We start from the raw sequence: 55,630 nt of genomic DNA on the forward strand, positions 1-55,630 counted from the left end.
AACACAACACTCTTTTTTTTTAGGGTCGGCGCGCGCCCTCCCCCCCCCCCCCGGCGGCCCCCCCCCCCCCCCCCCCGCCGGCGCCCCCGCCCCCCCCCCCCCCCCCCCGCCCGTTCTCCACCCCTCTCCCCATGGGTGCGTACACATCGCGGGAACTGGATTCCTCCCTGCGGCGAAGTACGGGTGAAAGCCCAATCTTCATCAGCGTGTTCGCATGGACGAGAGGAGCCCCGATGACCGTCGAACCAGGCGTCAGGGTGGGGCAGGACACCGACACCTCGACGAGTGACGCCTCGGAGATCGAACGGTCCTGGGACGAGCCCGAGGCATTCGCCGTGCTCTTCGACCGCCACGCCGACTCGGTGCACCGTTACGCGGCGCGCCGGCTCGGTCCTGAGGTGGCCGAGGACCTGATGGCGGAGACGTTCACCATCGCGTTCCAGAAGCGCTTCCGGTACAACACCCAACTCGCCGACGCCCGCCCGTGGTTGTTCGGCATCGCGACCAACCTCGTGGGCCGCCACCGGCGCGCCGAGGCCCGCCGCCTGAAGGCGATCGGCCGCCTGCCGTCCGCCGCCCCCGCCGACGGCTCCGAGGACACGGTCGCCGACCGGGTGGCCGCGCGGGTCAGCGCAGAGGCCGTACGGGGCGAACTGGCCCTGGGCATGGCCCGGTTGCCCGCCCGCCACCGGGACGTGCTGCTGCTGGTCGCCTGGGCCGACCTCGGCTACGAGGAGGTCGCCCGCGCCCTGGAGATACCGGTGGGAACGGTCCGGTCACGGCTGCACAGGGCCCGCAGAAAACTCCGCGACGCGTTGGGCGGATCCGACCCGACAACCTCCCGAGAGGAAACCGACGTTGAGGAATCCGACGATGAATGAGATGCGGCTCCTGAGGGAGTGGGACGCGGACGCACCCCCGCTCACGGACCACGCACGCGCGCGTGCCCGCCTCCGCCTGTACGAGTCGATGACCGCCCCCGCCACCCCCGTGACGGTCGGCCGCCGCCCGCTCCTGCGGATCGCGGTCGCCGGCGTCGCGACGGCGGCGGTCGCCACGACCGTCCTGATCGCCAACGACTCCTCGCCCAGCACCCAGCCGGTGAGCGCGACCACCGTGCTGCGCGGGGCGGCGGCCGAGGACCGCAGGCTGGAGAAGCCGATCGCCGCACGCGACGACCAGTTCATCTACACCAAGGAGATCATCAAGGAGACCCCCGCCGGGGGCGGCCGGACCCGGACGTACGTCGACGAGAGCTGGAACTCGGTCGACGGCTCCAAGAAGTCGTACGTCAGCGAACTGGGCCACAAGCAGTGGGTCCCGGTGTACCAGCCGGGCCAGACCAACTGGCCGCCGAGCAGGTGGACCCTGCTGAAGCAACTGCCCACGGATCCGCACAAGTTGCTGATCGCCCTCCGGGACGGCCCCCTGAAGCCGCACTACAACAGGCCGATGAAGGCCGCCGACTGGCCGATGACCCAGTTCTTCGTGTCGAGTCTGCTCCGCACCTCCGTCCTCCCGAAGGGACTCCGCTCCGCGGCCTACGAGGCCCTCGCCGCCGTCCCCGGCATCAGGGTCCTGCCCCACCAGAAGAACGCCGACGGCCGCGTGGGCATCGGCATCCAGTACGTCGGCCCCGCCGGAACCCCCTGGGCGGGTGGCGGACCGGTCCTGGTCTTCGACCCGGACACGTACCGGTACCTCGGCATGCACGACCGGCGGACGGCGGGCGGGACGACGTACGAACAGTGGTCGTACGTCGCCGCGAGCGCCGTGGTGGACCGGGTGATGCAGCGGCCCTAGCGAGGCCGGCGCACAGGTCGGAGGGGGTGTCGCCCGGCGGGCGGCGCCCCTGCCACCATGAGCCATGCGACCGGACGACTGGCACCTCACCCACGACGTCGACGACTTCCTCGCCCGGGCCGGAGAGTTCCTGCGCTCACGCCCCGCACAGCACACCATGGCGCTCACCACGATCGAGAAGATACGGGGGCGCGGAGCGGACGGGGATGGCGCAGCGGCCCCGCTGTTCGGCCGACTGGAACAAGGGGGCGAGGTCCAAGCGGCCTTCTACCGCCTGACCGCCCGCCACCGCCTGAACCCCACCGCGCTCACCCCCGAGCAGGCCGAGACCCTCGCCGCGCACCTGGCCGGGCTCGGCCGACCGCTCTCCGGCGTCCTCTCGGACCACGCCACGGCCGACGCGTTCGCCAAGGCCTGGCAACGCCACACGGGCGCGACAGCGGTACGCGGCTGGGGCGCCCGCCTCCACCGTCTCGGCACACTCACCCCACCGGAGCCGTCCCCGGAAGGCCGGGGCCGCTCCGCGGGCGGACACGACCAGGACCGGGACCAAGTCGTGCGCTGGTGCCGAGAGTTCTGCGTCGACGTCGGAGAGATCGTCTCCATGGACCTCATCGACGCCGGCTCCTGGACCACCTCGCGCTTCGGCGACCGACACTTCACGTTCTGGGAGACCACGGACGGCACTCCCACCTCCATGGCCGCCGTCACCTCGATGACCGCCGGCATGGTCCGCGTGGACCCGGTCTACACCCCGGCCCACCTCCGCGGCCACGGCTACGCGGGCGCCGTGACGACAGCGGTGAGCCGAGCCGCGCTGACCGCCGGCGCGACGGATGTCGTCCTGTTCGCGGACCCGGCGAACGCAACCAGCAGCGCGCTCTATCGACGCCTCGGGTTCGTACCGGTGGGGGACTTCATCGGGTACGACTTCATCGGGGACGGCATCTCGGGCGCGGCACCGTAACAGGCGGACCACATTGGACGGGCCCGGATCGGCTGATGCGATCCGGGCCCTCCACGCGGAGAAGATCGAGCTGCTGCCGAATTACCGGGACCTGCTACCCGCCCGCCGGTCCCGAAGGCGATACCTCGTTCTTTCCCCACCTGGTCCCGGCGAATCCGCCCAGGAATCCGACAACGGGGCCGATGAAGAAATTCAGGCTTTCTGGATTGACTTTTCCGTAGCGGATCAGTTCGTATCCGATCTCCACTCCGGCGAAGAGTGCGGCCCAGGAGATTCCCGAAACAATTGCTCTGGTCGTCTTCTTCTGAACGCCCATGTGGATTCCTGTCAGGAGATAGGCGGTACGCGCGGACTCGTTATTCCAGACAGCTGTACGTTTTGATCTTGTATACGGCACTGTAGGCGAACTTGAGCTCGACTTTGCACTTCTTGGTGGCCGCCTTGACGAAAACCGCACCAATATGCGCGAGGCCGTACAGGGCGACCGCCTTGCAGATGAGCGACACATGGTGATTGGGGATCAGGTCGCACACCGCGGTGACGACAGCGGCCCCGCCGCCGATCTTGAGCGCGACGCGCTTCACCTCGTCACGGCTCCAGCGGGTGTAGATCCACCAGCCGAACGAGACCTTGGGGTCGGCGACGACAGGAAAGGCGTTCGCCGAGGTGAAGTCCACGGTCTGGATCAGCTGGTCGCCGCTCACCGAGTACGACGTCGGCACCGGTGTGCCGTCGGCGTCCTTGGCCCACGGTGCCTCGATGTCCCCGATGACCTGGTCGTTCCGGACGATGACGTACGTGGTGGGCGTGAAGTCGGGATCGTTGTCGCTCTCGTCGTCCAGGCTCGCGGTGGCGGGCACGAGTTGCGCGCCGGCGGGCAGGGAGAGCGTGTACGTCATCCGGTGGGCCGCCGCCGCGCTGTTGGCGACGGACAGGAGGCGCGCTCCGTCGCTCACGGACTGAATGCCGATGTCCGTGTCCGTCAGGCCGGCGGGGGCGGTGGCGACACCGGAGGCGCTGAAGTCGGCCTCGGTGGTGTCGTCCGCGATGTCGTGGACCGGCGCCCCGCTGTTCGCGTGCACGTCCAGCGAAGTGGTCGAACTCGGCACCGTGACGGTCATGCTGTCGTCGTACGTCGTCGGCGGCGTATCACTGTCCGGGCCCACACTGACGACGTCCGCCGCCGAATCATCGGGGTCCGTGTACGTCTGGACATCCGAGAGGCCGACGCCTTTCAGAGTCACCCCGTCGGCAAGGGAAGAGCCATTCAAGGACGCCGTGGTCGCCGACCCCGTGGCGGTGTCCGAAAGGACTCCCGTTCCGTCAATGGCGCTGTACGCGGTCGCGGCACTGGCCTGAGCCTCTGGAGCGGCGACGAAGCCCACCCCTCCGGTTACCAGTGCTGCGAATAAACTGACAGTGCCGAGCGATCTTCGAGATCTACCGCGAAGAAACATTCACTTTCCCGTCTGTAGGCGGTACTCGGTGCTTCTGGCGGTAGCAGCCTAAAACGCATCGCCTTTGTTGATTTCCAAGCGAAGGTAATGGTGCGGCAATCCTTTCCGGATTCTCAAATTCCCCTCAAATCGCATCCTGCCGATTTTCCATTCGAGCTCCGCGGCGGACGAATGGCGTCGGCAGGGGCGGGGAAGCGGTACTACGGCCGAGCGGCCCCTTCAGTGAACGTCCGGTGCCGGACCAACGCCCCACGACCTCCCCGTCGCCCGGTACGCTGTACCCGCCCCACCCCAGGTGGCGAGGGGCGCAGGTGGGTTGCCCGAGCGGCCTAAGGGAACGGTCTTGAAAAACGCGAGAGCGTGACGGCGTTCCTGTGGGTTCGGATCGCACCGCCTCCGCAGGTAGTAGACGTGCTGGTCAGAAGGGGTGTCCCTCGGTGAGGGGCGCCCCTTCTGAGTGGGACTGTCTCACCTTGATCCGGCTCTATCGCGTTATGGATCACCACGTGTGGACCAGGCGTGGACCACCACCCTGTGGAAGGGGGCCGCGCGTCCACGACTTAGCGCCTGTTGCGGTCTGGGACTCCCTTGATCGGGTTCATGATTATCTGAGGTCGACGCCGAGGTGCGTTAGCCTCGATCGTTCATGAGTCCTCGTCGGTTTGCTGACGGGGACTCTGCGTTTGTGTGGTGCGGTCTTTTCGGGGGCTGGGGCAGGCCGAGGGCCCGGCTCTCGCGTCGGGTGGGCGCCGGGTTCCACTACGCCGGTGTGGTGGTGCGGGTTGTCGGGACGGTCGATGTGGCTGGTCAGTCGGGGTTCGGCAAGGCGTGGAGCCTGACGATCGCGTGGCTGATGACGGCGGTCCAGGGCCATCGGGCGGGCAGGCGGAGCCAGCGGCGACGGCCGGTGTTCACGAGCTGCGCGGCGGCGGAGAACAGCCGAAGCCGGAGCTTCTTGGGCTCCCAGCGGCGGGCCTCGCCGGTCAGCGCGAGCATCGGCATCCAGGCGAGGAGGTCGAGTGCGAGGGAGACGATCTCCAGCCAGATCCGGTTCTGTGCGGTGTCGTGCAGGGGGAGGTTGCGCAGGCCGGTGGCGCGGGCGCCTCGGATGCGGTCCTCGCAGCGGGCCCGCCTGCGGTGACGCAGTTCGAGGTCGGCGAGCTGGCCGCCTTTCGTGTTGGTCGCGAAGCAGGTGAGCCGGTTGCCGTCGATGTCGGTGAAGCGCAACTGGGCGCCGGGGTGCGGGCGTTCTTTGCGGGCGATCAGCCGCATGCCCCTGGGCCAGGTGCTCAGGTCGGGCATGTCGGTGATCTCGGCGACCCAGGCGCCGGGCCGCTCGGTGCCGTCGGCGTCGTAGGCCGGCGTCCACGCCTTCTTCGGGATCTTCAGCACGGCCTGGTGGATGGCGTCGGTGATGGTCATTCCGACGGAATACGACAGCCACCGGCCCCGGCGGGAGAGCCAGTCGAGGAAGGCGTGGGTGCCGCCGGCGGAGTCGGTGCGGATCAAGGTCTGGCGGCCCCGCCGCAGGTGTTTCGGCAGTTGGGCCAGGGCGAGTTGGGCAGTGGTGATGTGATCGGCGGCGGTGTTGGAGCCCGCATTGCCGGGCCGCAGCAGGGCCGCCACCGGCTCCCCGGACCCGGCCTGGCCGTGATCGACGAACGCGACGAGCGGGTGGTGGCCGAAGGTCTTCTTCCAGGTCGCGGTGGCGTCCTGTTTCTCGGAGTGCGCGAGGACCAGCACCCCGTCGATGTCCACGATCACCTGGCCGTCGGCGGCCGGACTGCTTGCCCCGGCCAACCCCCAGACCCGCTGCCGCACTTCGGAACGTGCGCTCCGGATCGCCGCAAGAGCTTTCGGGCCGGACGCGGCGAGCGCGGCGACGAGACGGGAAATGGTCGGATCGGAGGCCACCGGGCCGAACACAGCCGGCTCGGCCCGCAGCATGCCGACGTCGGCCAGACAATCGCCGCCGAGTGCGACGGCCAGCGCCACATCCAGCAGGATCTTGCCCGGATCGTGCACGGCCCGCCGCTTGCGCCACGGCGTGAGTGCCGCCGATATCGCGGTATCCAGGCCGGACTTACGGACCGTCTCGACCAGCAGCACCGAGCCAGCCTGGGCAACCACCCGGCGACCGCCACTCCCGACACGGACACGGGGGTAGGACCCGCTACTCTTCTTCACTTGGGAAGTGCCTCTTTCGCTACCACGTACAGGACCCTCAGCAAGTCCTATCGTTGCAGCTCAGGGGCACTTTCTGCTTTCTCGATCACCTGCCGGACGGCACCCCTCATGAAAGCCCGAGGTTAGCGGGCGGAGAGGTTCAAGCGCTGCGACGGAGGCTAGCCGCGATGTTCTTCAGGCCAGCCGTGTGGAGGGTTCCGACGGCGACGTTGGACCAGTGGACATCACACGGGTGCGCTGCCGGGACGCTGATGCAAGGCGCCCTCGGTGCGAGCGGTACTGATAGCGATGACAAAGTCGGCAGAAAGCTGCTCGAGGGTGTCGTGCCGACGCAGGTGCACCAGGCTGAAAGGGCTATGCACATCGCTTCGTGGGCAGACTCGGACAGGGGCTGCATCGCCGTCGGTGCGGATACTTCAAGCCAACTACACCCGGCGGAGCAACGGCCGTAGGCACGGTGAGCCGCCGCGCCGACTCGCCACGTGCAACTGGCGGCAAGCGCGTACTTACAAGCGCGTACTTATCTGATTGGCCATGCAGCTCTAGAGCCGCTGGTCATGTCGTATCGGCACGTGCAGATCAAGCCATTGCAAGAACTGATGGTACGTCAAGAACTGTTTGTACTCTGGCGGTTACCGTCTGCCATATGCAAGATGAGCGCGATCAGATGCAGAACCTCGGGGGAGGCGGCGGATGTCCCTATTACCCAAGTGGGGCACCAGACTGGATGCTGCGTCGCCCAATGGCGGCGGGCCGGGGCAGTCCGTGCCGGAGGTGCCTGTCGACGCTGTTTGGGGAGAGCCATTGGCGTCCGGTGGCTGGGCGCTCCGCAGGTTCGCGCCGCGGGATCCGGTCCCCGCCCGTAATCAGGTGACGCGGCGTTTGGCTGGCGTCATGCACGAGCGGGTGCACCGCATCAACCAGGGCCGCAACTGGCTGGGCCGGTGGCGGGATCGCGCGCTGGACCGGCTTCCCAGGCCGATCGGTCGCCTTAGCGACCTGGCCGGTGAGTCGCTCGCTGAATGGGCTCTGAAGAACGTGCTCCACGCCCCCAAACGCCCAGTGCCGTCCTTCGGGTTCGGGCTCGCGCCTGTGCTCACCCACTCCATCGCCGCCCGGCGGCAGCTCCGGATACGCCAGGCACTCTTGGCAGGCGTTGCCGCAGTCGTCGCGGTGCGCCATCCCGGCGGCACCATGGCCCTGGCTGCGGGGATGCTGCTGTATCAGCTTCTCATCGCCACTGGCCGCGGACGCCGGATCCTGGGCTGGGGTGCCAGCTCACTTGTGTCGATGGTGCTGCTAGTCGGCGGTATCTTCCTGCTCTGGACTCAGGTGCGGCCCTTCGCGCCGTTCATACGCCCGGCCGTGGTGGACGCCATACCGACCGCGGTGGAGTTGGCAGCTGCGGTCACCGCCGTGTATGTGCTGGACCGGTGGGTGGCGCTGGCATATCTGGAGTCGTTGTCCAAGCGTCACGACGGGGTGGCCACGCGGCCACACCTTGCGCCCCGTGCCGCGAAGCGGATCGCGGAGTGCGAAACGGCCGAAGCATGGGCAAGCGTCGCCTATCGGAGCAACGATGGCATCGACCGGTTCGTCGGGGCCGGCCTGGACGCCTGGCGCAGCGGTGCCACCCGCATCCAGCTCGCCCCGGCCCGTACCAAGGCCGACGCCGAGGAAGACGAGGACGACTCCCCCGGCCACGACGTCGACGATGCCGAGCCCAGCATTGAGGACGAGGATGCGCAACCTGGAGGAATGCGCACATTCGAGGCCGACGAACTTCTCGACCGGGTGCGCGACGAATTGGAAGCCCTGCGCGGGGTCCTGGTGGAGACTCACGCTCTGCCTAACTGCGACGTGGCCGAGGTGCTGGCTGTACCGCAAAGCCGCTGGAAAACTCTGCCTCGCGCTCCGGAGGCAACGGCCGATCCTGCAGACAAGCAGGGGGCTCTGTGGCCGGAGGCTCACGAGATGATCACCCAGGGGCGGCTCGCCCCCTCGGGACACGCCTCGCGCCGCTATCTGTCCGCCCAAGTGATCAGTTGGGAGGGCCAGGTCGTGGTCACAGTCTTTGCTCACGCTGCGCTGGAAGGCAAGACCCTCCATTTCGTCACCCGCCCCCACATCCTGGCCCCGCTGAACAGTGATGCCTCCGCAGAGTCGGCGGCTGGACGGGAATTGGCGGGCAAGGTGCTGCTCGTCCCCCTGCATGCGCTCGGCGACACCTTCGCCCTCGCGCACCGCATCTACGGCGTAGTGGGTCGCGGCCTGGGCTTGCTGAAGACCAGTGAGCTTGCCCGGGCCGCGAAGCGTCAGGCGGCGCAGGCTATGGAGCCCGACAAGGACGACAAGAGGCCGGTGAGCCTGCGTGAGCACTGCACACAGACCAGCCCGCTGGACATGCACCAGGCCGAGGACGCATACCGGCACATCTCCATTCTGCAGAGCCGCATGTTCAGTACCGTGACCGCTTTCCTCTCCGATCACGGTCTGGCCGTGGGCGAGTTCCAGCGGCAGGCCGCGCAGATCACCCACCAGTGGTTCGTCGACGGCGACCACAACCAGATCAACACCGGAAAAATCGGCGGTGACCAAGTACAGCAGCAGCAACAACAGCAGTCCGACGGCGCGAAGGCGAAGGGATGACCATGGCGATACGACGCGGGCGAGGCGGCACCGGCGATGGCTGGCAGGTAAGCGGCAGCGGGAACCAAATCAACACCGGTGAAGTCAAGGGCAGTCAGGTGCAGACCCATATCAATGGCGACACCGCGGCCTCCGCTCAGCTCCAGGCTGCTCTGTCCAAGCTCGCCGAGCTGAACGCCGCATTAGACACACACGCACCGCAGTTGGCCAACGTCGGCGCAGCCCGCCGCGCAGCCGCCCGCATCGATGAGGAACTGCGAAGCCCTGCCCCGGACCGGCGCCGACTCACTGAGACCCTGGAGACCCTCGGCCTGGCCGTTGGCTCGGTGGCCTCCGTGATCACCATTGCCGAGGGACTCGCCACGATGATCGCCGGTCTGTTCACGTAGCGCATCAACCCCTCGTAGCCCGGACCTCCCCCTAGCAGGTGCCATCCTCTTCCGGGCACGGAGAGAGGATGGCACCTGCTAGGCGAAGAGTGCGCTGCTTATCCTTCCTCGGAAGCCTTCAAAGCCCGCTCGATCTGTTCGTTCGAGTGCTGCTGGTTGCGGTGAATTGCCTTGGCGTAGAACCGGAACAGAACCGCGATGCTGTGTCCCGCCCGGCGTGCAACTTCCGCCGGGGAGACGCCGGACTCAAGCCAGAGCGAGACGCCCGCGTGTCGGAGGGAGTACGGCACGTCAGCCAGCGCCGAAGACGCTTCGGACTCCGTCAGCACTGCGAGGCGGGCCACCTTCCACGCCTCCCCGTACTCCTTGGACAGGAGGTGGCCACCCTGTGCCGCACGAAACAACCGGCCGTCCTCGGCAGTGCCGAACTCCTTGATGTGCTCGCGGACTAGGCGCACGAGAACCGGCGGAATCGGTACCGGCCGGGTTGCCTTGCGGGCCCGCTTCTTCAGGCCGCGCGTGTCGAACGACTCGCCCGTGTCGGTCCATCCGGAGCCGACTCGGGGCATGCTCGTGGAGAGCAGGACTTCACCCCAGCCCTCTTCCGGAAGGGCGAAGTCGTTCTCGCGGAGACTGGCCGCCTCACCAGGCCGGTTGGCCGCGTAGTAGAGGCAGCCGAAGAACGCCATCAAATGCCGTCCGCGTTCGCCCTGTTCACCGACAGCATCGATCAACGTCTTTGCCAGCTTTGGGCCGGGGACGAACCGGAAGTCGATCTCGTCGTCGGTCTCGGGCGCGGTCCAGTCGACCTTGTCGAGGGGCAGGGTCGTCAGCAACTCCCTCTCCACCGCGTACCGGAGACAGTTGCTGAAGACCGTCCGCTTGCGGTTCACCGTGTTCTCGGCAGCGGCCGTGCCGTCCTGTTTCAGCTTCAGCGCGTCGAGCGCCGTACGCACCACGGAGGGCGTGTTGAGGTCGGTGATGTCCACGGACTTCCGGTCGATCCAGTCCAACGCGGCCACGATGTCGGCAGGCGGCTCTTCGACGTCGAGACGTGGCCTCAGCTTGATTTTTAACGATGCAGGGGTCTGACCTGCTGGGATTCCGGATTCACCGGACATGAAACGCGGCCGTCCCTCACGCTTCGAGATGTCGAGTAACGAATCGTGAAGAAACGGCCGCTGTCATGAGTCTTCCAGTTGTCCTGTCCGCCGTCGAGTCGTTGTCCGTGTTGTCTCGGTTTCGAAGTGAGCTCTACGACTGCTTCTATGCCCGCGCGGACGCGCTCTTCGACTTGGTCGACGCGGTGTTGTGCGCGGACGGACCGGTCACCTCGCTGCCCGAACTCACCCTGACTGCCGAGCATCCGCGCGGGCACGGCGCGATGTACGGCGCCTTGAACAACGGCTGGCTGGAGCCGACCAGGTTGCGTCGGCTGCTGGCCACGACCCCGCTGCCCAGGGCTGCCGACGGGCGGATCGTCCTGGCGGTCGATGTGACCAACTGGCTGCGCCCGGACGCCCCCACCAGCCCTGACCTGTTGTTCTGCCACGTCTACGGACGTGGCCGCAGCGCCGACCAGATGATTCCTGGCTGGCCGTACTCGATCGTCGCAGCCCTGGAAACCGGGCGCACTTCATGGACGGCGGTGCTGGATGCGATCCGCCTGGGCCCGGCCGACGACGCCATCGCCGTGACCGCCGCCCAGCTCCGCGAAGTCGTGGAACGACTCGTGCAGAGCGGGCACTGGCAGCCGTGGAATCCCGACATCCTGATCGTGACGGACGCCGGTTACGACGTGACCCGCCTCGCCTATCTCCTATCCGACCTGCCCGTCGAGCTGGTCGGCCGGCTGCGCTCGGACCGGGTGATGCTGCGCGATGCCGGCCCGCGCCGCTCCGGGCCGCGTGGCGGGCAGCCCCGCAAGCACGGCGGTGTCCTCACCTTCGCCAAGCCCGACACCTGGCACACCCCCGACGCGGTCAACACCTGCGACACCACCCGCTACGGCACCGCCGAAGCCAAGGCGTGGGACCGGATGCACCCCCGCATCCAAGCCCGCGGCCCCTGGCTCGACCACGAGGGCGAACTCCCCCTGCTCCACGGGACATTGATTCGTCTCAAGGTCGACCACCTGCCCAGCGACGGCGAGGCCAAGCCGGTCTGGCTGTGGTCCTCGAAGACAGCCCTGAGCAGCCAGGACGTCAAGGTGCGATGGCAGGCGTTCCTCCGCAGGTTCGATCTTGAGCACACCTTCAGGTTCTGGAAACAGACCCTGGGCTGGACAACGCCGAAGGTCCGCGACCCGCATGTCGCCGACCTGTGGACCTGGCTGATCATCGCCGCCCACACCCAGCTCCGCCTCGCCCGTCCCCTCGCCGAGGACCTCCGGCGCCCCTGGGAGAAACCCCGACCGGCGAACCGACTCACTCCCGCCCGCGTCCGCCGAGGGTTCCGGCACATCCGCGAGACAGCCGCCCGTCCCACAGCCGTGCCGAAACCGTCAAAGCCCGGCCCCGGACGCCCACTTGGCTCGAAGAACCGCAGGCCAGCCCCACGCCACGAGCCCGGCAAGACCGTGAAACGAATCGAAACCCGAACCGAACATCTCCGCATAAAACAGGAGCATCGTTAAAAATCAAGCTTAGGGTGGTCCGGTCATTGCTTTGTTGGCCGTAGCCGTGCGAGTGGCGCCGATGACCCGGCGCTTCGGGATCAGTTCAGGGCTTTGCCCACCTCGTAGATGGTGGGTCGGTCCGCTGGTGCGGGGCTGAGCATCGCGTCGACCAGCTCGCCCAGTTCACCGCGTACCTTCACTAGCCGGCGCCGACCATTCGCCACTGCCTCTCTCTGTACTGAGCGGGGAGCCTCGTCCGGGTACTCCATCGCCCGCCAGCCGGTGGCAGAGATGAGCAGGGAGGCGCCGAGCGCGTAGATGTCGGCTTCCTCGGTCGGCTCGGCTTCACCGGTGGCGAGCACGCTCCGGGCGATCTCCGGTGCCTCGTAGTGGACGAGGCAGCCGTGGAACGGGAAGTCGTAGCCCTCGGGCACGTTGCCGCCTTGGGCAAGGGCGAGGTCGATGAGGTGGGTTTGCTCCGGCCCGATGATGAAGTGGGCGGGCTGCACATCACCGTGCGCCCAGCCCTTGGCGTGGAGTTCGGCCAACGCCTGGACGCAACTCGCCGCCACGCTGATATGCGGAGCGATGGACGAGCCAGGCCGACGGCACGGCTCCCACAGTTGGTACAGATCCGGCCCCTCGTGCCACGGCTGGAAGTTCCAAGTCCCTTGCTCCCACTCGCCGTACGCGAAGTCGACGAAGCCGAGGCGATGCAGCACGGCCCCCTCGCGGGCGGGTGCGAGGGCGGTCCAGGGCTGGGCGGACCAGTCGGCAGTGGCCTCGATCGGATAGCCGACCTTCACGGCGTAGTGACCCCGATGGCTCTGAACCTCCCAGACCATGGAGCCCCGGCGGTTGAGCACCAGGCGCTGGGTCGTGGGCATGAGCGCGTCGAGCACCACGATCGGCAGTTCAGGGGGTGACGCGGACAACGTCTGTTCTCCTTCCAGGCGAACGCGGCCGACCACGAGTGAGGCCGGCCGCGACGCTGATGTGGTGGGTGCTACGCCTGACCGTACGGTCGGCCACAGTCCGAGTCGCACTGCGCGAGGTTCCTGCCGCCCACGGTCCAAAGGTCGTCGAAGACCATGAACCCGGCGGCCTTCATGGCACGTGCCGAGGTGACTACCTTCTCCGGGTCGCGGCCCCCGCCACCCGGCTTCGGATTGTGGTGGAGGAAGCGGCCCGCGTACCGGTCGCACAGCTTCGCGTACTCCCTCGTGTGCAGGATGAGCGCGTGCAGGCCGAGGTCGACGTCGTCCGACGGAACCATGGGAACGGTGGCCGTGGCTGCGGTGACCAGGAAGGCGACCGCCTGGTCCGCGATGCGTTCGGCGCGCTGGGGCGACTGCCCGTTGTGGACGACCACGAAGTGGGCGAGGCTCTCGAACAGCTCCTCACCAGCCACCGCGCGACCGGTCTTCCGATCGTTCGCCGTTGTCGTCATGCGAGTACTCCTTGTGTGTGGCGGTGCGTGGGTTGGATGGCCGGCCCCGAACGGGCAAGGGGGAACGGGGAGTTGGCGCCCGTCCGGGGCGGCCGGTCTACTGGCCCATGGCGAGAGCCATGCCGATCACCAGGCCGCACGAGCCGCTGATCATGATCACGAACAGGACTCCTGCGTATCGGCTGATAGCGCGCGTCACAGCCCATCCCGACTGTTGCCGTTCTTGATGGCCAAACGTGCGCTGAGTTCCTCTCGTGGACTCGGCGCCACCACGTTGTCCGGCATGGCGTCCCATTCCGTGCCTCCGCCGATCGGCCTTATCTGCACCCGACCGCCGACCTCACCCATGACGACGCCGATCCGGTCTCGGGCGCTGTCCTTCGCCAGTTCACCGATGCCTGGTCTGGTCTGCTGGTTGCTCGCCATGTGAAGGAGCATCGCGATCAGGGGGCCCGCGCCAAAAGGTCAGGCTGATTACCCAACTTGGGTAATATCGCGGGAAGTAGAGAATCAGCGACGTTGCGTAGCCCTCGCAGTGTGGGAGCTTGCCAATGCCCGACGCAGACCGGCCGCAGGAACTGCCCGCCAGGCTGCTCACCGATCCCGAGATGATCAACGCCTGCCGAGTGCGGGACTTCGCCAGGGTCTTCCGACTGGTGAAGACCAAGGCGGGCATCTACCCGTCGATGATCGCCAGGCGCTGTGAGCTGACACCCAGTCGGGTCGGCGAAGTGATCGCAGGGCAACGCCAGTTGCAGCACATGGACGTCGTCGAGCGCATCGCGGACGGCCTGCGCATCCCAGGGCACATGCTTGGGCTCGCGCGTCGCGAGTGGGAGACGCCTCAAGCCCTCGTGGTCACGGAGCGAGAACCTCCCCAGGCACAGGAGCCCGAGCAGCAGACCCCCGCGTCTCTGCCTGGCCCTGATGTGGACAGCATCTTGGCGCTGGCCACGCGAACGAGCCTGAGCGCGGCCACACTTGAAGCTTTTCGCTCGTCCATCGAGGACTACTGGCGACGGGACGACCAGCACGGAGGCGAGGCTCTGAGGCCGGCCATCGTTGGCCAACTCCGCCATGTGGTCGGACTCTTGAAGGAGAACCGCCCGCCGTCCATCCAGCAGGGCCTGTACGGAATCGCGGCCGAACTGGCCCGCCTCACCGGCTGGACCTACTTCGACGCCCGTCAGTACAACCAAGCCCGCGCGTACTTCACCGAGGCGTTGCAACTGGCCAAGGAGATCGACGACCGCCAGTTCATGGCCAACGTGCTTGCCTGCATGAGCTTGCAGGGCACCTATCAGGACAAGCCTGCGGACTCTCTGGCCCTCGTGACCGCCGCCCAGGACCAGGCCCGCTCAGCGCTCGACACCACCCCGCGTGTCCAGTCCATGCTGTCGATGCGCGAAGCCTTCGCTCACGCCACGCTCGGCAACCGAGACTCGACTCACCGGGCGATCGGGGAAGCGCACCGCCATTTCGAGCAGATCCAGGCGAGCAACCCGGATCCGTCATGGGTGACGTACTTCGACGAGACGAAGCTGATCGTGGACACGGGGATTGCTCACGGCCGACTGGGCGAAGCCGCGACTGCGGAACCGTTGATCGCGGATGCATTGCGGCGCGAGGCCCACACCAACCAACGCGGCCGGGCATTTCACTCGTTCTGGCTGGCTCGCACGCAGTTGGACCAGGGCAAGCTTGAGCAGGCGTGCCACACCGCCACACAAGCACTGGAGCCAGCGTCGGCAGTTGGCTCCGAGCGAGTCTCGGGCCATCTCAGGGAGTTCTACGACCAGTTGGCCCCACACAGGCAGGAGCCCGTAGCCCTGGCCTTCGAGGCACGGCTACGGGAACTCCTCCCACCGGTCAGCGCATCGCTTCGTCCATGAGCAGGTAGAGCAGGCCGACGAGTGAGCCGCTGCTCACGATCTCCTTGCGGTCGATCATGCCCCGCACCTCTGAGAGGGGGATCCACTCGATGCGGTCGGACTCGTTCTTCTCCGTGGGCGGTCCGGCGTAGGTAGCGCCGTCCGCGCGGAAGACGTGGTGCTGTGAGTCGGTGATGCCGTTGGCCGGCTCGGCGTAGATCAGGGGCTTGATGGGGCCAGGGCGCCAGCCGGTTTCCTCAAGGACTTCGCGGGCCGCCGCCTCCTCCGGAGTCTCGTTCTCCTCGACCAGGCCCATGGGCAACTCCCAGGCCCACGAGTCTGTGATGAAGCGGTGCCGCCACATCATCAGGACCTCTTGGCGTTCGTTGACGACGGCGGCCACGGCCAGGTGCCGCAGGCGAACGACGTGGTATTCCCACCTCCGCCCGTCAGGCTGCTGGACGTCAACGAGACAGAGGTTCACCCACTTGTTGGTGTAGATCTGTCGCTCACCGTGGGTCTTCCATTCCATACCTGGCCCCTCTCGATCGAACTCCAGGATCTCAGATCGATCTGGGAGAGGTGGCACGATCACCTAATCGTGTCAGTTTGACGAAATGGCGCTGGCGGCATGCATGGAAGAGGGAAGCCAGTGCTGGACCCAGGAACCTTCCGGGTAGATGTCCAGGCGGGATCATCTGGCCTTCTGATCTGCCCATCTTCACGCGGTTGCCGCGTCTCGCCCGCAGAGTGTACTCCGTTGAATGATTTGGCGGACTTGAATCACATAAAGTCCGCCAGCCCACCAGTACAAAACTGTACCCCATCCTGCAAAAGCCCAGCCCAGAATTGATGCCCACTCCCAGTGGCCGATGTTCCCATTGCCAAGCAAAAGAAGAGGAAAGGCGAACATCAGGTTCAAGGTGGCTGCTTTACCTAGGAAGTTCACCTGTGGTGGGGGGTAGCCATATCGCCGCAAGACGATCACCGCTACCCCAAGGAACAGTTCACGGGAAACGAGCAGAGCACTCAGCCACAGAGGCAGGATTCCTCTCCAGGTGAGACCGATCAGAGTCGAGGCGATATACAGGCGGTCTGCAGCTGGGTCGAGAATACGACCCAAGTTGGATACCTGATTCCAGCGACGCGCCAGCTTTCCATCCAGATAGTCAGAGACGCCACTGAAAGCCAGAATGAGAAACGCCCAGCCATCGTGTCCTGGGCCACCAAATTCGGGCCATAGGATCAGCCAGAGAAATATCGGGACACCGGAAAGGCGTGCCATACTAAGAACATTCGGAATAGTGAAAATCCGGCCGAATCGTCCGCCAGCGGTCAGCATCCTCATTTGATGCTCCATATTTTATCAGGCTCGCTCACGATATTCTGGGCACCTACCGTCCAGCAAAGATCTACGAGACCGGGGTCCCCTGCATTTATTGAGCGCCGCTAAATCATGTGGCCTCCCTGTTGGGCGAGAGATAGGTAGATTAACGTGACAGGTCGGCTTCCTGCAATATCTCCGAGTACGCGCCTTCTGCGGCACGTCCCAGGACCGTACCCTCAGGTGTCCTATCAAGGAACTCTGCCGTACTGCCCGTGTGCAGGATTCGCCCACCATTCACGACGGTGACATGCTGTGCTTCCTCAACTAGATCCACTACGTCGTGCGTGGATATCAAAATCTTCACGTCTTCGATCAAACTACCGACCACATCACGAAATATGCGGCGCTGATGAGGGTCCATTCCCGCCGTGGGTTCGTCGAGGAGTATTACACGGGCATCATGGACGAGCGCACCAGCTACTCCGACTCGTCGCAGCTGACCGCCAGAAAGGCGGGTGGTCTTGTTATTCGACTCCGCGCCAAGATTGACCCGTCCAAGAGCTTGGGCTGCACGATCCCATGACTCTCGGCGACTCATACCTTTGAGCCAGCCGATATATGCGACGTATTCGCGCGCGGTAAGCCCAGGCATGGGGACAACAGTTTGAGGTAGCCATGCCACATTACGGCGATAGATTGCGACCGTGGATCGAATACTGTCAAGCGTTACCGCACCAATGTGCGGGTGAATCACTCCTGCACCGAGTTTCAATATGGTTGATTTTCCTGCACCATTGGGGCCGAGGAGTACGGTTAGTCCGTCCTGGAGTACATAACTGAAATCATCCAAGACGGGCCTGTACCAGCGCTTGTATTTATAGGTGCAGGATGTGAAATTCAGGCTCATGTGACCTTCCTACTGTAAATTTGGGCTCCGATACCAACGGCGAGCACGGCGATGGAAATTGTCCCAGCGGCAAGGGAGTTTGAGGCTTGGGGGAGAATTGTCCAGGCGTAAGGCTCATTGCCGATCTGGAAGCCAAACAGCAAAACAATCACTACCCAAACAACCGGTGCCAGAACCGCAGGTTGGCCGACCAGGGCGCGCACGAAAAGCATCATTCCGACCAGAAATGCGGTATTGCGCCCAGTTGTTGTCATCTGTGCGGAGTGAAGTAGATGGCCCAGAATGAGAGAGATGGCTTCTACGATCGCCACAGTCACGAGAACCATTCCGACGTCCAGCAAACGTACCCGGCGGAAGGAGGAGATCTCCGGCCCATCCAAACGGGAATCAAGGCAGTACATCAGACCTATTACCAGTGGAAGTGGAACGAAGAGCATCAGCGGAACCGGGTCTACATTATTGGTGACAGAGGGAAGAGCAGCCAAGGAGTCCTGGATGACAACCGCCATGATGAGGAATGCCATCAAAGACGCTGGTAGAGCAGTATGAGCCCGTCGCGTCTTTACCCACCACCTCATGCGCCCCTGCCGCATGCCTTGCTCAAGCTTTGCGTGAACCAGTCGGCTTGTTCAGCTTTCGGTGAGTTCAACACCCTTCGGACTTCATTGTTGACTTCGTTCTCGTCGGAAAAGGGCTGCTCCTGAGCAACTCGCTTTCGCTCTGACTCTACTTGACCGGTCACCTCTGCCGCCCAAAGCATCACTTCCCTGCTCGTTTTGAGGTCGGGATCCGAGCAGGGAAAATGAACCGCGGCCACGGTAAGCCTGTATCGCACATCGCCGCTCTGGACGCCGCGCGTAAGACCCACGCGCCAGACCTTGTCCGTAGATGGGCGAGGATACCTGCCGTCAGCGATCTGGTCTGTGATGACCGCGGGGTCCACCTTGACCCCAATATTTTGAAAGCTCTGGAGTACTGATTCTGCCTCCTTATAGGCTCTTGGGAGGCCAGATGCAGTCACTGCAGGCATGCACACTTTCGGTGATTTCCCTGTGCATGTCATATCTGCCCGATCTGCGAGTAGTGGAGGATTGTAATTCCATCCGCTGGCCATGCTTTGGCCGCTTATAACGCCAATGATCGCGACAGTTGACGCCAGAGTGAAACGAATAGTCCTAGACCGGACCGGAATCCACATAACGGCGACGCCAACAGCAATTCCGCCACTGAAGAGCAAATGCGGAGTCAGAGATTTGATGCTCGCCGCCTCGCCGAACATCAACGTTGTGGGGTATTGGCCAGATACGTGCCGAAGCCAGAATGGCTCGGTCGACCATGAGAACGATACTAGAACCCAAACTGCCGTCACCATGAGAGGGGCGGCAATCAGCCGTGGGACGTACAGGCCGACGCTGAAGCCGATCACGGCGTGGACAACACACAAAATCATGCCCAGCATCAATGGTCGCAGCGCGTCGATTGTTGGAAGAGTTCCTGTTTGGGCGAGGGCCAGAGATGCCGGCAAAATTAGCATTGACCAGGATAGGGTCACTACCGGTAGCAGTGTATTCGCTGCTACCCGATATCTCGATCGGTACGGGCCAAGGTCCCAAATGCCGCACTTTCTTAGTCCCGCGCTCTCCCAGGCGGCCAGACCGGAGGCGAAGGCATAAGCGAACGCGTACGCGACTTCCAGGGCTCGCGAAATTACCGTAGGTGCGTAGTCAAGAGTTTGGCCGGATATGGCTCCGCCGCTCGCGTAGAGGTAGTACAGGGGAATCGCTAGACATACCGGGGATGCCCAAAGGGCGCTACTGCTTCGAAATCGTGCGAGAATTTTCAAGAGAGATCTCCTGAGAGTGACAAAGGGAACACTCGATCGAGTGCAGGGGGCGTTCCGTGACGGAACGCCCCCTGTATCAGAACCGATCGAGGTCAGTCGGCCTTGGTTGTGTCAATGTACGAGTTTCCGTATACGTAGAAGCCGCTTCCCGCACCGTCATCAATTTTGTTGATGCGGAAGAAGTAACCGCCCTGGTTCAGCCCGGTCCACTCACCATTGCTTCCGAAGCTGCTGAAGCACTTGGTGAATGTCTTCGACCCCCAGCTGTGATCGGGGAATCCGGCGACATCTTCTCTCAGCTCGATTACGAGACTCTTGTTGGGTGCGCCTTGATTCGACTGGCAGTAGTCGAAGTAGATCTGCGTGTAGCTTTCGTCGTCCCAGTGAGACGAGTTGTAACCGGGTCCGCCCCCAAAAGACCCGAGATTGTGAATTGTCGCGCTGGCCCCCGGAGCGGCGATGAAAATCGCTGCAGAAGTCATTCCGAGGACAACTGCTATTCGCGACTTGCGCATATAGCTCCCTACGATTGATGGGACGTGTGTTGACCTTGCGTCCTCACCGAAAGCGCAATTATGGGACATGCTCACGGCAAGCGCTTACGACCGTATATTCTGGCGCATCTCGACGCCACAGGTTACTCACAGGTGATTTAGTATGCCGTCCTGGGGTCGCTACAGAATGTTCTGTTCCGTTTCGCGCGGGTCCGATTCGCCGTATTTAGCGTGAGCTGGAACTCGGGCGCGGTCGCTGTCAGCAACGGAATGTAAAGGTGTGATTTGGATCACGCAAAATCGCGCGTCAGGGTTTGGCCTAGCTCTCGGCAGCCGGCGCCCCGGTCAGCCGGGCTGCCAGACTCGCACGCTGCCCGCACGAGGCCGCGCTCGCTACTTAATTAGTGGGCGGGGTTAGAAACCCTTCCGGGGGTGACTCCCATGCGAGCGTCGCGCGTGACTCTTATTCGAGCGTGCTTCGCGGACTGCACCTGGTTGAGTCCGAGGTTCAGGTGGTGAGCGTCTTGCATCTTCAGCGGCTGGCGGTCGCAGACTCTCGCTCGACGAAGGGCCTCATGCGACTGGGCCGGAGTCGGGAAACTGAGCCGGTGGACCCTGTGTGGACCATGAACCTCATGCAAGGTCGGGGGCAGGTACGCTGTACCCGCTCCGTCCCTGGTGGGCGCGTGCGCAGGTGGGTTGCCCGAGCGGCCTAAGGGAACGGTCTTGAAAACCGTCGTGGCAGCGATGTCACCGTGGGTTCAAATCCCACACCCACCGCAGCAGGTCAGAAGCCTTGCAGGTCAGAAGGGGCGCCCACGTTCGCGAGGGCGCCCCTTCTGCGTGCACCTTGTCTCACCCCGTTCCGCCTCTGTCCCACGGTTGACCAGTGCGTATGGGCCATCTGTGGGCCAAGGTGGGCCCGCTTACCCGCCCTTGTTCAGCTCCTGCGCGATGAGCTGGTTGGAGCGGGACTGCTCGCCCCGGAGGATCTTGGCGTAGAAGCGGAACAGCACGGCGATGCTGTGGCCGGCCCGACGCGCGACTTCCACTGGGTCCACTCCCGATTTGATCCACAGGGAGACCCCGGCATGACGGAGCGAGTACGGCACTTCCGCGAGGGAAGTTGCCGCGTCCTTCTTCGACAGCACCGAAGCGCGAGCGGCCTCCCACAGGTCGCAGTACTCGGTAGACCGGACACGACCACCCCGCGCGGCGCGGAAGAGACGACCGTCCGGGGCGGTCCCGTAGGCCGCGATGTGGTCCCGCAGCATCCGTACGAGGATCGGCGGAATCGGCACGGACCGAGTCGCCCCACGGGCCCGACGCTTGAGGCTGCGTGCCTCGTATGATGCGCCGTCATCCGTCCAGCCTCCCCCGACTTCCGGGCGACTCTCCCCGAGCAGCAGTTCCCCCCACTGCTCCGCAGCTTCCTCGGTCGCCGGGGGCAGGGTGCAGTCCGAAGCCTTCAACGAGGCGATCTCGGCGGGGCGCATCGCGGCGTAGTACAGGCACCCGAAGAACGCTTCAAGGTGCTGCCCCCGCGCCCCCGAGTCGCGCACGGCTGTGATGAACGAGCGGGCCAGTGCCGGGCCGGGCACATACCGGAAGTCGATCTCGTCATCCGTCTCTGGTGGCGTCCAGTCGACGCGCAAGAGGGGGTTGGCGGACAGGAGTCCTTTCTCTTCCACCGTGTACCGGAGGAAGTTGCTCAGCACCATGCGCTTCCGCCGGGCGGTGTTCTCCGCGGCCTTCCGGCCGTCCATGCGGCGTGAGAGAGCTTCGAGGGCGGGTCGTAGAAGCGCGGGATCTTCCAGTGCCTTGACCTTCATTGAGTGCCCGGAGAGCCAGGACAAGGCTGATCGGATCTCTGGCGGCGGCTCCTCTGCGGTATGGCGTGGGGTCAGTTTGCCGTCCGGCCCCAGCACCGCGCGGAACGCCCACTGGTAGAGGGCGGCCCGCAAGGTCTTGGAGTCCGGTGCGCCCCGAGTCGTCGTGACCAGAGTCGGGATGACAACGGCGAGCGCCTCGGCGATGCCGGCGCGGTGCTTGGCGGCAGCGCGTGGCCACTTCATGAGCGCGTACGCCGTGGCGTGGTCGTACCAGGTGGGCGAGTCACGCACGGCCAACTCTCGTGCAGGCAGACCCGTGTCCTCGTCGAACTGCTCGCGCTCCCGAAGCGCGGTCATCAGCTCTGAACGGCGACCGTCCGCCTGCGGCTTGAGTTTGAAGCTCTTGGAGTGCGGCCGTGCCCCGACGCGCCAGCGCAGTTCGTAGGGCTTCGGACGTCCCACGCGCTTGCGGATGGACCAGACGTCGACGTCGTACGTGAGCATTTCTCTCCCATGAGGAGAGGGGCCCACCAGAACGGCGGGCCCCTCGGTCGGTTGGCGGTGAGCTACGCGGCGTTGTCCTCACACCGCGCCCACCAGGCGTCGAGGTCTGTGCGGTTGACGCGGAGATGGCCGTTGGGCAGTTTGTGGATGCGGGGAGCTTGGCCGCGGGCGCGCATGCGGTAGAAGGCGGCGCGGCTCATCTTGATCTCTGCAAGAACTTCGGGGAGCTTGAGCTTTTCGGGGCGTGCCACGTTGCGACTCCTCGTCTCTGCCTTCTGAGGGATCCGCAACATCCGCCACGCCGCAACATTGCTGGTCAGCGGCTTGAATCTGTGGCGGATGCCGTTTCTGTTGCGGATAGGTCCCGCCGCACCGCGGTGCGGCGGGACCTATGGATGCGCGCTGGTCAGCCGGCGATGCGGAGTTGGCGTGTGTCGGATTCCGCGAACATGTGGCGGGTCTCGGAAGGGGTGTCCGCCACAGATTCACCCCCGTTGACCTGCGGTGTTGCGGACGTTGCGGATGTTGCGGACTTCTGGGGGTCCGGGGGGCAGTAGCGCATCCACGCGTCGGCGAGGTCTTCCGCGTAGTAGCCCTTCGGGGTCGTGGCGCCGACCCGGATTCCGCGCGGCTTGATGGGGGTGATGTCAGGGCGCACGTACTGGCTCAGGAGCTTCGACAGCCCGCGCGCGGTGAGCGGCTTGGCGCTCTGCCCGTCCTCGCTCATGTCGGACCAGGGAGCGTCGTCCAGGCCGAGGAGAACTTCGAGGATGGCCGCGGTGGGCATCCGGTCCACTCCGCAGAACACCTTGTCGCGCAGATCGGTCAGCAAGCGCACCCCGAGGGAGGCTTGGTCGCCCTGGGAAGCGGCCTTGATGAGCGCGATGCAGGCTGTGCGAGCGCGCTCGGGCCAGTGCCCGCCGGCCGCGTCGGCGACCGCGAGGAGCGGCTCCCACACGTCGGCCGGCCGGTCGACGACGCCCTCGGGCATCTCGGGCCAGGCTTCGGCGACCTGGTCGTGCAGGGTGGCGGTCCAGTCCGCGAGCCGGTCCCGCAGGACGTGTCCCTGCTTCTCGTGGATGCGGCGCCGGTAGGGCTCGCACTTCTCGTTGGGTGCCTTCTTGCGCATGCGGATGATGACCGAGCGGGTCATGATCGTGTCCGGGAGGGAGCCGAGTCCGGCCATGGCGACCGCGCAGAACGACGGGAGGAACCCTGCCTTCTGGTCGGATCCTTCGCCGATGCAGCGCAGGGACTTGGCGCCGCGCCGGTAGCCAGAGTTGAGGAACCCGCGGACTTCCTCGTTGCCGCCGGCTTTGGGCCCGAACACGGTGTCGATCTCGTCGAAGAGCAGTGTCGGGGTGCCCTCGTCTGCGGAGACGAGCCGGAACAGAGCGTTCGCGGACGCGTTGACGGTGGTCGCGGCGCGCGGGGTGAGGGTTTCGATGATCTCCAGGGCGCGGGACTTCCCGGAGCCGGGTTCGGGGCTGAGGAAGGCGATGCGGGCGGTGCCGTCCAGTGCGTCCATCAGGTGCGCGTGGGCGTCCCACAACGCGACCGCGACGTAGGCGTGTTCGGTGGGGAAGACGTTGAAGCGACGGTGGAAGGCTTCCACCTCGTCCAGCAGTGCGGCCCCGTCGATGATCTCGGTCATGCGGCGGCCCTCCTTTCGGGCAGAGATGCGGGTGTCCCGGAGCAGGCGGACTTGTGCGCGGTGTACTCGGCTGCCAGAGCGGCCACCTTCGGTGCTCCGGTGGCGGTGGCGGTCTGTCCGCAGGGGCAGGCGTAGGCGGCGTTGGGGGTGTCGCCTGGGCGGGTGGACCAGCGGGCGCCGTCCTTGTGATGCCGGTAGAGCGGCGGGGCGTAGATGCGGATCCCGGGCTGGTCCGGTGTCGGGTCGAGCGTGCTGTGGCGTGCCTCATTGCTGCGGAACTGCTCAGGACGAAGAGCTGAAGTGACGCCCTGACGGGCGGCGACCTTCGGCTCGCCCACGACCGGCCCGGGTACAGCCGGTTGGGCGGAGTGCGGGCCGCTCGCCACCGGTTGGCCTTCCAAGCGGAGACGGGGAGGGGTGTTCATGCCCTCTCCCGGGGCCGGACCTTGCGCAGGGAACTGTCCAAAGCGCTGCGGATCGTGCTCCGGCATTCCGCAGCGGTGAGTCCCCGGGCCTCTCCAGCCGCTTGGAAGGCGTCCTCTGCCACGTGCCGGGGAAGGTCGCCCCACGCGACGAACCGCCCCACCTTGAACGCGCACCGGTTGAGCGTGATGTTGCCCTGCTTGTCCGGAGCTGCCGTGACGACCGCGCATTCGGCTTCCAGCGCGGCCAGGGCCGCGCGGCTGCCGTCGACCGCGGGCAACCGCAACGGCGTCATGACGCGCGCAGGGGCCGGTTGCAACAACTCCAACAACCACCCCGGCAGGGGTACCGGGGCGATGTCATGCACCGTCTCGTACGAGCCGTCGGGGGTGATGCTGCCGGCGGCGACGACGTACCCGCCCCATGCCCGGGTGTCGACCAGGGGCGCGAGGGTGCCCGCGGTGTTGCCCAGCCGGACACCGGCCGGCGCGGCGAAGTACAGGTGCTGTCCGCCGCTCGCGGTCCGGGTCGTGCGGGTGCGGGGGACGGAGTGTCCGGTGCGCTCGCAGAGCGCCTTGAAGGTTGTCGCGCCGTCAGGCGTGTCCGCACTGCTGTTGCCGTTGTCCTGGTTCTTGGGTACGTCCAGGTCGAGGACGATCAGCCCGGAGGGGCCGGTCGCGAGGCCGATGTTGGCGGGACTGTTCTCCCAGCACAGCGTGATGCGGTGCGGGTCGACGGTTGCCCGCTCCTGCCACTTCAGGTGTCCGTTGGCGCAGTCTCCGGTGAGCTTGCACCGGTCGGCCCCGTGCAGCGCGGGCCGCTTGGTCCCGGGACGCAGGGGGAATACGTGCCAACCGCGCTCAGCAGCGGCCAGTGCGGCGTTCAGCAGATGCGTGCTCACGCCGCGGCTCCCAGCTCAAGCACGGGCACGGCGGCGAGGAAGGCGCGGCCGATCCATTCCGTGTAGGCGGGCGGCAGAGCCTCCCGCAGACGCAGATGATCGGTGGACCAGTCGATGCCCTTGGCCGCGCGGATCTCCTCCACGGTGGCCTTGCCGCCACCCTCGCCGTACGCGGCGACGTACGGGCCCTCGCGGTAGACGCCGTGGCGCCAACCGCGCACGTAGCCCCGGTGCTTGGGGTGGGCCGGGTGCACGGCCGTCCAGCCTCCGAGTTCGAAGTAGCGGTGCATGAGCACGGCGAGTCCGAACTGTTCCCCGCACAATCGGATGTCCTTGCGGACCTCGGAGCCGGGCACGTTCTCGATCACGTACGGCCGGCCCGTGGTCTCCAGGGCGGCGCGCGTGGGGGCGATGAGGCGGGGGTAGGTGCGGCCGATCGCGGCGTTGCGCGCCTTGTTGGTGCCCTTGGTGGGGGCGCCCTCGCCCTGGCAGGGCGGTGAGGCGTGGATGAAGTCGAACTCGTGCCCGTGGGCGCGGATGAAGTCGATCGCGTCGCCCTGGTGGAAGGCGTCGCCCCGGTAGTCGGGTTGGGCTTCCTTGTCGACGCCGGTGATGTGGCAGTTGACGAACGCGCGCCGGTAGCCGGTGGTGGCGCCGCCGATGCAGGAGAACGCGTCGAGCACACGGACGGGTTCGAGCAGGGCGAGCAATCGCCCGATGTCGGGTCGATGGGTCATGCTGGATGTCTCCAGTTCCTTGATGGGTGACTGGCTGACAAGGGCGGCCCCGCGACTTTGGCGAGACGAGGGGGCCGCCCTTGGCGTAGCTACTTCTTGGAGAAGAGCTTGATCGTGATGCCGCCGGCGCCGACCGGCCCGGCCGCGCCGGCGATGACGGTTGCGGTGTGCGAGGCGACATCCATCAGCCAGCACAGCGCGGCGACCACCCCCCACGTGCCGAGCGCGGCAGCGCCGGCGATCGCGAACGGGATCAGTAGCTTCTGCCACGGGAAGCCGGGCGGGGTGGTGGAAGTGACGACGATGACGACGGGTTGTCCGGTGGCCTGGGCGTGGTGGTAGAGGTGGGCGGGGATGTGCGGGGCCATCTGGCCGGGCGGGAGGTGCTGACTCACTTCTGGCTCCCTTCGGGTGTGCCGCGGGCCCGCACCACCTGTGGGCGGGGGCGTGCGCGGGGTGGGTGTCAGGCGGGGGCGTCAGGGGTGTCACGAGGGGGGCGTCACGCGTTTCTGACACCCGGTCTGCCTAGGGTTTTGGGTGTCAGAGGGGCGTGACGGTGTCAGGTGTCAGGCTGCTGTCAGGACGGGCACGATCCGCCACCGGCCGGTGGTGTTCGTCGCCTCCAACCGGCCTTCTAGCGCGGCCTCCTTGAGGCGTTCGGACACCCAGGGGCGGGAGAGGCTGTGGCGGTCGCACCAGTCCATGAAGTCCTTCGGGCCGACGATCATCTGTCCGGTCGACTCGAACTCCGTGAGCGCGTCCGCGAACAGCCGCCGCGCCTCTGCCGGGGACGGCTTACGGCCGGTCTCCTGTCCGAAGATCGGGGCGTCGTCGCCTTGCTCCGGGTCAGGGAGTTCGGCCTCCGGGTCGATGTGTGCGTCCTCCGGGTCGACGAGCAGGCTGTTCTGTTCCATGTCGTCGTCCTCCTCGTCGACGGCCCGCAGCGGCGTCGTCTGCTCGGTGCCGGGGGTGGTGCGGCCGGTGTAGGCGCGTCCGGCGATGCTGGAGGCGGCGCCGGCGGTGATGGGGTCGGCACTGGCGCCGTTGCGCTGTGCCCAGGTCGCGAGCAGTTCCATGACCGGCACCGCCCGGTGGGTGAAGCGGCGGGTACGACCCGGGGCGGCATAGCGGTCCTCCGGGATGCCCGGCGAAACGACGTAGCAGTAGCCAGGGCGCCGGTTGGCCCACGCGCCCGGGTGGGCGCCCGCGGCCAGGACCTCGTCGGGCAGCACGAACCCCTCGTCCCGCGCGTCGCAGCCCAGCGCGATCACGGACGGGAGGGAGGCGCGGGTGCTGGTCGACATCTGGTCGTAGGACGGACGCTGAAGCGACACGATCAGCGAGACACCGGCCGACCGGGCTTCCTGCGCGATGCCGGTGAACGCGTCGTCCCCCAGCGCCCGCAGGGTGTTCGCGGCCTCCTCGAACCAGGCCACCAGGAACGGCATCCCTGCGCACCCGCACGCGCTGCCATCCGTGTGGCAGGTGTGCTCTCGGCTGTTCTGGACCTGTGCCGCGGCGGGGACCCACTGCCGGTAGCCGTGCGCACCCAGCCAGCGCGTACGAGCCGGGATGACGGCCTCGACAGCCGCGACCATGACCTCCGTGGACGTACCGCCCTCAACTGCCCAGTCGAGACCGGGGCGCAGGGTCCCGAAGTCCTGGAAGGCCTTGGGGTCGGAGAACCAGACGATGACGTCCCTGCGGGAGAGGATCTCCGTGAGCAGGTTCAGGGCCGCATCGCCCTTGCCGGAACCGGACTGGCCCGCGACCAGGCCGTGCGTGGAGTTGCGGCCCGCGTCCGGGTCACCCGGAAGCCACATCACCAACAGGGAACCGTCGTCGTACCGCCCGATGACCAGCGGATCCGCGATCGATCCACCCAGGTTGGAGGGGCCCGCCCACTCGACAACCTCAGCGAGCATGTCTTCGGGCACGATGACCAGTTCGCCGCGCCGTGCGGAGCCCGGGTCGGGGGTGTAGCGGACTGCGGAGGTCGGCAGGTCCAGTGCGGACGCGATGTTCCCCAGCGCTTTGGCCATGTCGTCGTTGGTCTGCACGCCGGCTTCCAGCGCGACGGGGGCGGTGACCCGGTTGGGTTCCACCTTCGCCGCACCCATCTGCGCCCGCGCCAGGCCGACCTTCTCCAGCAGGCCCTTGTCGGCACTCTGGCCGGTCGCGTCGGGGTTGTGGCGCAGGACCATGCGAATGTTCCACGACAGAGCCAGCGCCGGGCCCGCCATCAGATACAGGTCGTCGATCGGCCCGGCGGTGGGTCCGGCGAGGCAGGCGGCGGTGAGCCAGGCAGAACCGCAGGCCACCGTGATGGCTGAGTGCAACTGCCGTTGCTGGCTCGTCGACCGTCCCGCCCACCAGGTCGCCCCGGTCAACGCCACCGACGCGAGGGTGAGGCCGACGCCGGCGGCGGCGCTCCCGTCCCACCGGGTGTTGCCGAGGACGCCGGCCAGGCCGGTGCCACCCCAGGCGAGCCACGGGGGCAGGTGGGGCTTGGCCCGGTGAAGGAGGTACTTGCCGACCCCGCCGGCGTCCGAGCCGCCCTGGAGCTGTACTTCGAGCAGCTCGGCGAGCTGCTGCTGTTGGTTGCGCTCAGCCATCAGATTCAACTCCCTTACTGCTGTGCCCAGTTGATGACGGGCTGTTGCGGCTTGCGGGCGCGGTGGCGGACGCGGTTGATCTCTTCCTCGTACTGCTGCTGGAAGATGGAGTAGGTGGCCGCGGCGTTCTTCGCGGCGTCCCGCAGCGCGTCGGCGGACTTCTGCATCTTGCGGGCCACCTTGTTGGCACGGGAGCGGGAGCCGAACGGCCGTCCCTCCGGGTCCGGCACCACGGCCAGCACGCTCTTGAGGATCTCCGCGGCCATGGCGACCTCGATGGAGAGGGTGACGCCGGCGGCGCGCAGGGTGTTGCAGTAGTTGCGGACCTGCGCGGGGGAGGTGAACTCCGGTGCGGGCAGCAGGGATTCGGCGCGGCCACCGCCGCGACCGGTGCCGCCGCCGGCGGCGACTGTCTGGCCGCCTTGGTTGACGTTGATGGTGAAGCCGGGCGCGAAGGTGGCACCGAACTTCTTGGTCTTGTTGACGGGGCCTTTGGTCTGGGAGCCGTTGGCGCCGGCGCCCGGAGCGCCCTTGGCGTGGCGGGGAGGGGTTGCCATCAGAGGTGTCTCCTCAGGTCAGTGGGAGCGGCGGACGATGAGCCAAGCGGTCTGCGTGATGAGCCAGGTGAGCAGCCAGAACAGCGGCAGCGGACCGGCCAACGGGCCGAACCCGGCGGCGAACGCGGTCCACGCGGCGGTGACCGTGGCGAGCAGGGCCAGGCCGACGCGCCAGCCCAGCACGGAGCTGCGGGCCGGGCGGCGGCGCTGCATGACCAGCACCCAGAGCACGGGGGCGAGGGCGGCGGGGGCGAGCAGCAGGCCCGACCACCAGGCGATCGCGTGCAGGATCGCGGTCAGCGGCCACGCGAGCAGGGCCAGGCCAGTGGGGGCCAGCGGGCGGCGGAAGCGCCACAGCAGACCGCCGATCGCGGTCAGTGCCTCGCGGGTGAGCGAGGGGCGTTCGGGCACGACCACGACGAACGGCTGCGCGGAACGGCGCCCGCGCTGGTGCGGGATACGGACGGTGTGAACCCCGGCGGTGCCGCGGGCTCGGGTACGGCTGGACACAGCGAAACTCCCAGGACAGTAGGGGTGTTCAGGCGGCGCGTTGTTCGTCTTCGGGGTAGGCGCAGGGCACGCACACTCCGAGCGAGGCGGGGATGACGTAGCCGGCATCCGCGCGGCACTGCGGGCAGGTGCGGCGGGCGAGATTGGCTTTGGCGAGCGCGGCCCGTTTGGCCGGCGTCATGGGCCGGACGGGCTTGGCGTGGTCGAGCCTGTAGAAGTAGGCGACCAGCGGGCCGCGCCGGTAGCGCGGGCGCAAGGCCTGCGCGGCGACCTGCTGGCCGCCGGGGCGCAGACCGCGGGCCCGTAACTGGCGGCGGGTGGCGTAGCCGTCGGGGACGCAGCGCCAGGGGAAGGTGGGTATCCCGTAGCGGGCGCCGTTCGGGTCGAAGCACTTGCCCCAGGCCGCGGACATCAGGCCGCCACCTCAACCGACTCGTACTCGCGGGCGGGGTCCTGCTCGCGTAGTTCCTGGTAACGGGCGGAGACCCAGCCGACCGACCAGCCGCACAAATCGGCAGCGGCCCGCAACGGAAGGCCTGCCTCGAACGCGGCCAGCACCGTGGCGCGGGCCCGCTCCTCGGGTACCTTCTCCGCAGCCGGACCGGCCGTCAGCAGCGCGGCCCGCTCCTGCTCGCGGCGCGCAGCCTGCTCGCGCTCACGGCGTTCACGCTCCCGCTGCTGCTGTTCACGCTCGCGCTCTGTACGTTCACGCTCGGCTCGGTCGGCCTGCTCGCGGGCCATGGTGTGCTCGCGTTCCTCACGACGGGCCCGCTCTTCACGTTCGGCTTGTTCGTGGATCAGGCGGGCTTCGTGCTCACGCTGTTCACGCGCCAGCAGCGCCGTGTGCTCGCGCTCCTCCCGGGCCAGCCGCGCGGCCGTCTCGCGCCGCTCGGTCATTGCCTGCTCGCGGGCTTCGCGTTGGGCCTGCTGGCGCTGTTCAAGCTCGTTCACCGCGACCGCGATGGCGCGCCGGTAGGCGAGCCCGGTTTCGGCGGTGACGATCAGCAGCAAAGGTGCGACCGCATGCACGGCCACGCCCACCAGGTCCCTGTTCAGCGCGGAGTCCGCGACGTTGAGAGCCAGGGTCATGCAGCCGGTCATCCAGCGCAGGACGATCGGCCACCGCCCGCCGTGTCCCCCGAGGCGGGCGAGCACAGCGTCCAGACGGACCACGATGACGACCGCGGCGTCGGTCACCAGGGGCAGGATCGGCGCCGTCCACGCCCACTCAGCCGGGGTGTGGTCGGCAGCGAGCGGTGTGACGGTGAGGATCGAGTAGAGCATGGCGCCCATGACGATCAGCCACGTGCCGACCGACAACGCGCGCTCTGCTGAACGGATCTGAGCGGCGTTCATGCGACCGCCCCCGTCCATGAACGCACCTTGATCGCGGCGATCAGCACGACGGGCGAGGTGAGGTCGTCGGGGATCTCGCTGTCCTCGGTCCACTCCCACCGCGCGCCCGGTACCGGCTCGAAGCCGAGCACGAGGAGCGCCCGCAGGCGGTCTGTGAACGTCGGGATGGTGCGCGTGAACAAGTAGTCGGGCCACCGTTCGGTGGTGTTCAGCAGGACCACGTACAGACGCCAGCGCCCGTCACGGACGGACACCTGCGCCGTGAACTCCTGCTCCATCAGGCCACCTCGTCAAGCGAGTTGGCCAGCGCCGCACGGGCCGCGAGCACCTTGTTGCCGGCACGGCGGACGCGCCGCCGATCCAGCATGGTGGGCGTGCGGTCGAGCAGGGCGATACGGACGTCCAGCAACTCGACCTCGGCCGCGATGAGCGGCATCTCGGAGTCGATCGCGTCCAGTTCCGCGTCGGTCGGTTCCATCCAGGCGGCGAACGCGGTAACAGCTTCCTGAACAGTGACGATGTGCTTCATGGGTCGTAGTCCTCACGTAGGGGTGAACGGCCCGAACAGCGGCCCCGGGTCTAGCCACCCGGGGCCGCGCGCCGTTGAAGTCGGAACACTCCGGCTCCCTGCGACCCCGCCCGTACGACCACCGCACACGGTGCGGGCCGGACGGGCAGAGGAGGCAACCGACCGCAGCGCCATGCAGGCACTGCGGAAGTTGAGAAACGTGCGCGGGCCAGGCCGCGCGGCCGTCTTTTCGACTCGGGGAGACGGGGCCCATCTGTTCAGTTTTCAATCAATTTGCGCTTCCTTCGTACTCACCCCTGCGGGCTTTCCTCCGGGCACATCCATAGACTGGACCGGTGGACCGGTCCAGTCAAGCGTCAACTCCCCTGCGCGTGCTGCGAATTGGTCATCTGTGCAGTTCAGAGGCCGGAAAAAAAAGAAAAAAGCTGGACCGGAGGACCGGTCCAGCTCTCTTACGGCTCACTCTGGCCTACATCGCATAGGTCTCCACCTGTTCGAAGTGAGGGGAAGGCGTGACCCCCTCCTCGCACACGAGCGGACGGCCCTCTTGGTCGTACGCGGTGTGCAGAACCACGGCGACCGCCGTTGCTCCGGACAGTCCGAGGTGAAGGACTTCAGACTCGGTTGCCAGGCGGACCGTAGTCACATCCACCCCCTCTGCGGGGAAGCGGCCAGTCTGCCGACGTACATACCGAGTTGTTCCCTCCGGGATGGGCGCGGTCTGCGCCAGCCGGGGGGAGGCTTCTGCGATCTCGGGAGGGAACCACGCTTCCGCGTAGCTGTGGGGACTCCCGTCCGGGAGCTGGAGGATTCGGATGCGTCGCAGCGTGGTGACGCCCGAGTCCATGCCCAAGACGGCAGCCACCCGCGCGGGTGGCTCTGCCCAATCCGGCTCACCGACACGTAGGAAGGGCATGCCGCCGGTGACGCGGGCGGAACCTGCCCGCCGTGCGCCCGCCGGCCGCGCGACGGGGGTTTCCGTCACCACGAAGCCTGTCCCCTGCTTGGCCACGACAACTCCATCGTTGCGCAGCACGTCCATCGCCTTGATGGCGGTCGCGCGGGAGACCGACCATTGTTCTGCCAGGTCACGCCCGGATGGCACGGTCTCGCCTGGCGCGAACTCGCCGGCGGCGATGCGGGCGCGTAGCGACTCCGCGATCTCCTCATACTTCAGTAGCGCCATGACTGCCTCTCTTGCTGTCTCCTTGCTGGACTGGTCCACCGGTACACAGCATACTGCCACTATGTCGAATCTCGGATTGGCTCCTTCCGTTCTGCGCTTCTACGGCGAGACCGTGGACGAGAGCAGGCGCCTGCATCGCTCAGCGGATGGCCGTCTTGAGCTGGCCCGAACCAAGGAGCTTCTACGTCGCTTCCTTCCGCCAACGCCCGCGAGTGTGCTGGACGTTGGAGGTGGGACCGGCGTGCATGCAGAGTGGTTGGTGAAGGACGGGTACGCGGTCTCTTTGGTCGATCCCATTCCCCGCCACGTTGAGCAGGCATCTGCGATCTGTGCGGCGTCGCTGGGGGATGCGCGAGTACTGGAAGCGGCTGACGACAGTTACGACGTGGTCCAGCTACTCGGCCCGCTCTACCACCTGCCCGACGCTGACGACCGCCGGCGAGCGCTCGCCGAAGCGCGCCGTGTGGTCAAGCCCGGTGGGCTGGTAGCCGCGGCAGCGATCAACCGCTACGCGTCCCTTTTCGAGCACGTCACGTACGCGCACCTGCATACCGAGCGCATGTATGAGCCGGTGTCGAAGATTCTCCGCACCGCGGTGCACGATGGCGCCCACTTCACCCTGGCGTACTTCCATCGAGCAGAGGAACTTGCCGACGAGCTTCGCGAGGCGGGGCTTACCGAGGTGCAAGTCTTCGGGATCGAGGGCCCGGCATGGTCACTCGTGAAGGCCGTCGAACAGCAACCCGGTGACGGCCCCACCGACGACCTGATCGCCTCTGCCGTTGCTGCCGCAAGGATGGCCGAACCGTATCCGGAGCTGCTCGCCGCTAGCTCACACCTGCTCGCGGTGGGGCGTGCCCCTACGAGCGACCTCATGTGAAAGCAGGCCAGAGCATGCGTCTGCGCAGCTCAGCGCGGTTCGGTTCCGTCTCAGATTCCGTCTCATTCGCTCCACCCACCGTCCGCGATGCCTCACGCGCTGCCCAGGCGCACGGAATGAACGAGCTTGAACGGGTACGGATCATGCCTCGCCCTTGATTCGAACATTCAGACGGTTTGGCAACTGGCTGCGCTTTTTTCTGCACATGGCGTGCATTTTTCTGCGACTGGGAACCATAATACTGCCGAGCTGATGCCTGTCCGAGGGGGATACGTGGCAGCACCAAAGACCACCGTTTGGCCGCTTGACCCGCACACCAAGGCCAAGCATGACCTACTGAAACATTACCTGGGTGGATGGTTTCCCGTCCTGTCCTCGTATAACGGCAGAATCGTTTTCCTGGATGGCTTCGCAGGGCCGGGGCGCTATGACTCGGGTGAGCCGGGGTCTCCTCTGATTGCTTTGGAAACCTTGCTGACGCATAGCTACTTCAGCAAAATGGAGTGCGAATTTCTTTTCTTTTTCTGCGAGGCGAAGAGGGATCGTTTCGATAGCCTTACCGAGCAGATCGCCGGTTTTAAAGAGGCGCATCAGCCTTGGCCGGAAAATGTAAAGATCCAACTGATCCACTCCGAGTTTTCGGAGACGGCGACGAGCCTCATTGAGTACCTGCGTGGACAGAAAAAGCGCCTGGCGCCCACTTTCGCCTTCGTAGACCCGTTCGGCTTCTCGGGCCTACCTATGCGAGTTCTCGCGGATCTGCTGTCGTTCACAAGCTGCGAGTTGTTTGTGAACTATATGGTTGACTATGTGAACCGCTTCGCAACAGCGGGAAACGTAGACCATCACCTGGATGAGCTTTTTGGCACTTCTGAGTACAAGAATGCCGGAGCTGCGCAGAGTCGACAGCAGTTCCTGCATGACCTCTATGAACGACAGCTCTCCGAAGTCTGCAAGTTCCGATATGTCCAATCATTCGCAATGATCAATAAGACCGGCCACATCGCCTACTACCTGTTCCACGGGACGCGAGAAGTCAAAGGCGTTGAACTGATGAAAGACGCCATGTGGAAGGTGGATCCTGGCGGAGGATTCCGATTTTCAGACAGGCTCGCCGGTCAGGACGTGCTCTTCACTGAAGAGGCCGTCAATACTGAGCCATTGCGTCAAGCTTTGCTTGCGCGGTACAAAGGTAGACGTGTGCCCATAGCGGAGATTGAGCAATACACATTGGTACACACGCCGTACAGGAAAACGCATCTCCGCAAGCCTGTTCTCACTCCACTGGAGAAGGAAGGGCTTATCCAGGTCGAGCGCCCAGGGCGGAGTGGTTTCCCAGCCGGTACTTTGGTGACATTCCTCTGACCTCACACCGCGACTCGGGGCTTAACGTCCGGGTACTCGTCCCAAGTTCGCCCTTGCAGGATCCGACCTCCTGACTTGGGTTTTACTCCGCCCCACTGCTTGAAGAAGAATGGGACTTGTGTATCGATGCATTGATCACGCAGTTCTGTGATCCAGCGCTCGTCAATTGGCCGATGCCCCTTTCCGGACTCGCCCCCAGCGATAACCCATCCAATACCTTCGAGATCTATGGCGCCGAGAGGCCCAAGCAATGGCTCGCAGGATAGGAAGCGAATATTTGCAGGGGTCTCACGGAGATCCTTGATGCGCCAATTGAACTCGGCACTCTCCACCGTCACGCCCATCCAGACGTTAGAGGGCCAGTCAAGCTGGTCTCCCAATTTTCGCATTCTCCGGGAGCGCTTGGTCAAGATTTGATAGGTGTGCTGAGGGGTATCCCGCATCACGTCAAAGATATCTTTGACATAGGAAACGGGAACCCTGGCGTGAAATAGATCCGACATCGAGTTGACAAAAACAGTCCTCGGGGCTTTCCATGTGTATGGAATCCCCAACGCCTGATTATGGATCGTAAGGCCGAATCCAGGTCCAGATGTGCGCGGATCCCCGTCATTCTGATACTTCGGTGAACCCATTGCTTTCAAACGCTTCGCCAACACGAGGGCATAACAATTGTCACAGCCCTTTGAGATTCGATCGCACCCCGTAGTTGGGTTCCAAGTGGCTTCTGTCCACTCGATTGTGCTTCGATCGGCCATTTCGGCTCCACTCTCCTAGCGTCTGGGCTTGCTCCTTATTGTCTCTCATCCTCAACGTTTGAGGAGCACTCAAGAAACGATTGATGGTGAGTAGTTGGCGCAGTACCTGTACAGGTGGCACATCGCTTGCGCTTCGCCAAGTGTCCGTCGTGTCACTCAGTTCGTTTGCCGGTGGTGTGGCGGACAGGGGCGATCAACCGGTGGTGGCGGGAGGTCCAGACCGACCACCGGCCGTCCGTCCCCAGGTGGCTGTGGCGGCCAGGGTGAGGTGGAAGGGCTCAAGACCGTCCGCGAGCTGCCTCGCCTGGTAGGTCGGGCGGCAGACGAGCCGTAGTCGCCATTGGGCGCCTGCGGATCAGCTCGCCGTGGGCCATATGTGGGCCAACAGGCATTGGAGAGCTAGCTGATTCAGCATTTTGCCAGCTCAGACATCTTGAGGAACGGCCCAGCGCGACGCTCTTGAAAACCGTCGTGGCAGCGATGTCACCGTGGGTTCAAATCCCACACCCACCGCGGTGTTGGTAAGGGGCGTCCTCAATTGAGGGCGCCCCTTACTCGTGTCGGCCTTCAGGTGCCGCGCACCGGTGTCATGCCCGCCGCCCCGTCATCCGCGCCGCCGAAGCGATCGTCGCCCGGGCCTCCCGCTCGGAGAGCCCCGTGCCCAGGGCGGCCTCGATCAGGGGCTCGACGAGTGCCGGGCCGATGTCGTTCTCGTAGGCGCGGCAGGCTGCCCAGAAGAGGCGGGTGTTGCGTTGGCCCTCGTGGGCCGCGAGGACGAACTGGACGAGGCCCTGGCCGTGTTGGCCGGTCGAGGTGGGGGTGGGGTGGTTGGTGCGGGGTGGGGGGAGGAGCAGGCGTAGGAGGGACGGTGGGCAGGGGGCCGGGGCCAGGTGGGCGGTGGCGGGGGCGGCGCCGTAGAAGCCGTGTTCGGTGCGGGAGCCGGGGCCGACGAGGTAGCCGCCGGCGCCGCGGATGTCGATGCCGGGGGCGAGTCGGCTCGCGGAATTGGGGACGACGACGTCGGGCGGGCCGGTGAGCCAGAGGTGCCGGCCGCCGCTGGGGGTCAGGACGACCACGGTCTCGGGGATCGTGAACAGGTGGCGGAGGGCCAGTTCGCGCAGGGCGGAGGACGAGTCCGTACCGGATTTGGTGTCGAGGTCGATGCCGATCAGGTGGTGCGGCGGCAGTCCGCACGCGATGCCGTAGCCGGTGGCCCAGGGGGCGGCGGCGAACAGTTCGCGGATGCGGGACGGGTCGGTCGAGGCGTCGTAGACGCCGTGGCCGAGGAGTCCGCACTCGCCGTGGCAGGGCGGTCCTACGGTGCCTGCCGCACCCACCAGGTCGGTGTCGTCGCGGTGCGGTGAGCGCAGGGCCGGGAGTTTTGTTCGGGACAGGGGGATCACGGCCAGTCCGCGTTCGGCGGCTGACAGGGCGTGTGCGAGGGCCAGCGTGGTGGCCTGCCGGTCGATGGTGGCCATGACTCCATGTTCGTACGGGTGTTCGAAAAAGGGAAGAGGGGGCGGCGATGGCGCGCCCGGGGTGCGGCGTTCGGCGGGGAATGTGGCGGAACGCTTCGCCTCATGCGCCGCCCGGGGTGGGATGTCCGAACAGCCCTCAACTGCGGCTTTGGAGCAGTCAAAGGGGTTTATCGACTTGTCATCACGCTTCAGGGGGAATAAACGCTTCCGGCCTGGTTCGCCGGGGATTCGGTGGGCAACTCTGGTCCTGCGACGTCGTGCACCACACCGGGGTGGTCGGCCAACTGCCCTGGTAGCAGCCGTACTTGAAAGCCGTAGTTCATGTGCGTTCGGCTTGGAAGCCGCTCCGCACTCTGTTCTGGAGGAACAACATGGCAAGCATCCGTACCGCCCGCCTCATCGCCGCCGTCTCCGCCCTCCCGCTGGCAGCCGCCCTCTTCACCGGCGTCGCGGCGGCGGACAACGGCGCCATCGCGGGCAACGGATCGAACGCGGGTGTGGCGACCGTCAGCGGCAGCGGGGTCGGGCACGACAACAAGGGCAACTCGTCCACCACGCAGCAGCAGGCGGTCGGCTCCGGGGCCTCGAACCAGAGCAACACCGCCCAGGTCAACGGATCCGCGTTCACCGCCATCAACCAGGGAAACTCGAACGTCGCCGTCAACTTCGCCAACTTCTGGTAGCCGCGCCCGACGACTCCCGCGCGGGGATGCGTGGGGGCGTCTGAGGGTGTGTGAGGTGTGCTCTGTGGGGTCGTAGCGCGTCTGCGCGGTGGTGCTTCGGTGCCACCGCGCAGACGTTTTTCCGTATGCGGGCAGGCCTCCCGCGCGGACGTTCTCGTGCGCCACGCGCGTGCCCGGTCGGCAACGGGACCGTGCGGGAACGACCTTGACAGTCCACGGCATCTGACGGACAGTCAGAAACCATCGTCCGTAGGACTACGACGACACGGAGGTCCGCCGTCGTGCACCTCGCCCCCACCCCTCGTCAGCGGCGGTTGCGCGCCGAACTCCGGGCGTACTTCGCCGCGTTGATGCCGGACGGTCCGCCCGGCGCGGACGACCCCCGGGGACAGCGGGCGTTGCTGCGCCGGATCGGCGGCGACGGTTGGCTCGGGCTCGGCTGGCCGGTCGAGTACGGCGGTCAAGGGCGCGGCGCCGACGAACAGTTCGTGTTCTTCGACGAGGCCTACCGGGCGAACGCACCCGTGTCGATGGTCACCCTGAACACCGTCGGACCGACCCTCATGAAGTACGGCAGCGAGGAGCAGAAGGCCACCCTCCTGCCGGGCATCCTGCGCGGCGAACTCGTCTTCGCGATCGGCTACAGCGAACCGTCGGCCGGCACGGACCTCGCCTCGCTCCGGACCCGCGCCGTGCACGACAGCCAGGGCTGGCTGATCGACGGGCAGAAGATCTTCACCTCCAACGCCCACAACGCCGACTGGATCTGGCTCGCCTGCCGCACCGACCCCGAAGCCCCCAAGCACCGCGGTATCTCGATCATCCTCGTCCCGACCGACGCGCCCGGCTTCTCGTGGACCCCGATCGACACGGTGGGCGGGCAGCGGACGACGGCCACGTACTACGACGGCGTCCGGGTCCCGGCGGGCAACCTCGTCGGCGCGGAGAACGAGGGCTGGTCGCTCATCACCAACCAGCTCAACCACGAGCGGGTCGCCCTCGCCGCGACCGGCATGCAGGCCGAGGACTTCTACACGGCCGCGCTGACCGCCGCCCGCACACCCGATCCGGTGACGGGCAGACGCCGGGCCGACGAGCCGTGGGTGCGGGCGCAGTTGGCCGAGGCGCACGCCCGGCTGGCGGCCACCCGCCTGCTCAACTGGCGTCTGGTGGGCGACGTGGGAGCGGGCCGGCTGGCGCCCGGCGACGCGAGCGGCGTGAAAGTCATGGGAACCGAATCGACGGTGGCGGTGTACCAGATATGTCAGCACGTCGCCGGAGCGGACGGCGGGTCGGCCGTGCCGGTCGGACCCGGCGGTTCGACGGGACTGACGGGGCTGGTGCGTTCGGGGTCGCCGGGGGTTTTCGGGGACGGCGAGCTGGAGCGGTTGAACAGGGCGGCGCAGATCAACACGTTCGGGGGCGGGGTGAGCGAGGTGCAGCGGGAGATCGTCGCGACGATGCGGCTCGGGATGACGAGGGGGCGGCGGTGAGTGCGAGGGGCGAGCGACTGGGGCCGGCCGTGAGCGCTGCGGCCGACGGACTGGGGGCGGCGGTGACGGGTGAGTCGGTGGTGAGTGCGGTGGTCGTAGACGAACTGGGGGCGCGGCTCAAGGCGTACGAGGGGCGTCCGGCCGCCGTCGCGGGCGCCGGCAAGGACCCCGTCAACGAGCCGATGATCCGGCACTGGTGCGAGGCGATGGGCGACACGAATCCGGCGTACACGGGCCCGGACGCCGTCGCCCCGCCCACCATGCTCCAGGCCTGGACCATGGGCGGCCTCTCCGGGCACTCGGGACGCACGGGGGCCTACGACGAGCTGTTCGACCTGCTCGACGAGTCGGGCTGCACCTCGGTGGTCGCCACCGACTGCGAGCAGGAGTACCTACGGCCCCTGCGGCCGGGGGACGAGGTCGCCTTCGACGCGGTGATCGAGTCGGTCTCGGACCGCAAGACGACCAAACTGGGCACGGGGTACTTCGTCACGACGCGCATGGACGTACGGGTGGGCCAGGACCTCGTCGGCACCCACCGCTTCCGCATCCTCAAATACGCCCCCGCGCGGCAGAGTCAGAGGAGCAAAGGGGGAGAGAAAGGAGCGCGCGCCCGCCGCCCCCGCCCCGTCGTCAACCGCGACAACGCCGGCTTCTGGGAGGGTGTGGAGCGGCATCAACTCCTCATCCAGCGCTGCACGAACTGCGGCACGCTGCGCCACCCCTGGCTGCCGGGCTGCAATACCTGCGGCGGCCCGGACTGGGACACCGTCGAGGCCAGCGGCGACGGGACCGTCTACTCGTACGTGGTGATGCATCACCCGCCCTTCCCCGCCTTCACGCAATCCGACCATGCCGCTGACGCGGCGGGTCCCTACGCCGTCGGGCTGATCGAACTCGCCGAGGGCGTGCGGATCGTGAGCAACGTGGTGGGGGTGCCGTACGACAAGGTGCGTGTCGGGCTACAGGTACGGCTCGAATTCCGGCGCTACGACGACGATGAGGACGATCCGCTGGTACTCCCCGTCTTCCGGGCCCAGGAAGGCCGAGAGGGCGGGGTGGGCTGACATGGACTTCACCCCCACGGAGGAGCAGGCGGCGGCCCGTGACCTGGCCGCCCGGATCTTCGGCGACCTCGCGACACCGGAGCGGCTCGCGGCGGCCGGGACAGGCAGCGACCCCGAGTTGTGGAAGGCGTTGTGCGCCGCCGGACTGGTGGGCGCCGTAGCGGAGTTGGGCCTGCTCGGTCTCGTCCTCGTCCTGGAGGAACAGGGGCGGACGACGGCCCAGGTGCCTTTCGCCTCGACGTGCGTGTACGGGCTGTTGGCGGTGACGGCACACGGTTCCGCCGAGCAGCGGCAGCGGTTGTTGCCGGGGATCGGGGACGGGTCGGTGGTGGTGTGCGGGGCGTTTCCCGCGCAGGGGGGTGTGCGGGCCGTACGGGCCGTACGGGCCTCCGCGCAGGGCGAGTTGACCGGTACGGTCCCGGTCGTCCCCTGGCTGCGTGACGCCACGCATGTCCTTGTTGCCGACGAACAGGGGGAGTTGTGGCTGACGCCGGTCACGGATGCCACGCACATCGAACCGGTCGAGCTGACCGCACCCTGGTCGGCCGGGCGGCTGACACTCGACGGCGCGACGGCGGAACGGCTCGGTGCCACGGGGGCCCACGCCGACGGCCTGACCTCCACGCACGCCGACGGCCTAGCCACCGCCCACGCCGACGTCCTAGCCACCGCCCGTACCGCCTTCGCCGGTCTGCAGGCAGGGGTCTGCGCGGGGGCGCTCGCGCGGGCTGTGGCGCATGTCAACGCGCGGGAGCAGTTCGGGCGTCCGCTTGCCACCCGGCAGGCGGTCCAACTCCGGGCCGCCGACGCGTACATGGACATCGAGGCGATACGCGTGACGGCGTACGAGGCGGCCTGGCGGCGCGACGCGGGGCTGCCGTACGCCACGCACGCGCTGACCGCGGCCTGGTGGGCGGCCGAGGCGGGGCGGCGGGTCGTCGACACCGGTCAGCATCTGCACGGCGGCGCGGGAGCCGACGTGGAGCACCCGGTCCACCGGCACTTCCTGTGGGGGCGGCAGTTGGACGGGTACCTCGGATGCGGGCCCGAAGTGCTGCAGGAACTGGGGGAGTTGATCGTCAGTGAGGAGGTGCAGCCATGAGGGAAGGAGGCGCGGCCATGAGGGTAGGCAGCGTGGCCATGGGGGTGGGTGAGGAGTTGCCCCCGCTCGAAATCGAGATCACCCGCACGCTGATTGTCGCCGGGGCCATCGCCTCCCGCGACTACCAGGACGTGCACCACGACGCGGAGCTGGCGCGGTTGAAGGGCTCCCCCGACATCTTCATGAACATCCTGACGACGAACGGCCTCGTCGGCCGCTACATCACGGACCACTTCGGCCCGCGAGCCGTTCTCCGCAAGGTCGCCATACGGCTCGGCGCCCCCAACTACCCCGGCGACACCATGGTGTTGACCGGGAGGATCGAGGAGACGGACGGCGAGACCGCGACGGTGCGCGTGCTCGGGACGAACGGCATCGGCCGGCACGTCACCGGCACGGTCGTGGTCACGGTCGCCGTACCGACGACGGCGGAGGCCGGGGCATGAGCGCCCGGACCCGCGACACTCTCGGCGGGCGGGCCGCGATCGTCGGTATCGGGGCCACGGAGTTCTCCAAGGACTCGGGGCGCAGCGAGTTGCGGCTGGCCGTGGAGGCGGTGCGGGCGGCGCTGGACGACGCGGGGCTGACACCGGCGGACGTGGACGGGATGGTGACGTTCACGATGGACACCAACCCGGAGATCACGGTGGCCCAGGCCTGCGGGATCGGCGAGCTGTCCTTCTTCTCCCGGGTCCACTACGGCGGCGGCGCGGCCTGTGCGACCGTCCAGCAGGCGGCGCTGGCCGTGGCGGCAGGGGTCGCCGAGGTGGTGGTCTGCTACCGCGCCTTCAACGAGCGGTCGGGCCGCAGATTCGGCTCGGGCGTCACGCACCGCGAACCGTCGGCGGAGGGTGCCGCGCTCGGCTGGTCGCTGCCGTTCGGGCTGCTCACCCCGGCGTCGTGGGTGGCGATGGCGGCGCAACGGTATCTGCACACTTACGGCCTCGCACCCGAGGTGTTCGGTCAGGTGGCGGTAGTGGACCGCAAGTACGCGGCGACCAACCCGGCGGCGTACTTCCACGGCAGACCCATCACCCTCGCCGAGCACGCGGCCTCGCGCTGGATAGTGGAGCCGCTGCGGCTGCTGGACTGCTGCCAGGAGACGGACGGCGCGCAGGCGATCGTCGTCACGTCGGTGGAGCGGGCCCGTGATCTGCCGCGTCCGCCGGCGGTCGTCGCGGCGGCGGCCCAGGGGGCCGGGCGGGCACAGGAACAGATGACCAGCTTCTACCGCGACGACCTGACCGGCCTCCCGGAGATGGGCGTGGTCGCGCGGCAACTGTGGCGGACGGCGGGGCTCGGACCGGACGACATGGACGTGGCGATCCTCTACGACCACTTCACGCCGTTCGTGCTGATGCAGCTGGAGGAGTTCGGGTTCTGTGGGAAGGGGGAGGCGGCGGACTTCGTGGCGGAGGAGCGGGTGCCGATCAACACGCACGGGGGACAGCTCGGGGAGGCGTATCTGCACGGCATGAACGGAATCGCGGAAGGGGTCAGGCAGGTGCGCGGCACCGCGGTGAACCTAATACCGGGTGCCGGGCGAGTACTGGTGACGGCGGGGACCGGGGTACCGACCTCCGGACTGATCCTGACCACCGACGCCTGAGCCCCGGCCGACCGGGGACGCCTGAGCCCCGGCCCTCCGCAGACGGCCGAGCCCGGCGGACCCCGAGCGGCAACTTCAGGGGTGAACCGGCAACGTCCGACTTCGGACGGGCGACCCTGCACGGCCGGGCCTGGCCGACCAGGGACGGCTGACCCCGGACGACTGTGCCTGGGCGGACCTCGGACGACTGAGCTGTGGCCGAGCACGGACGGCAGCTTCCAGGGGTGAACCCGCAGTGGCCCAGTCCGGACGGTAATCCGCACGGGTGACGCCGCAGCGGCCGAGCCCCCGAGCAAGCCACATCGGCTGCCCCGTGGGGTCTACCCCCGGAGGGGCCCCGCGGCGGCTGCCCCTGCAAGCCTCTGCTCCCGGAGGGAACCTCCAGTGGCCGTTCCCGCCCGGTTCTGCTCCCGCAGGGAACCGGCAGCGACTGCCCCCGCCCGGCTCTGCCCCCGGAGGGAACCTCCGGCGGCCACGCCCGCCCGGCTCTGCCCCCGCAGGGAACCGGCAGCGACTGCCCCCGCCCGGCTCTGCCCCCGCCCGGCTCTGCCCCCGCCCGGCTCTGCCCCCGCAGGGAACCTCCAGCGGCTGCCCCCCGGCCCCGCCCCCGGAGGGAACCCGCGGCGGCTCCCCCCTGCAAGCCTCTGCCCCCGCAGGTAACCTCCAGTGGCCGTCCCCGCCCGGCCCCGCCCCCGCAGGGAACCCCCAGCGACTGCCCCCCCGCACACCCCATCCCCCAGGGGTAAACCCGCAGTACGTCTCCCCCGCTCGTCCACCTTCAGGAGGTGGAGCCAGCCCCACCACTACAACCTGAGGCGGAGTCCCCTTCGGGACCTGCGGCCGATCCGCCGAAGTGGGGATCGCTCATAGCGTGGAGCCATGACCACAGCCGTCTGCACCAGCGCTTCGAACGCCGTCGCACGGGCCGCCGAGCGGGCCGACGCTCGGACCACGACACGGCCCGGCATCCGCCCCGCCGTACGCCCCGCGGCCGTACGCCCGGCCGCCCGTCCCGTCACCCGGCCCACCGCACGGGCTGCGCAGACCCAGCCGACCGTCACCGTTGCCGCCACCGTCACCGTTGCCGCCACCGCTGTCGCTGCTGCCGCCACCCTCACGTACCCCTCCTTCTCGTCGTACATGAGGGCCAGGCAGCCGGTGCTGCTGCGGACCGCGCGGTCGCTGACCGCGAACCCGTCCGACGCCGAGGACCTGCTGCAGACCGCGCTGACCAAGACGTATGTCGCCTGGGAGCGGATCGAGGACCACCGGGCGCTGGACGGCTATGTGCGCCGCGCGCTGCTGAACACGCGGACCTCGCAGTGGCGCAAGCGCAAGGTCGACGAGTTCGCGTGCGAGGAGCTGCCCGAGCCGGAGACGGGCGGCGGCGGGGAGGACCCGGCCGAGCAGCAGGCGTTGCACGACGCGATGTGGCGGGCGATCGCGAAGCTGCCGGACCGGCAGCGGGCGATGGTGGTCCTCAGGTATTACGAGGATCTCAGCGAGGTCCAGACGGCCGAGGTGCTCGGGGTGTCCGTGGGCACGGTGAAGTCGGCGGTGTCGCGGGCGCTGGGCAAGCTGCGCGAGGACCCGGAGCTGGTTCTCGCCCGGTAGGGGTGATGCGGACGACGGGTGATCGATCACCCGGTCCTAGTGACATACCGTCTGGTATGTGAGCAGAATCAGCGCGACCCCTTACTACCGCGTAGGCAATGTCGCCCCGGGAGGACGCCGTGCTGAGCACCATGCAGGACGTACCGCTGTTGATCTCCAGGATCCTGACCCACGGGTCCACGGTCCACGGAACATCGCAGGTGATCAGCTGGACCGGTGAGGGAGAGCCGGAACGCCGTTCCTTCGCGGAGATCGGTGCCCGCGCGGCCCAGCTCGCGCACGCGCTGCGCGAGGACCTGGGCGTGGTGGACGGCGAACGCACGGCGACCTTCATGTGGAACAACGCGGTCCATGTCGAGGCGTACTTCGCGATCCCCGCCATGGGCGCGGTGCTGCACACCCTCAACCTCCGTCTTCCGGCCGACCAGTTGGCGTGGATCGTCAACCACGCGGCCGACCGCGTCGTGATCGTCAACGGTTCGCTGATCCCGCTGCTCGCACCCCTGCTGCCCAAGCTGCCGACGGTCGAGCACATCGTCGTGTCCGGACCCGGCGACCGCGGCCCCCTCGACGGCACCTCCGTGCGCGTGCACGAGTACGAGGACCTGATCGCCGGCAAGCCGACCACCTACGACTGGCCCGAGCTGGACGAACGCCAGGCCGCCGCGATGTGCTACACCTCCGGGACCACGGGCGACCCCAAGGGCGTGGTGTTCAGCCACCGTTCGATCTACCTGCACTCCATGCAGGTCAACATGACCCAGTCGATGGGGCTTACGGACCAGGACACGTCACTGGTCGTCGTGCCCCAATTCCACGTCAACGCCTGGGGTTTGCCCCACGCCACCTTCATGACCGGCGTCAACATGCTGATGCCGGACCGCTTCCTCCAGCCCGCGCCACTCGCCGAGATGATCGAGAGCCAGCGCCCCACGCACGCGGCGGCCGTGCCCACCATCTGGCAGGGCCTCCTCGCCGAACTGACCGCCAAGCCCCGTGACGTCTCCTCGCTCACCCAGGTCACCATCGGCGGCTCGGCCTGCCCGCCCGCCCTCATGGCGGCCTTCGACAAGCTGGGCATGCGGGTCTGCCACGCCTGGGGCATGACGGAGACCTCCCCGCTGGGCACGGTCTCCCGCCCGCCGGCCGAAGCGGTCGGCACGGACCGGGAGTTCGAGTACCGGCTGACGCAGGGCCGTTTCCCGGCGAGCGTCGAGGCCCGCCTCACCGGCCCCGGCGGCGAACGACTGCCCTTCGACGGCGAGTCCGCGGGCGAACTGGAGGTGCGCGGCCCCTGGGTCGCCGGCGCCTACTACAACGGCCCCGACGCCGAACCCCTGCGCCCCGCCGACAAGTTCAGCGAGGACGGCTGGCTCAAGACCGGCGACGTCGGCACCATCTCCCCCGACGGCTTCCTCACCCTCACCGACCGCGCCAAGGACGTCATCAAGTCCGGCGGCGAGTGGATCTCCTCCGTCGACCTGGAGAACGCCCTGATGTCCCACCCGGACGTCACCGAGGCCGCCGTGGTCGCCGTACCGGACGAGAAGTGGGGCGAGCGTCCGCTGGCGACCGTCGTCCTGCGGGAGGGCTCCACCGCGGACTTCGAGTCCCTGCGCGCGTTCCTCGCCGACGCGGGGAAGATCGCCAAGTGGCAGCTCCCCGAGCGCTGGACGATCGTCGAGTCGGTCCCGAAGACGAGCGTCGGCAAGTTCGACAAGAAGGTCCTGCGCAGGCGCTACGCCGACGGCGACCTGGACGTCACCAAGCTCTGAACCAAGCTCTGACCGGCCGGCCGATTGACCGACCGGCCGGGTGCTCAACCGGCCCCGCAGTTCGCACAGTTCGCACAGTTGGCCAACGGGTCGGCTAGTTCGTGCCGATCCGGGCCAACAGGTCCACGATCCTCGACTGGACCTCCGTGCTCGTCGACCGTTCGGCGAGGAAGAGGACGGTCTCCCCGGAAGCCAGCCGGGGCAGATCGGCCTCGTCGACGGCGGCGGTGTAGACGACCAGCGGGGTGCGGTTGAGCTGCCCGTTCGCCCGCAGCCAGTCGACGATCCCGGCCCGCCGCTTGTGCACCTGCAGCAGATCCATCACGACGAGGTTGGGCCGCAACTGCCCCGCCAGCGTCACCGCATCGGCGTCGCTCGCGGCCCGCGCCACCTGCATCCCGCGCCGCTCCAGCGTCGCGGTCAGCGCCAGCGCGATCTCCGCGTGCTCCTCGATCAACAGCACCCGCGGCGGATGCTGCTCACTGTCCCGGGGCGCGAGCGCCTTCAGCAGTACGGCGGGATCGGCGCCGTAGGCCGCCTCGCGCGTCGCCTGCCCGAGCCCGGCGGTGACGAGCACCGGCACCTCGGCGGCGACGGCGGCCTGCCGCAGTGACTGCAACGCGGTCCTCGTAATGGGTCCGGTCAGCGGGTCCACGAACAGGGCCGCCGGGAACGCGGCGATCTGCGCGTCGACCTCCTCGCGCGAGTGCACGATGACGGGCCGGTACCCGCGGTCGCTCAGCGCCTGTGTGGTCGTCACGTCCGGCGCGGGCCAGACCAGCAGCCGGCGCGGGTTGTCGAGCGGCTCGGGGGGCAGTTCGTCGTCGAGCGGCTGCGGTCTCGGCGTGTCCGCGATCTCGACGGCCCCACCTGGACCGTCCAACGGCTCGGGCCCCTCGGCCGCGTTCTCGTCCGGTGCTCCTATGGCGTACGACCGTCCGGCGCCCTCGGTGATCGGCGAGAGCCGCGACTGCCCGGCCATGGAGGGCTGCGCCTGCTCACCCTGGGGATGCGGACGCGCCGCCCCGGCGGTACCGGCATCGGGCCGCGTCCCCAACTTCCGCCGCCGCCCGCCGCCGCCCGGCGTGTGCGGCGGAGGCGTCGCGGTCGGCTGCTGCACCTGAGCCGCCTGCCGCGTGAACGGCACCCCCTGCCCCAACGTCCGCACACTGATCGCCCGCCCCTGAGTGGAGTTGGGATCGACATCCCCCACCGAAGCCCCGCTCGGCGTCGGCACGGCAGCCTCAGCGGGCAACGGCTGCGCGACCCGCGCCTGCGCGGCGACGGGAGCGGCAGCAGCAGGGGCGGGAGCGGCCGGTGCAGGGGCGTTGGGGTTCGGGCTCGGGTTCGGCTGTGAATTCGGCTGAAGGCTCGGGTCCGCGTTCGGCGCTACGGCCGGGCCGGCGCCGTTCGCCGGTACGGGGGTGCCGGGGGCCGGCTGAGCGGCGGGGAGCGCCTGCGCCGGTACGGCCGCACCGGGTTGGGCCTGGGCCTGGCCGCCCTGGCCGGGAATGCCGTGCGGGGAGACCGGCTGCTGACCCTGACTGCCCTGAGGGACAAGACCCTGGGCGGGCGCGGGCTGCCCGGGGATGCCCTGCGGCGGAATCGGCTGTCCCGCGAGTCCTTGACCCGGAATCCCCTGGCCGGGGACTCCTTGAGGTGAAACCGGCTGGCCGCCGGGGATGCCCTGAGGTGAGACCGGCTGGCCGCCGGGGATGCCCTGAGGTGAGACCGGCTGGCCGGGGCCGCCCTGCGGCAGCGCCGCCTGCGCCGGGATGCCGTGACCGGGGACCGCCTCCGCCGGGAGCGGCAGCGGCTGGGCCGCGGTGGACTGTCCCGGGGCGGGGAGGCTCTGCGCGGGGGCGAGTTGCATGGCGCTGCCCGGCTGTCCAGGCTGACCCGGCTGGCCGGGCACCGGCTGACCGGCGACGGGCGGCCCGCCCACCGGCTGCGCCACACCCGGCACCTGTCCTGCGCCCTGCACCTGTCCTGCGCCTTGCGCCTGCCCGGGGAGTCCTTGTCCCACGAGTCCTTGTGCCACGGCCGCGTCGCCCGCCGCCGCGAGCTGACCGGTGTTCTGCCCGGGCAGCACGGGGGCGACCCCGACCTGCGCCGGTACGCCCACGGCGACACCCGGCCCCTGCTGGACCGACTGCTGCCCGGGAGCGGCGACTTGCTGCCCCTGCCCCGCCGTCCCCTGTGCCGGAACCACCGCGCCCGCCGCCTGCACCGGCACGCCCTCCGCGGGCTGCTGCGGCTGGGCCACGGCCCGGCGACGGCGCCCTGTGGGCGCGCTCGTGGGGTGCGGCTGCGGCGGAGTGTGGTCGTCGGACTGGTCGTGCGCTACGGCGTCGTGCCGCCCTTCGTCACCGGCAACCTGCCCGGGAGCGACCGGAACCCCCGGAGCGACCGGAACTCCAGGTGCGACCGGCACCCCCGGAGCCTGTGCGCCCGTGTCCGGCGTCCGGTCCGCCTCGGCCGGAGGCAGCGCGAACACCGTACGGGCGCCCGCCTCCTGCGCGGCGGCCCGCTCGGCCGCTGCGGCGAGCGCACGCCTGCGCCGCCCGGTCGGCTGCCCGTCCTCGCCACCGGAGCCACTGGCGCCGTCGGCCGCACCCTCCGCAGGACCCCCCGCAGGCAACGCGGGCGGCAACGCCTGCCGCTCGCCGCCGCCGGGCACGGGCACGCCCCCCGGAGGCACCGCGCCCAGACCCGTACCGGAGGCTGCCGTCCCGGCCGCGTGCTCCGCCGCCGTCATCACGGCACCCTCGGACACACCGTCCGCGTCACCCTCGGAACCGTTGCCGTCACCGGCGCCGACCTCGGCAGCCCGCCCGCGCCGGCGTCCCGTACCGCTGGAGGCACCGTCACCGCCCGCTTCCACGGCCGCCGCCGACTCCTCGCCCGCACGCCTCCTGCGCCGCCCGGTCGGGACCGCGCCCTCACCACCGGAGCCACCGGAGCCACCGGAACCGTCGGAGGCGCCGCCCGGCACCTCGCTCTCCAGGAACGCGTCGACGGAGGACCGCCGGGCCCGCCGCCGCCCGCTGTTGCCGCCGGCCTGCTCGGGCAGGGCGAGTTCGGCACCGCCGGTCGCGGCCGGAGCCGCCACGGCCCCCGCCCCGCCGCCGATCGGAACCTCCAGCACATACGCGCTGCCGCTCATCCCCGGCACGTCGTGCGTCTGCAGCACCCCGCCGTGCGCGCGCACGATCCCGCGCACGATCGGCTCGTGCACCGGGTCTCCCCCGGCGTACGGCCCGCGCACCTCGATCCGTACGACCTCACCGCGCTGCGCCGCCGCCACGACGACCGTGTTGTCCATGTAACCGCCCGCCGAAGCGGGCGAGTTGCCGGTCGCGTCGACGCCGGCGACGTCCGCGACGAGGTGGGCGAGCGCGGTGGCGAGCAGCGTGGGGTCGACCTCGGCCTCGATGGGCGGCGCGTGCACGGCGAACTGCACGCGCCCGGGGCCGATCAGCTCGACGGCCCCGTCGACACCGGCGGCGACCACGGCGTCGAGCATGACCTTCGTCCGCGAGATCTCCTCGGCCCCGGTCTCCAGCCGCTGATAGCCGAGCACGTTGTCGATGAGCTGGGTGATGCGCGAGTAACCGGCCGACAGATGATGGAGCACCTGGTTGGCCTCGGGCCACAGCTGCCCGGCGTCGTCGGCGGCCAACGCGGCCAGTTCCCGGCGCAGTTCGTCGAGGGGGCCGCGCAGCGAACGCCCGAGCAGCGTGAGCAACTGCTCGTGCCGCGCGGCGAGTTCCTCGTACCGGTCCTTCTCCCGCTCCCCGAGGGCGGCGTACCGCTCCTCGTTCGCCGCGAGCTCCTCCTCGTGCTGCTCCTGGAGCTCCTCGACCTCGGTGATGTGCTTCTGGCGCAGGGAGGTCAGCTCGGAGGCGTGCTCCTCGTCGATCCGCTCCAGCTCGTCCCGGTGCAGCTTGTCGGCGGCCTCCTTCTCCTCGGCGAGCGAGTCGTAGGGCCGCCGGTCGGTGAAGGTCATCACGGCGCCGACGAGCTGGTCGCCGTCGCGCACGGGCGCGGTGGTGAGGTCGACGGAGACGCGGTCCCCGTTCTTGGCGAACAGCACCTGCCCGCGCACCCGGTGCTTGCGCCCGGACCGCAGGGTGTCGGCGAGCGGCGACTCCGCGTACGGGAACGGCGAACCGTCCGCCCGCGAGTGCAGCACAAGCGTGTGCAGCTCCTTGCCGCCGAGATCGCTGGCGCGGTACCCGAGGATCTGCGCGGCGGCCGGATTGACCAGCACGACCCGCCCGTCCGTGTCCGTTCCTACGACACCCTCGGCGGCGGCGCGCAGGATCATCTCGGTCTGCCGCTGCGAACGGGCCAGCTCGGCCTCGGTGTCGACGGTCCCGGAGAGGTCGCGGACGACGAGCATCAGCAGTTCGTCGGCGGTGTAGCCGTAGCCGTCGTAGGCCTGCTGGCCGTCTTCGAGGTTGGCGCTGGTCACCTCTACCGGGAACTCGGAGCCGTCCGTCCGGCGGGCGATCATCCGGGTGGGCTTGGTCCGGCCGCGCGGGTCCATCGAGTCGGGGCGCCGCATGGAACCGGGGATGAGCCGGGAGTCGAACTCCGGCAGCAGGTCCAGGAGTCCGCGTCCGACGAGCGCGGTGCCGGGCGCCTCGAAGGCTTCCAGCGCGATGGTGTTCGCGTTGACGACCGTCCCGTTGGCGTTGACCAGCACCAACGCGTCCGGGAGCGCGTCGAGTATGGCTGCGAGGCGAGCAGCGCCTCGGGATGGCCTGCTGCTCACGAGACGCTTCCTCCCTGTTACCGCACCTTGCCGACCGCGGAGGCCATCTTGCCAACGGGTCCGCGACGTGTCACGCGAGGGAGTCTAAGGGCACTCGTTGTGCTCGCGGAGTGAGATGAGAGGGAGGTCGCACGGTGAAGTGACGCAGAACGTGTGACCGAACGTCGTCGGACCCCTACGGATGGACATCGACCGTGCCGTCCTGCTGATGGAGGCCGGGCAGCAGCGGGACCATCCGGTTCCACCGGGAGATCTCGCAGCCGTTGCTCCGGTCGTACGTCGTGTCGACGGGGCGTCCGGCCCACGTGCCGGTGACATGGGCGGTCGCGGGGCCGCCGTAGATCATCGTGCACATGCTGTCCGGGGGCACCGGGGCGAAGGGGTCCTTCCCCCACTGGGTGTTGCGGCCGACGGTCGCGCAGGCGCCGGTCACGTCCGGGTGGGTGCCGCCGCCGGGGTGGCAGTACAACTCGTGCGTCCCGTCGGCGGCGCCCGCGTGCCGGACCGTGACGGTGAGATGGTCGCCGCCGGACCGGTCCTCGTCCCGGACGGGCGGCGGCGCGAGCGTGCGGGTGGTCGTGGGGGACGCGGTGGCGGGCGCCGCGGCCAGCGCCCCGACGGTGGCGGCGGACGCGGCGGCGATCACGAGGAGACGGTTGACCTGCAACATGACCTGACTAACGCCCACCGCCCCCGGACGTTGCGGACACGGCGGCCGGCAGCAACGGCTTTGCCCTGCGGCCCGCCTGCCTAGTACCGTGGACCGCGATTGGTGGCACCGCGCTCGTCTGTGTCATCATCTGCACGCACCACTCGCGCTCGCGCGGGAGGTCGTTGCTGGAGGCGTCGCCTAGTCCGGTCTATGGCGCCGCACTGCTAATGCGGTTTGGGACGCAAATCCCATCGAGGGTTCAAATCCCTCCGCCTCCGCACCCCATCCGAAGCCCCGGTCGAAGCGACCGGGGCTTCGGTCGTTCGCAAGGTCGTTTTCGGGCCGTTTCCGCAGCTCACAAGGGGTATGGCTAACGGATTTCACATGGCGGCGGCAGTCATGTAATGTTCTTCCTGTCGCCGCGAGCGGGCCGGAAGGGCCGGGAGCGGCGAAGGAAAACAAGAGAAAATCAAGCACTCGTAGCTTAACGGATAGAGCATCTGACTACGGATCAGAAGGTTGCAGGTTCGAATCCTGCCGAGTGCACAGCAGAACAGGGCCCCGTGGAGAGATCCACGGGGCCCTGGCTTTTGTGTTGACGTTTGTGCTGACGACAAGGACAAGCCATGCGCATCGGGATCACCGGCCACCGAGGGCTGCCCGTCGACACGGAGCGATCGGTCACCGCGGCCGTCCGGGAGGCTGTGAGCGCCTGCCCCGCGACCGGCCTGGTCGGCGTCTCCTGCGTCGCGGACGGTCCCGACGCGTGGTTCGCCCGGGCGATCCTTGAGCACGGCGGCTCGCTCGAAATCGTCGTACCGGCCGCGAACTACCGTGCGTCCCTGCCGGATTGGCACCAAGCGGTCTACGACGACCTCGTGCACCGGGCGTCCAAGGTGCACGAGACCGGGCTGAAGGACTCCGACCCTCACGCCTACATGGTCGGCGGCGAGGTCCTGGTCGGGATGGTCGACGAGCTGCTCGCCGTCTGGGACGGGCAGCCCGCGCGCGGCCACGGCGGTACGGCCGACGTGGTGGCGTACGCCCGGCGCACCGGTGTACCCGTACGGGTCCTGTGGCCCGCCGGAGCGACCCGGGACTGACCCAAAGTGACGTTGCTCACACGATTTCGGGCGTTCGGCGAGGTCGTCCGGGGGCTCGTGCACCAGGTTGTGATGAACAAGCGATGTGGACGGCCTCAGCGAGAGGCGTGTCTAGGCCCATACTGGAAGCAATGACAAAGCCAGCTGCACCGAAGCGCTATCTGCCCACCAGTCCCTTCAAGGCACCGGCCGCGGCGGCCCCCAAGCATTTCGCCGTGGGCGACCAGGTGACACACGACATGTACGGCCTCGGCCGGGTCATCGGCATCGAGGACGGAATCGCGGTGCTCGTCGACTTCGGGTCGGTTCAGGAGCGCATCCTGAGTCCGTACGCCAAGATGAGCAAGCTGTAGGACCGCAGTGCCCGGTCACGGCACACCAGGTCCTGGCGGCCTGTAACGAACGGGAGACCTCTCATCGAACTGACCTCGCTGTTCTCCGCCCCGGAAGGGGCGTCCCGCCATGCCAACGCGGGATCGCCCCCTCCGGCGACGAACCCCTTCCAGGCCCCGGACTTCGGGGACGACGAGACGCTGCCCCTCGACGACGGGCCGGCATCGTTCTCGGAACTGGACGAGGCCTACCGCCGGGCGGGCTAGGCGCCGGGTCTCATGTAGGCGCGTCAGTACGTCACCTCGCGGTTCTTGACAGTGACCACGGAGACGAAGTGGTTGTCGTAGGGCCGCTCGGTGCGCACAGCCGTCCGCGCTGTACGGCCGCATCACGTCGCCGCGTCGCGTCGAACACTCCATCGGGGAACGGCAGTTGCTCAGCCGACGACCCACGGTCCCGGCAGGTCCGCGCGGATCGTCTCCAGGTCGGCGGCCGTGCGTCCGCGCGCGTGGACCCAGCAGTGGTCGAACACCCCGTCCCGACGCAGCAGTCGCCCCGGGGCCGCGTACCAGCGCAGGGGTGAGCACGCGGCGCCGACCCACATCGGGTGGTCCGGCAGCTCCACTCGCGTGTAACGCGCCAGCAGGTCCGGCAGGAGTGCGTCCGGCAGCTCGCAGGCGTCGTACAGGCTGCCGACGCCGAGCAGCGACTCGCTCAGCACCAGTTCCACCCAGGCCACGGACAGCCTGTCCAGGAAGGGGACCCAGCCGTCGTGCGACTCCACCACCACGGGGGGATCGTCCTGCTCGATCTCGTCCAGGGGGATGCCCCACGACGCGCAGCCCTGGTTCTCGTGGCGGAAGACCAGGACACCGCCGTGGTCGTCGACGACCTGGAGAGCGGGCGGCGGGAGAAGGGGATCCTGCTGTCGCGTGAGGTCGTCGCGGCGGCCCAACAGCGCGTATCCCTCGCGTAGCGCGGCGGGGAGCCGGAAGCCCAACTCGGCCTCGACCGCGTCCAGTTCGGCCGTGGCGCAGCCGTCCTCGGGCCGCAGGGGCAGGCCCGCCCACTCGTCGGCGAAGCGGCGCAGGAAGCCCCAGGCACGGTCCCGACCGGTCACTCCGCCACGCAGCGCGACCGAGACGTCCAGCGGTGGTTCGGGCGGGGGCACGGGCGTGGGTTTCGGCATGGCGCAGACGCTAGCCAGTCGATGAGCGGATGACCGTCTCCACCCGGATCAACTCGGATCTACTTCGGTCATGACCACCCACCGTCAACAGCACTCCACCACCTGGGTCCGCTACTTCGCCGACCGTGGTCACGGAGCCGCCCGACCGCTCGCCGCCGGTGTCGAAGGCGCCGTCTACCGCCTCGGCGACGGGACGGTCGCCAAGGTGTGGACCGACCGCTCCGGACCTCTTTCGGCAGGTCTACGACGACATCGCCCGGCACGCGGCGTCGTTGCCGTTCGCCACGCCGGAGATCCTCGCCGTCGAGGAGCACGAAGACGTCCTCGTCACCTATGAACGCGAGTTGGCAGGGGCACCGCTGCGGGCCGACTCGGCGGTCGAGGCACCGCCCCGGGAGCTGCCCGCGCGGGAGACCGACGCCCTGCTGACGGTCCTGCGTGCCCTGGCGGCCGTACCCGGCACCGAGGCCATGCGCCGTCTCACCGTCCAGGGCGACGACCGCCCCCTCTGGGAGGGGCACGCCCGTTTCCCCGACGCGCTCGCCGCCCTCGTCCGGCGTGCGGTCGGCCGGCACGGTGACCTGCTCGCCGCCAGGGTTCCCGACCTCGCGGCGATCGTGCGGCGGACCACGGAGTCCCTGGTGGCGCTGCCGGACGGCCCGTTCGTCTCCGTCGTGCACGGCGACCTCGTACCGCCCAACATCCATGTCGACGGCACCGGCGCCCCCACGGCCGTACTCGACTTCGGGTTCTTCACGACCGCGGGCGACCCGGCCTTCGAGGCCGCGGTGACGGCCGCCGTGTGGGACATGTACGGGCCGTACGCGGAACCGCACACCACCACGCTCACCCGCCTGTTCGCCGAGCGGCTCCACCACTCGCCGCACACGCTCGTCCTCTACCAGCGTGCCTACGCCCTGGCGACCTACGACCTGTTCTCCTCGGACGGGAGCGACGGCCACTTCCGTTGGTGCGCGGGGCTGT

Annotated in this window: 54 protein-coding genes and 3 tRNA genes (1 of these 57 running past the window's edge); 24 read left to right on the top strand and 33 right to left on the bottom strand. The window is 68.0% G+C overall.

Translation table 11 applies throughout. The features are described 5' to 3' along the window. Positions 1-233 precede the first annotated feature (233 nt). From ACIBJH_RS36940 to ACIBJH_RS36950, 3 genes are all read left to right on the top strand, one after another. Positions 234-881 (top strand): RNA polymerase sigma factor, encoded by a 648-nt coding sequence (locus ACIBJH_RS36940; protein ID WP_399121319.1) that lies wholly within the window; start codon positions 234-236, stop codon positions 879-881. Next, the gene (locus ACIBJH_RS36945; protein WP_399121320.1) at positions 874-1,803 is read left to right on the top strand and encodes a CU044_5270 family protein; all 930 of its coding nucleotides are present in this window, start codon (positions 874-876) and stop codon (positions 1,801-1,803) included. Before ACIBJH_RS36940 ends, ACIBJH_RS36945 begins: the two co-directional genes overlap by 8 nt. A 64-nt stretch (positions 1,804-1,867) precedes the next feature. After that, positions 1,868-2,770 carry a GNAT family N-acetyltransferase gene (locus ACIBJH_RS36950; RefSeq protein WP_399121321.1) on the top strand — a complete coding sequence of 301 codons (903 nt, stop codon included), beginning with the start codon at positions 1,868-1,870 and terminating at the stop codon, positions 2,768-2,770. A gap of 94 nt (positions 2,771-2,864) precedes the next feature. Here the strand turns inward: ACIBJH_RS36950 and ACIBJH_RS36955 are convergent, their stop codons facing one another. Both ACIBJH_RS36955 and ACIBJH_RS36960 read right to left on the bottom strand, forming a co-directional pair. Further along, positions 2,865-3,086 carry a hypothetical protein gene (locus tag ACIBJH_RS36955; protein WP_399121322.1) on the bottom strand — a complete coding sequence of 74 codons (222 nt, stop codon included), beginning with the start codon at positions 3,084-3,086 and terminating at the stop codon, positions 2,865-2,867. A 40-nt stretch (positions 3,087-3,126) separates the two neighbouring features. Beyond that, the gene (locus ACIBJH_RS36960; RefSeq protein ID WP_399121323.1) at positions 3,127-3,891 is read right to left on the bottom strand and encodes a hypothetical protein; all 765 of its coding nucleotides are present in this window, start codon (positions 3,889-3,891) and stop codon (positions 3,127-3,129) included. Here ACIBJH_RS36960 and ACIBJH_RS36965 point away from each other — a divergent pair. Further along, positions 3,890-4,129 carry a hypothetical protein gene (locus tag ACIBJH_RS36965; RefSeq protein ID WP_399121324.1) on the top strand — a complete coding sequence of 80 codons (240 nt, stop codon included), beginning with the start codon at positions 3,890-3,892 and terminating at the stop codon, positions 4,127-4,129. The genes ACIBJH_RS36960 and ACIBJH_RS36965 overlap by 2 nt on opposite strands. Before the next feature lie 905 nt (positions 4,130-5,034). Here the strand turns inward: ACIBJH_RS36965 and ACIBJH_RS36970 are convergent. Then, on the bottom strand, positions 5,035-6,414 hold the full coding sequence (locus ACIBJH_RS36970; protein WP_399121325.1) for an IS1380 family transposase: 1,380 nt from the start codon (positions 6,412-6,414) through the stop codon (positions 5,035-5,037). 894 nt (positions 6,415-7,308) lie between these two features. On the opposite strand from ACIBJH_RS36970, the gene ACIBJH_RS36975 reads away from it, so the two are divergent. Then, positions 7,309-9,063, top strand: coding sequence for a hypothetical protein (locus ACIBJH_RS36975; protein ID WP_399121326.1), 1,755 nt, complete (start codon positions 7,309-7,311; stop codon positions 9,061-9,063). Further along, positions 9,060-9,452 (top strand): hypothetical protein, encoded by a 393-nt coding sequence (locus ACIBJH_RS36980; RefSeq protein WP_399121327.1) that lies wholly within the window; start codon positions 9,060-9,062, stop codon positions 9,450-9,452. The genes ACIBJH_RS36975 and ACIBJH_RS36980 overlap by 4 nt, the downstream gene beginning before the upstream one ends. A gap of 98 nt (positions 9,453-9,550) precedes the next feature. Here the strand turns inward: ACIBJH_RS36980 and ACIBJH_RS36985 are convergent, their stop codons facing one another. Beyond that, a complete protein-coding gene (locus tag ACIBJH_RS36985) occupies positions 9,551-10,573 on the bottom strand; it encodes a tyrosine-type recombinase/integrase (protein ID WP_399121328.1) in 1,023 nt (340 codons plus the stop codon). 65 nt (positions 10,574-10,638) lie between these two features. On the opposite strand from ACIBJH_RS36985, the gene ACIBJH_RS36990 reads away from it, so the two are divergent. Next, positions 10,639-12,087 carry an NF041680 family putative transposase gene (locus ACIBJH_RS36990; protein ID WP_399121329.1) on the top strand — a complete coding sequence of 483 codons (1,449 nt, stop codon included), beginning with the start codon at positions 10,639-10,641 and terminating at the stop codon, positions 12,085-12,087. Between the two features lie 80 nt (positions 12,088-12,167). Here ACIBJH_RS36990 and ACIBJH_RS36995 read toward each other — a convergent pair whose 3' ends face one another. The 3 genes from ACIBJH_RS36995 to ACIBJH_RS37005 all read right to left on the bottom strand — a co-directional run bounded on the left by ACIBJH_RS36995 (position 12,168) and on the right by ACIBJH_RS37005 (position 13,957). Further along, positions 12,168-13,004, bottom strand: a complete 837-nt coding sequence (locus ACIBJH_RS36995; protein ID WP_399121330.1) for a protein kinase — start codon at positions 13,002-13,004, stop codon at positions 12,168-12,170. Between the two features lie 71 nt (positions 13,005-13,075). Beyond that, positions 13,076-13,519 carry a hypothetical protein gene (locus ACIBJH_RS37000; protein WP_093628013.1) on the bottom strand — a complete coding sequence of 148 codons (444 nt, stop codon included), beginning with the start codon at positions 13,517-13,519 and terminating at the stop codon, positions 13,076-13,078. A gap of 195 nt (positions 13,520-13,714) precedes the next feature. Next, a complete protein-coding gene (locus ACIBJH_RS37005; RefSeq protein WP_093628014.1) occupies positions 13,715-13,957 on the bottom strand; it encodes a hypothetical protein in 243 nt (80 codons plus the stop codon). A gap of 113 nt (positions 13,958-14,070) precedes the next feature. Between ACIBJH_RS37005 and ACIBJH_RS37010 the strand changes: the two genes are divergently transcribed. After that, positions 14,071-15,411 (top strand): hypothetical protein, encoded by a 1,341-nt coding sequence (locus tag ACIBJH_RS37010; RefSeq protein WP_399121331.1) that lies wholly within the window; start codon positions 14,071-14,073, stop codon positions 15,409-15,411. Here ACIBJH_RS37010 and ACIBJH_RS37015 read toward each other — a convergent pair. The 6 genes from ACIBJH_RS37015 to ACIBJH_RS37040 all read right to left on the bottom strand — a co-directional run bounded on the left by ACIBJH_RS37015 (position 15,389) and on the right by ACIBJH_RS37040 (position 19,982). Then, complete coding sequence (locus ACIBJH_RS37015; protein WP_399121332.1) at positions 15,389-15,922, bottom strand: NUDIX hydrolase; 534 nt, start codon at positions 15,920-15,922, stop codon at positions 15,389-15,391. The two genes, ACIBJH_RS37010 and ACIBJH_RS37015, sit on opposite strands and share 23 nt — an antisense overlap. 189 nt (positions 15,923-16,111) lie before the next feature. Further along, positions 16,112-16,738, bottom strand: a complete 627-nt coding sequence (locus ACIBJH_RS37020; RefSeq protein ID WP_399121333.1) for a CDP-alcohol phosphatidyltransferase family protein — start codon at positions 16,736-16,738, stop codon at positions 16,112-16,114. 142 nt (positions 16,739-16,880) lie between these two features. After that, positions 16,881-17,624, bottom strand: coding sequence for an ATP-binding cassette domain-containing protein (locus tag ACIBJH_RS37025; protein ID WP_399121334.1), 744 nt, complete (start codon positions 17,622-17,624; stop codon positions 16,881-16,883). Further along, a complete protein-coding gene (locus ACIBJH_RS37030; protein ID WP_399121335.1) occupies positions 17,621-18,148 on the bottom strand; it encodes a hypothetical protein in 528 nt (175 codons plus the stop codon). The genes ACIBJH_RS37025 and ACIBJH_RS37030 overlap by 4 nt, the downstream gene beginning before the upstream one ends. A 50-nt stretch (positions 18,149-18,198) precedes the next feature. Continuing rightward, on the bottom strand, positions 18,199-19,176 hold the full coding sequence (locus tag ACIBJH_RS37035; RefSeq protein WP_399121336.1) for a hypothetical protein: 978 nt from the start codon (positions 19,174-19,176) through the stop codon (positions 18,199-18,201). A 383-nt stretch (positions 19,177-19,559) separates the two neighbouring features. Continuing rightward, a complete protein-coding gene (locus ACIBJH_RS37040) occupies positions 19,560-19,982 on the bottom strand; it encodes a hypothetical protein (RefSeq protein WP_399121337.1) in 423 nt (140 codons plus the stop codon). 672 nt (positions 19,983-20,654) lie between these two features. On the opposite strand from ACIBJH_RS37040, the gene ACIBJH_RS37045 reads away from it, so the two are divergent. After that, positions 20,655-20,741 (top strand) — tRNA-Ser (locus tag ACIBJH_RS37045). A 146-nt stretch (positions 20,742-20,887) separates the two neighbouring features. On the opposite strand, the gene ACIBJH_RS37050 is transcribed toward ACIBJH_RS37045, so the two are convergent. From ACIBJH_RS37050 to ACIBJH_RS37120, 15 genes are all read right to left on the bottom strand, one after another. Beyond that, the gene (locus tag ACIBJH_RS37050) at positions 20,888-22,297 is read right to left on the bottom strand and encodes a tyrosine-type recombinase/integrase (RefSeq protein WP_399121338.1); all 1,410 of its coding nucleotides are present in this window, start codon (positions 22,295-22,297) and stop codon (positions 20,888-20,890) included. A 62-nt stretch (positions 22,298-22,359) separates the two neighbouring features. Further along, a complete protein-coding gene (locus ACIBJH_RS37055; protein ID WP_399121339.1) occupies positions 22,360-22,548 on the bottom strand; it encodes a helix-turn-helix transcriptional regulator in 189 nt (62 codons plus the stop codon). 155 nt (positions 22,549-22,703) lie between these two features. Next, complete coding sequence (locus ACIBJH_RS37060; RefSeq protein WP_399121340.1) at positions 22,704-23,951, bottom strand: DUF3631 domain-containing protein; 1,248 nt, start codon at positions 23,949-23,951, stop codon at positions 22,704-22,706. After that, positions 23,948-24,289 (bottom strand): hypothetical protein, encoded by a 342-nt coding sequence (locus tag ACIBJH_RS37065; protein ID WP_399121341.1) that lies wholly within the window; start codon positions 24,287-24,289, stop codon positions 23,948-23,950. Before ACIBJH_RS37065 ends, ACIBJH_RS37060 begins: the two co-directional genes overlap by 4 nt. An 83-nt stretch (positions 24,290-24,372) precedes the next feature. Next, a complete protein-coding gene (locus tag ACIBJH_RS37070) occupies positions 24,373-25,275 on the bottom strand; it encodes a bifunctional DNA primase/polymerase (RefSeq protein WP_399121342.1) in 903 nt (300 codons plus the stop codon). Next, positions 25,272-26,012 carry a DNA methylase gene (locus tag ACIBJH_RS37075; RefSeq protein ID WP_399121343.1) on the bottom strand — a complete coding sequence of 247 codons (741 nt, stop codon included), beginning with the start codon at positions 26,010-26,012 and terminating at the stop codon, positions 25,272-25,274. The genes ACIBJH_RS37070 and ACIBJH_RS37075 overlap by 4 nt, the downstream gene beginning before the upstream one ends. A gap of 89 nt (positions 26,013-26,101) precedes the next feature. Next, entirely contained in the window at positions 26,102-26,407 is a 306-nt protein-coding gene (locus ACIBJH_RS37080; protein ID WP_399121344.1) for a hypothetical protein, read from the bottom strand. Between the two features lie 171 nt (positions 26,408-26,578). Next, entirely contained in the window at positions 26,579-28,627 is a 2,049-nt protein-coding gene (gene traB, locus ACIBJH_RS37085) for a plasmid transfer protein TraB (protein WP_399121345.1), read from the bottom strand. 14 nt (positions 28,628-28,641) lie between these two features. Beyond that, complete coding sequence (gene traA, locus ACIBJH_RS37090; RefSeq protein ID WP_399121346.1) at positions 28,642-29,184, bottom strand: plasmid transfer protein TraA; 543 nt, start codon at positions 29,182-29,184, stop codon at positions 28,642-28,644. Between the two features lie 18 nt (positions 29,185-29,202). Next, entirely contained in the window at positions 29,203-29,694 is a 492-nt protein-coding gene (locus ACIBJH_RS37095; RefSeq protein WP_399121347.1) for a hypothetical protein, read from the bottom strand. A 28-nt stretch (positions 29,695-29,722) separates the two neighbouring features. Then, the gene (locus ACIBJH_RS37100; RefSeq protein WP_399121348.1) at positions 29,723-30,106 is read right to left on the bottom strand and encodes an RRQRL motif-containing zinc-binding protein; all 384 of its coding nucleotides are present in this window, start codon (positions 30,104-30,106) and stop codon (positions 29,723-29,725) included. Next, a complete protein-coding gene (locus tag ACIBJH_RS37105) occupies positions 30,106-31,050 on the bottom strand; it encodes a DUF2637 domain-containing protein (protein ID WP_399121349.1) in 945 nt (314 codons plus the stop codon). The genes ACIBJH_RS37100 and ACIBJH_RS37105 overlap by 1 nt, the downstream gene beginning before the upstream one ends. Beyond that, positions 31,047-31,328 carry a DUF6303 family protein gene (locus ACIBJH_RS37110; protein WP_399121350.1) on the bottom strand — a complete coding sequence of 94 codons (282 nt, stop codon included), beginning with the start codon at positions 31,326-31,328 and terminating at the stop codon, positions 31,047-31,049. The genes ACIBJH_RS37105 and ACIBJH_RS37110 overlap by 4 nt, the downstream gene beginning before the upstream one ends. Then, a complete protein-coding gene (locus tag ACIBJH_RS37115; protein ID WP_399121351.1) occupies positions 31,328-31,579 on the bottom strand; it encodes a DUF6284 family protein in 252 nt (83 codons plus the stop codon). The genes ACIBJH_RS37110 and ACIBJH_RS37115 overlap by 1 nt, the downstream gene beginning before the upstream one ends. Before the next feature lie 469 nt (positions 31,580-32,048). Continuing rightward, on the bottom strand, positions 32,049-32,765 hold the full coding sequence (locus ACIBJH_RS37120; RefSeq protein WP_328829787.1) for a GntR family transcriptional regulator: 717 nt from the start codon (positions 32,763-32,765) through the stop codon (positions 32,049-32,051). Between the two features lie 61 nt (positions 32,766-32,826). Here ACIBJH_RS37120 and ACIBJH_RS37125 point away from each other — a divergent pair, with 61 nt between their 5' ends. After that, positions 32,827-33,645: a class I SAM-dependent methyltransferase gene (locus ACIBJH_RS37125; protein ID WP_399121352.1), complete on the top strand. Its 819-nt coding sequence runs from the start codon at positions 32,827-32,829 to the stop codon at positions 33,643-33,645. A 273-nt stretch (positions 33,646-33,918) separates the two neighbouring features. Beyond that, positions 33,919-35,010: a three-Cys-motif partner protein TcmP gene (locus tag ACIBJH_RS37130; RefSeq protein ID WP_399121353.1), complete on the top strand. Its 1,092-nt coding sequence runs from the start codon at positions 33,919-33,921 to the stop codon at positions 35,008-35,010. Between the two features lie 2 nt (positions 35,011-35,012). On the opposite strand, the gene ACIBJH_RS37135 is transcribed toward ACIBJH_RS37130, so the two are convergent. Both ACIBJH_RS37135 and ACIBJH_RS37140 read right to left on the bottom strand, forming a co-directional pair. Beyond that, positions 35,013-35,768, bottom strand: coding sequence for a DUF5131 family protein (locus ACIBJH_RS37135; protein WP_399121354.1), 756 nt, complete (start codon positions 35,766-35,768; stop codon positions 35,013-35,015). 587 nt (positions 35,769-36,355) lie between these two features. Then, positions 36,356-37,246 carry a bifunctional DNA primase/polymerase gene (locus tag ACIBJH_RS37140; RefSeq protein WP_399121355.1) on the bottom strand — a complete coding sequence of 297 codons (891 nt, stop codon included), beginning with the start codon at positions 37,244-37,246 and terminating at the stop codon, positions 36,356-36,358. 371 nt (positions 37,247-37,617) lie between these two features. On the opposite strand from ACIBJH_RS37140, the gene ACIBJH_RS37145 reads away from it, so the two are divergent. From ACIBJH_RS37145 to ACIBJH_RS37180, 8 genes are all read left to right on the top strand, one after another. Then, entirely contained in the window at positions 37,618-37,929 is a 312-nt protein-coding gene (locus ACIBJH_RS37145) for a hypothetical protein (RefSeq protein WP_019073223.1), read from the top strand. Between the two features lie 281 nt (positions 37,930-38,210). Then, positions 38,211-39,422 carry an acyl-CoA dehydrogenase family protein gene (locus ACIBJH_RS37150; RefSeq protein ID WP_399121356.1) on the top strand — a complete coding sequence of 404 codons (1,212 nt, stop codon included), beginning with the start codon at positions 38,211-38,213 and terminating at the stop codon, positions 39,420-39,422. An 80-nt stretch (positions 39,423-39,502) separates the two neighbouring features. Continuing rightward, positions 39,503-40,489: a bifunctional MaoC family dehydratase N-terminal/OB-fold nucleic acid binding domain-containing protein gene (locus ACIBJH_RS37155; protein ID WP_399121415.1), complete on the top strand. Its 987-nt coding sequence runs from the start codon at positions 39,503-39,505 to the stop codon at positions 40,487-40,489. A gap of 1 nt (position 40,490) precedes the next feature. Next, entirely contained in the window at positions 40,491-41,591 is a 1,101-nt protein-coding gene (locus tag ACIBJH_RS37160; protein ID WP_399121357.1) for an acyl-CoA dehydrogenase family protein, read from the top strand. Between the two features lie 38 nt (positions 41,592-41,629). Then, positions 41,630-42,037 (top strand): MaoC family dehydratase, encoded by a 408-nt coding sequence (locus ACIBJH_RS37165; RefSeq protein ID WP_399121416.1) that lies wholly within the window; start codon positions 41,630-41,632, stop codon positions 42,035-42,037. Continuing rightward, entirely contained in the window at positions 42,034-43,200 is a 1,167-nt protein-coding gene (locus ACIBJH_RS37170; protein WP_399121358.1) for a lipid-transfer protein, read from the top strand. The genes ACIBJH_RS37165 and ACIBJH_RS37170 overlap by 4 nt, the downstream gene beginning before the upstream one ends. A 966-nt stretch (positions 43,201-44,166) precedes the next feature. Then, complete coding sequence (locus ACIBJH_RS37175; RefSeq protein ID WP_399121417.1) at positions 44,167-44,814, top strand: SigE family RNA polymerase sigma factor; 648 nt, start codon at positions 44,167-44,169, stop codon at positions 44,812-44,814. Positions 44,815-44,912: 98 nt separating this feature from the next. Further along, positions 44,913-46,589 (top strand): long-chain fatty acid--CoA ligase, encoded by a 1,677-nt coding sequence (locus tag ACIBJH_RS37180; protein ID WP_399121359.1) that lies wholly within the window; start codon positions 44,913-44,915, stop codon positions 46,587-46,589. A gap of 94 nt (positions 46,590-46,683) precedes the next feature. On the opposite strand, the gene ACIBJH_RS37185 is transcribed toward ACIBJH_RS37180, so the two are convergent. Next, complete coding sequence (locus tag ACIBJH_RS37185; protein ID WP_399121360.1) at positions 46,684-51,369, bottom strand: PAS domain-containing protein; 4,686 nt, start codon at positions 51,367-51,369, stop codon at positions 46,684-46,686. A gap of 175 nt (positions 51,370-51,544) precedes the next feature. Continuing rightward, positions 51,545-52,039, bottom strand: coding sequence for an SSI family serine proteinase inhibitor (locus ACIBJH_RS37190; protein WP_399121361.1), 495 nt, complete (start codon positions 52,037-52,039; stop codon positions 51,545-51,547). Between the two features lie 169 nt (positions 52,040-52,208). Here ACIBJH_RS37190 and ACIBJH_RS37195 point away from each other — a divergent pair. From ACIBJH_RS37195 to ACIBJH_RS37210, 4 genes are all read left to right on the top strand, one after another. After that, positions 52,209-52,299 (top strand) — tRNA-Ser (locus tag ACIBJH_RS37195). Positions 52,300-52,494: 195 nt separating this feature from the next. After that, a tRNA-Arg gene (locus ACIBJH_RS37200) sits at positions 52,495-52,567 on the top strand. Positions 52,568-52,647: 80 nt separating this feature from the next. Continuing rightward, on the top strand, positions 52,648-53,124 hold the full coding sequence (locus ACIBJH_RS37205) for a hypothetical protein (protein ID WP_399121362.1): 477 nt from the start codon (positions 52,648-52,650) through the stop codon (positions 53,122-53,124). Positions 53,125-53,255: 131 nt separating this feature from the next. Then, entirely contained in the window at positions 53,256-53,477 is a 222-nt protein-coding gene (locus ACIBJH_RS37210) for a hypothetical protein (protein WP_019073270.1), read from the top strand. Between the two features lie 416 nt (positions 53,478-53,893). Here ACIBJH_RS37210 and ACIBJH_RS37215 read toward each other — a convergent pair whose 3' ends face one another. Then, the gene (locus ACIBJH_RS37215) at positions 53,894-54,646 is read right to left on the bottom strand and encodes an SMI1/KNR4 family protein (protein ID WP_399121363.1); all 753 of its coding nucleotides are present in this window, start codon (positions 54,644-54,646) and stop codon (positions 53,894-53,896) included. Positions 54,647-54,771: 125 nt separating this feature from the next. Between ACIBJH_RS37215 and ACIBJH_RS37220 the strand changes: the two genes are divergently transcribed. Next, a protein-coding gene (locus ACIBJH_RS37220) for a phosphotransferase family protein (RefSeq protein ID WP_399121364.1) crosses the window boundary here: on the top strand, positions 54,772-55,630 show its 5' portion. Its footprint extends 32 nt past the window's final position; 859 of the gene's 891 nt are visible here — the first part of the coding sequence; it begins with the start codon at positions 54,772-54,774; its stop codon lies beyond the right edge, outside the window.

The sequence above is a fragment of the Streptomyces sp. NPDC050548 genome (assembly GCF_044457385.1).
In the GTDB taxonomy this organism is placed as follows: Bacteria; Actinomycetota; Actinomycetes; order Streptomycetales; family Streptomycetaceae; genus Streptomyces.

What these genes read in the sequence shown, in the direction of transcription:
- ACIBJH_RS37215 (WP_399121363.1), bottom strand. Translation starts at nt 54,646, where the DNA reads ATGCCGAAACCCACGCCCGTGCCCCCGCCCGAACCACCGCTGGACGTC.
- ACIBJH_RS37120 (WP_328829787.1), bottom strand. Translation starts at nt 32,765, where the DNA reads ATGGCGCTACTGAAGTATGAGGAGATCGCGGAGTCGCTACGCGCCCGC.
- ACIBJH_RS36975 (WP_399121326.1), top strand. Translation starts at nt 7,309, where the DNA reads ATGCACGAGCGGGTGCACCGCATCAACCAGGGCCGCAACTGGCTGGGC.
- ACIBJH_RS37015 (WP_399121332.1), bottom strand. Translation starts at nt 15,922, where the DNA reads ATGGAATGGAAGACCCACGGTGAGCGACAGATCTACACCAACAAGTGG.
- ACIBJH_RS37030 (WP_399121335.1), bottom strand. Translation starts at nt 18,148, where the DNA reads ATGGCATTCCTCATCATGGCGGTTGTCATCCAGGACTCCTTGGCTGCT.
- ACIBJH_RS37005 (WP_093628014.1), bottom strand. Translation starts at nt 13,957, where the DNA reads ATGCTCCTTCACATGGCGAGCAACCAGCAGACCAGACCAGGCATCGGT.
- traB (WP_399121345.1), bottom strand. Translation starts at nt 28,627, where the DNA reads ATGGCTGAGCGCAACCAACAGCAGCAGCTCGCCGAGCTGCTCGAAGTA.
- ACIBJH_RS36940 (WP_399121319.1), top strand. Translation starts at nt 234, where the DNA reads ATGACCGTCGAACCAGGCGTCAGGGTGGGGCAGGACACCGACACCTCG.
- ACIBJH_RS36985 (WP_399121328.1), bottom strand. Translation starts at nt 10,573, where the DNA reads ATGTCCGGTGAATCCGGAATCCCAGCAGGTCAGACCCCTGCATCGTTA.
- ACIBJH_RS36980 (WP_399121327.1), top strand. Translation starts at nt 9,060, where the DNA reads ATGACCATGGCGATACGACGCGGGCGAGGCGGCACCGGCGATGGCTGG.
- ACIBJH_RS37205 (WP_399121362.1), top strand. Translation starts at nt 52,648, where the DNA reads ATGCGCATCGGGATCACCGGCCACCGAGGGCTGCCCGTCGACACGGAG.
- ACIBJH_RS37000 (WP_093628013.1), bottom strand. Translation starts at nt 13,519, where the DNA reads ATGACGACAACGGCGAACGATCGGAAGACCGGTCGCGCGGTGGCTGGT.
- ACIBJH_RS37025 (WP_399121334.1), bottom strand. Translation starts at nt 17,624, where the DNA reads ATGAGCCTGAATTTCACATCCTGCACCTATAAATACAAGCGCTGGTAC.
- ACIBJH_RS37180 (WP_399121359.1), top strand. Translation starts at nt 44,913, where the DNA reads ATGTCGCCCCGGGAGGACGCCGTGCTGAGCACCATGCAGGACGTACCG.
- traA (WP_399121346.1), bottom strand. Translation starts at nt 29,184, where the DNA reads ATGGCAACCCCTCCCCGCCACGCCAAGGGCGCTCCGGGCGCCGGCGCC.
- ACIBJH_RS37100 (WP_399121348.1), bottom strand. Translation starts at nt 30,106, where the DNA reads ATGTCCGCGGCCTGGGGCAAGTGCTTCGACCCGAACGGCGCCCGCTAC.
- ACIBJH_RS36990 (WP_399121329.1), top strand. Translation starts at nt 10,639, where the DNA reads ATGAGTCTTCCAGTTGTCCTGTCCGCCGTCGAGTCGTTGTCCGTGTTG.
- ACIBJH_RS37125 (WP_399121352.1), top strand. Translation starts at nt 32,827, where the DNA reads ATGTCGAATCTCGGATTGGCTCCTTCCGTTCTGCGCTTCTACGGCGAG.
- ACIBJH_RS37140 (WP_399121355.1), bottom strand. Translation starts at nt 37,246, where the DNA reads ATGGCCACCATCGACCGGCAGGCCACCACGCTGGCCCTCGCACACGCC.
- ACIBJH_RS37160 (WP_399121357.1), top strand. Translation starts at nt 40,491, where the DNA reads ATGGACTTCACCCCCACGGAGGAGCAGGCGGCGGCCCGTGACCTGGCC.
- ACIBJH_RS37135 (WP_399121354.1), bottom strand. Translation starts at nt 35,768, where the DNA reads ATGGCCGATCGAAGCACAATCGAGTGGACAGAAGCCACTTGGAACCCA.
- ACIBJH_RS37075 (WP_399121343.1), bottom strand. Translation starts at nt 26,012, where the DNA reads ATGACCCATCGACCCGACATCGGGCGATTGCTCGCCCTGCTCGAACCC.
- ACIBJH_RS37110 (WP_399121350.1), bottom strand. Translation starts at nt 31,328, where the DNA reads ATGGAGCAGGAGTTCACGGCGCAGGTGTCCGTCCGTGACGGGCGCTGG.
- ACIBJH_RS36960 (WP_399121323.1), bottom strand. Translation starts at nt 3,891, where the DNA reads ATGACCGTCACGGTGCCGAGTTCGACCACTTCGCTGGACGTGCACGCG.
- ACIBJH_RS37145 (WP_019073223.1), top strand. Translation starts at nt 37,618, where the DNA reads ATGGCAAGCATCCGTACCGCCCGCCTCATCGCCGCCGTCTCCGCCCTC.
- ACIBJH_RS37010 (WP_399121331.1), top strand. Translation starts at nt 14,071, where the DNA reads ATGCCCGACGCAGACCGGCCGCAGGAACTGCCCGCCAGGCTGCTCACC.
- ACIBJH_RS37020 (WP_399121333.1), bottom strand. Translation starts at nt 16,738, where the DNA reads ATGAGGATGCTGACCGCTGGCGGACGATTCGGCCGGATTTTCACTATT.
- ACIBJH_RS37115 (WP_399121351.1), bottom strand. Translation starts at nt 31,579, where the DNA reads ATGAAGCACATCGTCACTGTTCAGGAAGCTGTTACCGCGTTCGCCGCC.
- ACIBJH_RS37040 (WP_399121337.1), bottom strand. Translation starts at nt 19,982, where the DNA reads ATGCGCAAGTCGCGAATAGCAGTTGTCCTCGGAATGACTTCTGCAGCG.
- ACIBJH_RS37170 (WP_399121358.1), top strand. Translation starts at nt 42,034, where the DNA reads ATGAGCGCCCGGACCCGCGACACTCTCGGCGGGCGGGCCGCGATCGTC.
- ACIBJH_RS36945 (WP_399121320.1), top strand. Translation starts at nt 874, where the DNA reads ATGAATGAGATGCGGCTCCTGAGGGAGTGGGACGCGGACGCACCCCCG.
- ACIBJH_RS36965 (WP_399121324.1), top strand. Translation starts at nt 3,890, where the DNA reads ATGCTGTCGTCGTACGTCGTCGGCGGCGTATCACTGTCCGGGCCCACA.
- ACIBJH_RS37050 (WP_399121338.1), bottom strand. Translation starts at nt 22,297, where the DNA reads ATGCTCACGTACGACGTCGACGTCTGGTCCATCCGCAAGCGCGTGGGA.
- ACIBJH_RS37165 (WP_399121416.1), top strand. Translation starts at nt 41,630, where the DNA reads ATGGGGGTGGGTGAGGAGTTGCCCCCGCTCGAAATCGAGATCACCCGC.
- ACIBJH_RS37105 (WP_399121349.1), bottom strand. Translation starts at nt 31,050, where the DNA reads ATGAACGCCGCTCAGATCCGTTCAGCAGAGCGCGCGTTGTCGGTCGGC.
- ACIBJH_RS37190 (WP_399121361.1), bottom strand. Translation starts at nt 52,039, where the DNA reads ATGTTGCAGGTCAACCGTCTCCTCGTGATCGCCGCCGCGTCCGCCGCC.
- ACIBJH_RS36950 (WP_399121321.1), top strand. Translation starts at nt 1,868, where the DNA reads ATGCGACCGGACGACTGGCACCTCACCCACGACGTCGACGACTTCCTC.
- ACIBJH_RS37060 (WP_399121340.1), bottom strand. Translation starts at nt 23,951, where the DNA reads ATGACCGAGATCATCGACGGGGCCGCACTGCTGGACGAGGTGGAAGCC.
- ACIBJH_RS37210 (WP_019073270.1), top strand. Translation starts at nt 53,256, where the DNA reads ATGACAAAGCCAGCTGCACCGAAGCGCTATCTGCCCACCAGTCCCTTC.
- ACIBJH_RS36955 (WP_399121322.1), bottom strand. Translation starts at nt 3,086, where the DNA reads ATGGGCGTTCAGAAGAAGACGACCAGAGCAATTGTTTCGGGAATCTCC.